The organism is Desulfotruncus arcticus DSM 17038, assembly GCF_900113335.1.
GTDB lineage: Bacteria > Bacillota > Desulfotomaculia > Desulfotomaculales > Desulfallaceae > Desulfotruncus > Desulfotruncus arcticus.
Genome location: NZ_FOOX01000021.1, coordinates 1 through 57671, shown reverse-complemented (window position 1 = coordinate 57671; position 57671 = coordinate 1). Strand labels below are relative to the sequence as shown.

Genomic DNA, 57671 nt, shown 5'->3' with positions numbered 1-57671 from the left:
AATCATCCAAAATGACCAGGTGATTAAATATAATATTATAACCCCCACCTGTTGGAATTTTTCACCCCGAGATTCATCTGGCCAGCATAGCCCGGTAGAAAGCGCACTAATCGGCACGGAGATCCACCGGCCTGATTTAATCTATACCATGCTGGGCCGCACTGTTCGTTCCTTTGACCCCTGTTTAAATTGCGGCACGCATGTTCTGGACTTGAAAGGGAATGTAAAACAAGAGCTGGTACTTTAGCAAACAAAGCCCCTGTTTGGCAGCAGCCATACAGAGGCTTTGGGTAATTACCGTTCTTTTATCGTTTTGCCCATCTGAAAGGCAGCGCCAACCTCACGGCCAAAACCAAAATATTTTCCTACTTCGGGCGCATAAACCATAGGCTTTACTACATCTAATTTGGGAATTCCTTTTGAATCAACAGCCGATTCGTCAACTTTAACATCTAAAATTTCACCAATAAATTGTGTATGAAAACCAATTTCCAAAGTGTGAATCAACTTGCATTCTATTACCATGGGAAACTCTTTGACGTACGGTGCCTCCACCAGATCACTTTTAACTGCCGTTAGCCCCGCTTTTACCAGCTTGTCTTCGTCCTTTCCGGAAACCAAACCAAAATAGTCGGCTGCAAAGGCCAAATCTTCAGAAGGTATATTGATTGTATATGCTTTTCTACTGATAATATTCTGATAGGTATACGTCGCCTTTCTTAATGAAATGCACATGCACGGCGGCTTGGAACAGCAAATTCCACCCCAGGCAGCAGTCATTACATTTGCTCTACCCTCCGCATCATAAGATCCAATGATGAAAACAGGTGTCGGGTAAGCAATTGTTTTGGCACCTAAACTTTTTTTCATGAAAACCCTCCTATGTGTTTCTATCAAATTAACTTTACTATAGTTTATTCATTTTTTCCTAATCCAACAGATAAATTTAGGATATGAATTTAAAAAGCCCCGGGATTAACCCAGGGCCTGGAAATTATAGTACTTAAAAGCATACGTTTTTTATTTAACCCTTTGGTTTGAACGTATTGCAGCAGGTGCCATCCGAAGTTTCTATCTTGTTATCTCCACTTGACTTAACCTCAATTCCATCAGCATGACAGTTAAAATTTTCGTTATAATGGCATTCCTCGCACATGCATTTAGTTACATGAGACATAACATATTTTCCTCCTTCTTAATTGAATTCATTTTATTATTGCCAATAGAAATATGAATTATTTAGAACATACGCTTAAAAGAAAAAACTTCCGGAGCAACCGGAAGTTTTTTCTTTTAATCTAGGGTATAATTCTGCTGAAACCATAAAAGTGGTTGGCCCAATATGAACCAAAGACCGGCGCAATATCAACACCGTGACTGGAAGTTGAACTGATGAAACTGCCTCCTCCCAGATAAATTCCGGTATGGTTGATAGCCCCTCCGCTGGCAAACGCCACGATATCTCCCGGCCTCGCTTCACTGGAATTCACTTTTGTACCAATGTTAAATTGTTCGGAAGCTGTACGGGGCATGTCCACTCCAAAGTTTTTAAAAACATATTGGACGTAGCCTGAACAGTCAAAACCAGCAGGTGACTGGCCCCTATAAGCATAAGGGGCACCGATAAGAGTTCTGGCATAGTCAATAACCATTTCCGCACGGCTTGTCCCCCTGGATACCGTAATCGGTTGGGCAGCCGGAGCACTGCCAGTGATCAGCAATTTTTGCCCCGGGTGAATCATGGTGGAGTTTAAAGAATTTGATGTTTGAATTTGCTCCACTGAAATTCCATGTAGTTTGGAAATCTGCCAAAGGGTATCACCGGGTTGCACATCGTAATAAGTATCAGCGTAAGCAGGCGCAGTAACACCCCATAGAATGGTAACAAAAACCAAAGTACAAACAAATGTTAATGCTTTTGTCATTTTTGTCCCTTTCTACACCTACGAGGTTAGCTGCCGGGTTAGGACCGAAAGATAGCCCCTTGCAGTAAATAAGCAATTCACCCCTATTAATGGTTCCTATAATGGTTCCCCCGCTCCCTAATTTGGGGATTCGGTGTATTTGTTCAAATAATCAATTGAATTTAGTAGCTTAATACCTCCTTTTTCGAGTTTTTAAATACTTGGCGTTTTTATTGTCGGAACCTATATTATATTTTCGCATAAAAATGCAGATTATTGGAGGGTTTGACAAAAAAAACATAAAAAAAATTTAATCTCATTGATTGTCGTTTACCCGCATCAGGCGCATACCGTTGGCTATTACCAGCAGTGCTGCTCCGGTATCGGCAAATACAGCCATCCACAGGTTGGTAATACCCCAAAAGGTGCCTGCAATAAATACCGCTTTTACCAGCAGTGCAAAAGCAATATTTTGTTTAATAATCCCTAATGCCCGCCGGCTAAGTCTAATAGTGTAGGGTAATTTGGCCAGGTCATCAGCCATCAGGGCAATATCCGCAGTTTCCAGGGCCGTATCCGTGCCGGCCCCTCCCATGGCAATGCCGATATTTGCCGCAGCCAGGGCCGGAGCATCATTGACTCCATCACCTACCATCCCCACATTACCAAATTGTGATTGCAATTTTTTTATAACCTCAAATTTATCCCCCGGCAATAAATCCGCATGGTAGGCGTCTAAACTCAGGTCTGAGGCTATGGCCTCGGCAGTAATTTTATTATCCCCGGTTAACATGACAATTTTTTGGATACCAGCCGGGCGCAAGCCTTTTAACGCCCCGGTACTGTTGGGACGCAATCTGTCGGCAACGGCGATTATTCCCATTATTCCATGGGCTGATCCCACAATGATTACTGTTTTGCCTTCCTTTTGTAGTTTAACAACAGCTTCTTCCACGGCAGTTATATCCAAATGTAATTCAATAAACAATTTAGGGCTGCCGATATAATAGCATTGGCCATCTACAACCGCTCTGGCACCTTTTCCGGTAATAGATTGAAAGTCACTGCTTTCCGGGAGATTGACGCCCATTTGTCCGGCGTACCTGATAACCGCGCGTGCCAGTGGGTGCTGGGACCTGTTTTCCACTGCTGCAGCAACAATTAATACATCCATTCCGGTATGACCTGCCAAAGCAATAATATCCGTTACCTCTGGGCGTCCCTCGGTCAAGGTGCCGGTCTTATCAAAAGCCAATACTTTTAATGCACCGGCTGCTTCCAAATAAGCACCTCCCTTAATCAGGACGCCGCGGCGGGCTGCGCTGCCTATGGCTGAAACTATTGCTACCGGAGTAGAGATAACCAGTGCACACGGGCAGGCAATCACCAGAAGAATTAATGCCTTTTCAAGCCAGGGTTTTAACTCCAATCCCAGAAAAAGAGGCGGAATAACCGCAATGGCCACTGCCGCCGCTACAACTGCGGGCGTGTAATACTTGGCAAAAATATCCACAAATTGTTGTGAAGGAGCCCTTTGCCCCTGCGCTTCTTCAACCATATCAATAATCCTGGCCAGCATAGTATCCCTTGCAGCTTTGGTTACTTCTATCTCCAGAGAGCCCTCTTCATTAATAGTACCGGCAAACACCTCGATACCCGGTGTTTTTTCTACCGGCATCGACTCGCCGGTAATGGGTGCCTGATTAACCATTGAAACGCCTGTGGTCACCCGGCCGTCAACAGCAATTCTTTCACCAGGCTTGATGATTACAATATCGCCGACCACAATATCTTCCACCGGAAGCATCATTTCCCGGCCGCCGCGCCGCACCAGAGCCTCGGCGGGTGAAAGCTCCATAAGCGCCCGGATTGAATTTCTGGTTTTTTCCATACTATAAGCCTGAAGGGTGTTGCCTAAAGCGAAAAGAAAAACCACCACCGCCCCTTCGGCCCACTCGCCGATGGCGGAGGCTCCGACAACAGCAATTGTCATCAATACATTCATGTCTAAACTAAACGATTTTAAAGAATAGTAAGCATTTTTAGCCACAAATAAACCGCCGGAAAGCATGGCCGCCAGATATAACGCCGGCACAGCCAAACTTGGCGCACTGAGGACGGAGGCCGTAAACCCCGACAAAACAAAAAGACCGGAAAGAACGGTCAGCATTAACTTGCGGTCTTGCCAGAAGGATCTGCGGCTACCAGTATCAACAGCAGCACCTTCCCGCTCAGCTTTATAACCGGATTCCTGAACGCCCCGGATAATTTCGTCCACTCCTACGGTATGGCGTACTGTCATTTTGGCAGCGCCAAAATTAATTATTGCGCTTTCTACCCCGCTCATGCCTGATATTTTTTGTTCAAGTTTAGCTGCGCAGTCAGCACAATCAACTCCGGATAGCCGGAAAACCGTATTCCTTACTGATTGTCCCGGTACGTCCAAGGTTGCTCTATATCCGGCTTCTTCCACCCTTTTGATAATTTTGCCGGCACCAATTGTATGTTCCACTAACATTTTTGAGGCGCCGAAATTCATTTTCACAGTCCTTACTCCGGATAATTGAGCTATATTTTTCTCCAATTTGGCCGCACAATCCGCACAGTCCAGTCCAACAAGCCGAAAACTGTCAGTGTGGATATTTTCCACATCTCCCCAATCATCATCTTCTAAACCATCATATGCTGCGGCCAGCTCATTCGAGGTTATAACAGCGCACCCGGAGCTTTGCGTCTCTTTTCTGTTACACCCGCAATAATGTCCATTGCATTTTGTCATTCAACCAAACCTCCAACAAATCTAATCGCGTTACCGCTTCTTACCGTGTTCCCCTTTAAAGTGCTCCAAGGCAGCTTCAATAATTGTCTTAACACATGCATCATCTAAAGAATAAAAAACCATTTTCCCTTGTTTTCTGCTCTTTGCCAGTCCCTGGGCTTTTAACAAACGCAGGTGGTGTGATGCTGCCGCCACTGTTGCATTGATAATTTGCGCCACATCACATACACATAATTCCTCACGGGAGAGCGCGTAGATTATTTTGATTCTGGTCTCATCCCCCAGGGCTTTAAACATTTGACCGAGTCCTTCCGTAACTGTCACTTCCCGCTTGATACGGTTAACTTTTTCCTCGTCAAAACAAAAAATTTCGCAAACGTGTTTATCAAACGCAGTCATTTAAACACCTCAACATTAAAACATTTATTTGAATGTTATAATATAAATCAACATTTGTAAAGTATTTTATGCCGCAGCTGATCTTTTTGCTTCTTGTACAGAAAATATATAAAAAAGGGCGGTTACCCGCCCCGGCTGAAAAACTAAGTTAAAGAAGCTTCATAAGCCCTTATCATTTCCCTTACCATGTGACCGCCAATTTTACCTCCAATGTGCCCGCCGATAACTCCTGCATCTTTTGACTTTAAATTTCCGTTATAGCCTTGCGATAGGGGAATACCAACTTCTTGGGCCACTTCAAACTTAAAGTCATTCAGCCTTTGTTGATACTGGCCCTCGTTAACAATTCCTGCAAACTCCGGAAGTTCCTGAATCACAGAAAACTTTAAGCCATTTAAAAATTCTTTTGACAAGTGATTCACCTCCAACTATTATAATGTCCTTTTTTTTGAGTTATAAAAGGGTAATAAATAGGTTAAACTAAAATTTTCTCCTGCGATTATATATTTTTTTTATCAGCTGCGAAATTTTTTCAGTTTATCTTTGGATATGCAATCTGGCCAGTTCCGCAACCGAAGTTTCTTTTAAAAACCCGTTTTCATAAACCGGCACCATGTTAAAATCATCCAGCAAACAACTATTATAGTCCAGCGGGGCCTTTTCCCCAATTATGTATAAAAACCTCAGTATATAACCCCGCACCACCGGATTCGGATTGTCAATGTATCCAACTAATTCAGGGACAAACTCCCTAACCAGTTCCGGATCAGCCTGTGCTATTCTTCCTGCCGCCCATAACACGCCGGGAAGAAGCATCTCCTCATCGGTAAAAGATATGATAATGGAAGCAAATTCTTTAAAGTCTACCGGTCTGCGGTAAATTATTTCACCTATACACTCAGGCGCACTCCACCCTATACCGCCGGATTCGTCGTTAATTGACCAGAATAATGAACGGATAATATTCCGGGCCGCTTCATAATCATTATCAGCCAGTTTGTCCACAACGACACCAACGGCTTCTATTGCCCTCCAGCGCAAGATAGCGTCAGTACTGTATAAAAGTCTTAGTAAATTTTTAATCCGGCTTCTTTTCTTAATTATTACATCAGCCAGTTCATTAAGTTTTCGCTCCTGCAAAAAAATAAGAGCCTCTTCTTTAAACAATCGGTTCATGAGTCTCTCCCCTTAATTTTCAATAGCTATAATATTAAAGTTACCTTATTTTTTGAGTCTAAGCCAGCTTATTTTTGTTAATAAAACAAATTACACAAAAAAGATGCTTGAATAAATTATCAAGCACACAGTAAAACACCTGCAAATTAACTGAATTTTCTATTTATTTATCTTGTAGATTCCATTTGTTTCGCCAAAAAAGACGCTGCGGTAGAAGCAAGTTTGTTTTCCAGGTCCCCCATTTTTGCTCCCGCTTCCTTCGAGGTGATTATTACCGCACCAATTGATTCCCCGTTGGCAATAATAGGAGATACCACACTGTTTGAAAATACGAATTGATCTTCAGTAATACTATGCTCTTGATTTATGATTCTATTCTCACGATTGTTGATAATATCCGCAATTGTACCGCCAATGGATTTGTTAAGCAGCTCTTTTTTATAGCGTCCGGTAACAGCAATTACTTCATCTTTGTCGGCAACACAAACAACATGCCCAAGTACTTCATGGAGAGATTCTGTGTATTCCTTGGCAAATTGCCCAAGGTCGTTGATAGGGGCATATTTTTTTAAGATGACTTCTCCTTCCCTGTCAACGTAAATCTCAAGAGGCTCACCGTCGCGAATTCTCATTGTGCGCCTAATTTCTTTAGGAATAACAACACGGCCCAATTCGTCGATCCGTCTGACAATTCCTGTAGGCTTCACAAGACTCATTCCTCCTTTTAATGTTAGTAATTTATTATTTTACCGTTTATTAAAAAGTATTTACTAAATACCATAAAAAAACCTGGCAATATATGCAAATTTTTTAAAGTTTATGTGAAAATGTGATAATTTCTATCATTTGTCACAGAATATAAACGAGGTGATTAATTTGGAAAATAATAAAAGAACTGAATCATTTGGGTTAGATGCAGATTATATGCTGGCAGGTAAAGATCACGTGGAGCAGGATTTAAGGGCAGCTCATAGAATACCCGGCAGAGAAGCCCCTCCCGCGCCATTGGACGACCGGAAGGAAGGAGATATGAGCTTAGGTGAATTGGCTAAAGAAGAACTGGAAAATATTATAGACGACTAAGAGATGCCGCGGTAGCGGCATCTCCTGTTTACCTGGCCGGCCCTCTGTAAAGAAGATTGAATACCTCGGGGCGGGTATGCGCTGACATCGTTATTCGACCGTCAACTCCAAGATAACCTTTTAAAAGAGGAATTTCCAGGGTTACCCGGGTTGGGCTGTCCTGCGGCAAACATTCCACCACCCGGGCCCCGGATGAGATTTCCTCCAATTTACCGCTGTTTTCTAATATATTTATCCGGTCAATTAACTGGCCGTCGCCAAAGAGAAAATCATATATCTCATGTATTTTTCCTGACAGTACCGCCGCCGCCTCATGGGGAATGCCATTATTCATGCGGATAAGAAAGCGCTTGCTGCTTAAGGGCCGAATCAAGTCGCAATAATCCAGATCTATCTGCTCCTGCCGCCCACTGTAAAGACTCCTGATGTCCGCGGCCTCACGCAGCGATTTTTCTGTTTTGGAAAACTCCAGCCTACCGCTGTGCACGTAGATATCCTCGAGCCTGCCGCGCTTTAAAATCAAGATATCAAGTTTATCAGCCTGGGCCTCCATTTTATTGTAAGCTATAAGCATTTCCGAAAAAACGTCTTCCGCCGGGCTGCCCATCCAGTCTTGATGGTTTAAAACCACCGTCATCAGGAAATGGAATGCCCTGTACTCACGGTAGTCCAGATTTTCAACTTTTTTACTAATTTCCGCAAGCAGGTCGGAAAGGGAACCAATTACCGTCAACAACACCCTGTTCTTTTCTACATAATTCATTGCTCTTTTGGTCTTTCGGCGCAACTCGGATACCAATTGTTCAAGCAGATCAAACTCTGCGGGCCTTAAGCTGGGCAGGTCCTGCGGTGGCTCGGTTTCCCGCCCCAATGCGTAGGCCCTGGCATAAGACAGGTTAACCCAACCCCGCCAGTCAAAAGTTTCCCCCTCCATCCGCCCACTGTACCAGCGGATAGATGATGACGGGTAAACTACATCCCGGTCGCAAATAACAAAGGGCTTGACGCCGATCTCTTTAAAGAAGGCTGAATATTTGGCCATGTAGCCAACCCCACCCAGCGGCAGCACACTCGTCCTGGCCAGGGAAACACTGAAACCTCCCGCGTCAATCAATGCCATTAGCACATCCCGGTCATGCTGTCCTTCCACCAAAATAACCTTGTCGGCAAAAAAGACCTCGCGCTTGTAGGTGGTTAGTCCGGGAATTAGTTCTGCGTATTGTTGGGCATCCTCGGCGGAAATTTGAAAAACCTTGCGCGCATGCATATAATTCTTGGGCCGGCGGAAGAAAACCACCCTGGCCAGATCTTCCGCATCTCGTAAATCGACCATTGAAGGAGAGTGGGTAATTAAAATAAAATGTTTGCCCTGCAGTCTGGCAACCTCGCGCAAAACCTGCACAAAAATATGTTGGGCCTGGGGATGCAGTGATTGTTCAGGTTCATCAATAATAACCAGCTTCCGATCCGGATCATAAACCGCGATACCCAAAACGGGCAAATTTAATAACCCGGGAGCCTCGTAAGGCTGCAGCTGACAGCCTTTGTTATCAGTCATGCAAAATTTAACCGCGCCGTCTTCAGAACTCACTGACACCCGCTGGGGAACACCCAGCCTTTCCAAAAAAGAAAATGCCAGTGCCAGTAAACCTGGTTGTTTTACCGCCCTGTTCCAGTATTGGCAAATATGATCATAAATCAGCCATTCCCTTAAAAAATCGTCTTCCTCCCGGCGAACCACCGGATTCAGATTTCTCCTCATATCATCGCGGGAGGGTAAAATGTACAAAGCCCGGTCAGTATTCTCCTGGGCAAATTTTTTTAAGGCAAAGGATTTACCGGTGCCGTTAGGTCCAATAATATAGGTCAATCCCGGTTTGTTCTCAATTTTATATGATGATCCGTCGGGCAACATCAATTCAATTTGATCCACATAACCATCCCCAAAGATTATTTTACTAAAACTTGATTCCATGCTTTAAATAACGCCACATTAGCATCAATGTTACCGTTGTGGCACGCTGCGCCGCATCGTCCCTGTCCCCCCACAATAACATCTCCCTGGACATTTCGACACCGTTGAAATCGGCTGCCATAAAAAACCTGTGGCTGGTTTGCGCCAGTTTTTGTTCAGGATCACTTAAAACGGTAACCGCCACACCAATATCACTGTCAAACTTTTTCCTGACAGCGGCAGCCAGATATTCCGCCTTTTGCTTTAAATCTGCAGGGACGGAGCCCCAACTAAGGTTTTTAAATAATTCAACAGCCTTTAAATTTGTAACCACCAGGCCGGATTTAAAAACTCCGCCGCTGCCTTTGGCAGAAGATAACTGGTAGGCCAACTGCCCGCCTGTAAAGTCCTCAATGATGGATACAGTCATTTTCTTTTTGCTGATCAGGTTGATAACAACCGCCGGAAGAGTTTCATTATTCGTTCCAAAAATGTATGACCCAAGACGTTCCCTAACTCTTGCTTCCATTTCATCAATCATTTTTTGGGCTTGCTCCGGCCCTTTTGCTTTGGCAGTGATTCTTAAATGAACTTCGGCAAATTTGGCCGTGGGAGCCACCGTTGGGTTATTGCTTTTGATCAGATCGCTGAGTTTCTCATCTATTAAAGCCTCACCAATGCCGCAAAATTTAAGCACCCTAGACATAATCAGGCCCGAACGCTCACTCATTTTATCCAACAGATGGGGAATAATTTTTTCCCTGACCATCTTGGCAAACTCCGGTGGCGGGCCGGGAACCAGAATGTATATTTTACCGTCCTTTTCCAGGATGATTCCCGGTGCTGTTCCTACCGGGTTATCAACCGCAATCCCGCCCTGTGGTACAAGCGCTTGCTTGTAATTATTGCTGGAAACGGGCACTCCCCGCTCCTTAAAAAACCTGGTTACAACCGTCAGAGCAAACGGGTCTTCAACGAGCTGCAGCTGCAGCGCTTCAGCCAGCGCTTCACGGCTAATGTCATCCTCGGTGGGACCAAGCCCGCCGCAAATTATTATCAGATCTGCCCGTTTTGAGGCTTGTCTGATAGCAGTCGCACAGCGCTCCAGGTTATCTCCAACCGTAACCTGGTAAAACAGATCCACTCCCATTGCGCTTAGTTCTTGCTGCAGATACTGGGCGTTGGTGTTAAGTATCTGCCCCAGTAACAATTCCGTACCCGTAAAAATAATTTCTGCTATCACTTGGCACCTCACTGCTTATCTAGTAGTCAGAATTCAGTAGTCAGAATTCAGAATAAATTAGACGATATACGGTTCTTCTTAATTATCCTGAAAAAAGTTTTGCAGCTTAGTATGCTACATTAGTAGCCAACCCGCGGGCGGACAGAGTCGTCCGCCCCTACGGAATCCGGCTTTTTTACTTTACTGCTGGTGCCGCGCCAGCGGCATGGACATCTATCCTGAAATTCTTACTTTTTCCCTTTCTTATTCTGACTCCTGACTCCTGTCTCCTGACTACTATTCTTTTTATTATTTTATATTATTTTACCAATGATTTTAATCTTACATAAAAATAATCTCCCGGGCAAAAATAAGTTCAACTTGTAAATATTAACAAAGTTAAGGGGAGTTAACATGCACATAGGCATGATTGGTCTGGGGAAAATGGGCTTAAACCTGGCTTTAAATCTAAAGGACCATGGTCACAGCGTTATTGGTTACAGCAGAACCCGCAAAACAGTGGAGAAAGCGATAAGTCAAGGGATTGAAGGCACCGACAGCCTGGAGCAACTGGTCGGCATGCTTGGCCCCAGGAAAGTGCTGTGGCTGATGGTGCCTGCGGGGAACCCCGTTGATGAGACGATAGATAAACTTGTCCCTTTGCTGCAAAAACGGGATATTATTATCGACGGCGGAAACTCCAATTACAAGGACAGCATCACAAGGTATCATCAGCTCAAGCAACAAGCTATTGATTTTGTTGATGTAGGCACCAGCGGCGGAATGGAGGGGGCCAGAAACGGAGCCTGCGCCATGATTGGCGCAGAAAAGGAAGTTTTTCAATACCTGGAGCCCCTGTTCAAGGACATTTGCGTGGAAAACGGATATCTTCATACCGGAGCCAACGGTACGGGCCATTTTGTGAAGATGATTCACAATGGAATTGAATATGGAATGATGCAGGCCATTGGAGAAGGCTTTGAAATACTGGAAAAAAGCCGATTTAATTTTAATCTTCGGGATGTGGCAAGAGTGTGGAACAATGGTTCAGTAATCCGAAGCTGGTTGATTGAACTAACTGAAATAGCCTTTGCCAGTGACCCCCAATTAGATGATATCAGAGGCGTGATGCGCTCATCCGGTGAAGGTTTATGGACTGTCCAGGAAGCTTTGGAATTAAAAGCCCCCATCCCCATCATTTCACATTCGCTATTTATCAGGTTTCGGTCGGAGCAGGTGGACACCTTCAGCGGCAAGGTGGTGGCCGCACTTCGCAATCAATTTGGGGGCCATGCCATTGAGAAAGCTTAATTTAATTGAATGCGTCGGCAACATCTTTCAACTGGAGCCCCATACAGATAATTTTGCTGACAATTCATGCATACTGGTTATCTTTGGCGGCACCGGAGACCTTGCGCACAGAAAGTTAATGCCTGCGCTTTATAATTTGCTGTGCCAAAATCAATTACCTCCAAACCTGGCTATAGTTGCGCTGGGAAGACGGGATATTGCCAGTGACGAGTACAACTATGGTGTTTATGAATCGATTATCAAGTTTGCCCGTTTTGATCTGGAGGAAACCAACTGGAGCCAACTCAGGGATAAAATATATTACAAAAAACTCAACTTTACGGACAGCAGCGATTTCGTCGAACTTAAAACTTTTCTGGATAAATTGGAACAAAAGCATGGTACCGGAGGGAACAGAATTTATTACCTTGCCGTGGCCCCGGAATTTTTTAATGTTATAACCCAAAGGTTAAATGACAACGGCATGGCTAAAAACCAGGGGTCCTGGCAAAGGGTGGTTATTGAAAAACCCTTCGGCCGGGATCTGCCTTCAGCCCAAAAACTCAACCGGGTTATCACCGGCGTCTTCAGCGAACGGAATACCTATCGCATTGATCATTACCTGGGCAAAGAAATGCTGCAGAACATTATGGTTATAAGATTCGCCAACATGCTCTTCGAACCGATTTGGAACAACCAGTTTATCGACAATGTTCAGATTACTTCCTGCGAAACCGTCGGCGTGGGTTCCAGGGGCAATTACTACGAACAGTCCGGGGCACTGCGGGATATGGTACAAAACCACATGCTGCAGCTGTTAACCCTTACCGCCATTGAACCACCGGCCAGCCTTGACACCGAATCGATCAGGGATGAAAAAGTTAAAGTTTTGCGGTCCCTGGAGCAATTCAGTCCCAATGATGCGTTTAAAAACGTTGTTCGCGGGCAATACGGGCCCGGTTATATCGACAACGAACCTGTATCCGGTTACCGGCAGGAAAAAAATGTATCCCCCACGTCCGGCACCGAAACATTTGTTGCTTTTAAGGCCAATATCCACAGCTTCAGGTGGGCCAACGTACCTTTTTACATCAGAACCGGAAAAAGGGCACCGGTTAAATCAACTGAAATCATCATTCAATTCAAACCCTTACCCCGGGTACTTTATGCCAGGCTGTTCGGGCAATTAAACCCCAACCTGCTGGTAATAAAAATACAGCCGAAGGAAGGAGTGTTCTTTCAGTTCAATGCCAAAAAACCGGGTACTGAAAGCATTATTGTCCCCGTCCAAATGGATTTCTGTCAAAACTGCAGGCTGGACAACAATTCCCCGGAAGCATATGAAAGATTATTATTTGACATACTCAGGGGTGACTCCACCTTGTTTGCCCGGTGGGATGAAGTTGAATATTCCTGGAGGTTTGTCGACAATATTGCCTCGGCCTGGCAGGAACAGCAGCCTGAGTTCCCCAACTACGCCGCCGGTTCAACCGGTCCCGCTGCGGCACAAACCCTGTTGGCAAGAGACGGCAGAGAATGGCTGCATACCGGGGAGGTTATTGAATGAAAGTAATAGACATCTCCATGAGTATACACCATGCTATGCCTGTTTATAAAAACAAACCTGAAAAGAAGCCTGCGTTAAAATTTATACAGGATTTTTCCAATTCAAACAACTGCGAATCGGAAATAACATTAGGCATGCACACCGGTACCCATGTTGACGCCCCCCTGCACATGCTGCCGGGTGGGAGCACTGTAGACCAAATCAATCTGGACAAAGTTGTTACAAAGTGCCGGGTACTGGATTTTACCGGACTGCCGGAAAAAATCACCGCGCAAGACCTGGCGGCAAAGGAAATTGAACCTGATGTTTTTATCTTGCTTAAAACAAGCAACTCTTATCAGCAGGGCTTTGACTTTAATTTTGTCTTCCTGGAACAAAGCGGCGCGGCATATTTTGAGAAAGCGGGAGTTTCAGGCGTGGGCATTGACGCCCTGGGTATTGAAAGAGAACAACCCGGCCACCCGACTCATAAAACATTATTTGAGGCCGGCATTATTATTATTGAGGGCCTGCGACTGGCCGAAGTCGCAGAAGGGGATTATTTGCTGTGCGCGGCACCGCTTAAAGTGGTCGGCGCGGAAAGCGCGCCCGCCAGGGCGTTGTTAATTCGTTTTTAATGTTGGGTGGACGAACCCGCCTTTCATCACCGCCCTTCGCACGCTCAGGACAGGGACTTCCCGGCGGGAGAGAAAATTTAAAAACAGTAGATGGCCAACCAGGCTAAAAGCAGGCCTGTTGAAATGGAAAGAAAAATATTAGCGGCGCCCAGGAACAAATTACCCCTTTCGGCCAGCATAAAACTTTCGTACATCAAGGTGGAATAGGTGGTAAAGGACCCCATGAAACCCACGCTTAAAGCTACACGGGCGCTGCCTTCCATTATCGTAGCTATAAAATGGGGATGGCCCATCAGCAAGCCAAGGGCGAAACTGCCCAGCATATTAACTGTAAAGGTGCCCAGCGGAAAACCCTTTCTCCATATTTTACCAAGCAATCGTCCAATTAAGTAGCGGCCGGTGGCGCCCAAAAAACCGCCGGCGCCGACTGCAACCAAATCAACCATTTCTCTCTCCCTTTGCACTTAAGCCAATCCATCTTTCGCCCCAACCGGTGGTTAAGATATATTGCCCGGCGGCATAACCGAACCAGGTAAAAACAAGTCCCCCCAAAAGGGTCAACCCCAGGTAAAGCAACGCCAAAAGCGCGGACGATTGAAAAAGCACAATGCCTTCCACACTGAGCGTTGAAAAAGTGGTAAATGAGCCGATAAAACCGGTGGCAACGGCCAGTACGAAAAATGACTGGCCGCTTAATTTATGCAGCACCAGAGTCAGGAATAAGGCAATAAAAAAACACCCTGCTACATTTACGGCAAAAGTCCCCCAGGGAAGCAAGCCTTTATCATTTAATAATAAACTTACGGCATAACGGGCCAGAGCGCCAAAAATTCCACCCATACCAACGCTGAGAAAGCGCAATTGCATCACCTTGTTTTATTTTACTACGGTTACCGGGCAGTGTGCCAGGTGAATGACTTTATTGCTAACACTGCCCAGCAGCATTCCTTTTACATTACCCAGCCCCCGGGTACCCATGACAATAAGATCAATATTATGTTCCCCGGCATAGGCAACGATACTTTGGGCAATATCACCCTGCAATGTAACCTTTTCCACTTTTAATCCTTCGCTTTTAAATAATTCCATAGCACTCTGCAGCATATGGTTTGTATTGATTTGCAGCGCATTGTCAAATTCAGTTGCACTGGCGCCAAGGAACTCTGCCTCATCCTTAGTAAAGGAAGCTACTATAATTATAACACACCGGGCTTCCGGTATGCTTTTCTGCAAATCAACTGCAAACTTAGCCGCCCTTAGCGCATTTTGCGAGCCATCAAACGCGAGAAGAATTTTTTTTATCAAACACAATTCTCCTTCCAATTTCAGTTACCACAGGCAAAATATAACGAATTATGCACATATATTAATTATATCATGTATGCACTAATACCAACAGTAAAGTATTTAAGTCAAGCAGTTTTATGACACATTCCAAGAAGCATGGGTTCGTTCTTTCGTATTATATCACTTTTACACCCTGTTACATTAATTGTCAAATACTACCTGCCACTGCCCCTGCAGGCTTCGGCGTATCCCCCCAGCGTTTCAACGGCTATTTGCTGCCAGTTGAATTTAACAAAAACGTTCCTCCTGGCGCGCTTGCTGAAATGCTGCGCCAGTTCCGGGTGCCTGATCAGTTCGGATACGTAATAGCCAAGCATTTCAGCATTTCCCGGTGGTGCGAGGTAACCGTCGATACCATGCTCTATAATATCACGCAGGCCTCCGGTATCAGAAACTATCACCGGTACGCCCGCAGCCATTGCCTCCAGTGCCACAATGCCAAACGGCTCGTAAAGGCTGGGGAAAACAGCCACAGCAGCCTGGCTTAATAACCGGTTTCTGCTCTCGTCATCGACAAAGCCGACAAAACTTACATGCTTGCCGACTCCAAGGCTTGCCGCCAGCTTTTCCAATTCCTCCTGATACGGCCCTTTGCCGGCAATTACCAGCCGCACCACACCTACCGCCTCAATAATCCCGGGCAAGGCTGCAATAAGAACCTGAACACCTTTCTCAGGAACCAATCGCCCCAGAAAAATGATCGTTTTGCCGTCCCCTTCCCGTTGCGGAGTTTGATCTATACCAATCTGAATATTTTCAAGCTCAACACCGTTGGGAATAACTCTAATTTTAGTACCCGGCCGGTCAAATAACCTGGCAATTTCATGTTTCATGTAATTGCTGCAGCAGATAATTAAATCGGAACGCTTGGCGAATTGCGCCTCCAGCCTGTGAATATGCCGCTGCAGTTCATTATGCAAGCCCTGGTTCCTACCATGCTCAGTGGCATGTATCGTGGCCACCACCGGCAAATTATACCGGTCCGAAATACGGCGCGCGGCTTCCCCCACCAGCCAATCATGCGCGTGAATTAGATCAAAGGAGCCAAAGACCTCAACCAGCATGCCGGACATATCCAGCATGGCATCGTTTAATTGTTTTACCCAGTCAATAAACTTTTCAGCAGAAAGCTTGTCAGGGTGCACCCTGTGCACATAAACACCCCGGTCCAGGCTAAAAATGTCCCTGCCCTCTGCAGGACAGGTTAAAACATGAACCTCGTCTCCCATTGAACTCAGCGCGCAGGCCAAATCGTGCACGTGCCGGGCCAGCCCACCCACTGTCATAGGTGGATATTCCCAGGATAACATCATGATGCGATAGTTTTTTTTAATGCCGGACGGCCGGTTGACATATTTATTGCTGCAGTAAACCTTGTAATCGATATTAGGTAAAAAATTAGCTCTGGATTCGATCTCCTGCAGCGTCTCATGGTCATATCCGCCGCTATCCAGCATCTCAGCCAGAATATTGAACCTGCCAAGGTGGTTGCTAAACCTTTTTTTAGCATAATCCACCGCTGTTTCTTCAAAAACGATAAACGGCCAATCACTGCTCTGGGCCAGCAGCAGTTCTCTGGCGCACTGATTAAGACACCGTTTGGCAATACCTGCAGCCCGGGGGTTGTTATCCGCTAATTCCGACATCCTATCCTCTGCTACATGTACGTGCTTGTACATCCAATCAGTGGCGGGATTCAGCCAGTGCTGGTTATATCCCCCGGCACCCCAACTGCACATGGGAATATCAACAGTTTGGTTTTGCGGGTATTCCATTAAATAATCAGTTGGCGTGACCAGGCGCAGGGAGTTTTTATCGCCGGCGATTTCCCGGCAAACAGAGTTGATCCACAGTGGTCCTTCAAACCACCAGTGGCCAAACAGCTCGGCATCATAAGGGGCAACAATCACCGGGCGGCGGTCAACCATAGCTGCTGCCTCCCGCACTTGCTTTCGCCGCCGGGTCACAAAGTCCCGGGCGTGCCCGGCCGCCTTGCGAGCGGCAATTTCCGGATTATACGGCTCTTTTTTCACTTCTTTTCCGGTTATACGATAATACTTTAGCCCTGTATCAACCCTGTAATTACCGCCCGGCAAAAAAGCACCGATATAATCAAGATCCAGATCGTAACCTATATCACGATAAAATTCTCTGTAAACAGGATCTCCGGGGTAACCCTGATTGCGGTCCCAAACCTGCCTGGACGATTCGGGGTCGCGTCCAAACGCCGCCACTCCGGTACGCGTGCATACCGGCGCAAAAACACCATATACCGGAACCGGACTGCTATTGACAATACCGTGCGTGTCTATAAAAAAATATTTTAAACCACAGTCTCTAATAACTTGATCTACACCGGGGGCATAGCCGCATTCGGGAAGCCAAATTCCCCCGGGCATGCGGCCAAAATGTCTGTAGTACTCGTCCAATGCGGCCTCAATCTGCGCCCTCCTGCTGATCTGGTTTTTCATCAATGGCAAATAACCATGTGTGGAACAGGTTGTAATAACCTCAAGGCACCCCTTTTGCTGCAGCAACTTAATGGGATTAATGATATTACCTCTGTATTTTTCATACCGGTGCAGCATACTGTTTAGCTTATCCATATAGAAATCGGCCACAGACTTAAATTCGGTACTGGTGGCAAGACGCTCCTGTTCAAGCCCGGCCAGTTTAATGGTATTTTGCAAATGCTGATAATAACGCTCCTGCAGATTTTCATCTGACAGCATTGACAAAAGCGTGGGTGAAAGTGAAAGGGTGATGCGGAAAACAATTTCATCAGCTACAAGTGTTTCAAAAACTTCAAGCAGTGGCAAATAACACTCCGTCAAAGCCTCGTATATCCATCTTTCTTCCAATATATCATCGCGTTCGGGATGATATATGTAGGGCAAATGCCCGTGCAATACCAAGGCCAGGTAACCGTCAGACATTAAATTACCCCCATTTTTATACTTACTTAATCCCCATATAAAAGGACATGGTATTAACCAATTCTTTCATTGTTTCAGCAGGTGCTTTAGCCGGAGTTCCCATGTCGCCAATACCATCCACCGAACGCCATTCCACCTCCCGCAATCCCTGGTAGGGCCCCGCGGGTGGCACTGCTACTATATTTGACTTCATAATGCTGAGCTGCCGGTCATTTTGCTGACAGCAGATTTCAGCCTGATAACGCCGGCCTGGCTGTAAATTATGAAAATACCAGTCCCCGGTAAACGGGGGCAACGTATGGCGTCGGACCAAACGATTACCGGGATCCACACCGTCTGAATTCAACTCATACAGATTAACTACCAGTTGATTTCCATCTAAGATTTTCCATTGTTCAAAACACATTTCCCAATATAGATAGATACTATGCTGGTTTACCACAAGCAGGGTCATTAAATTATCATCATACCATTCAGGCAATTCAAACCTCTCGATATTAATGCTCATTGATAAATCACCCTTTCCAAACCCAATAATGGTAAAACCTGTCTTTAGTATACCAATAAATTATTAATAATTGTTTAATAATTGTTTAAATATATAGTAAAAATAATGTAAAAAAGTTAAAATTATTTTACTACTGGTATTATAATGTATAGTGAAAGATGTCACAACCAGTAGGTTATATTTAAATTTGTTTTTTAATAAATTAGTTATTAGTTACGTTACGGAGGTGTAAAATGTACCCTTATCGCACCATTTCAATAATTCCGCGTCTGCCGGAATCGATAGGGCGCCTGAGAGAACTGGCCTACAACCTATGGTATAGCTGGAACGACCAGGCTATGGAATTGTTTCGCTTTATTAACCCCCGGTTATGGGAGGAAGTTTATCATAACCCGGTCCAATTTCTACTTCGCGCCAACGAAGATGAACTAAATAACGCTGCGGAGAACAAACAATTTACTAACAATTACCGTAAAGTAATGGACTCATTTGACCATTATATGCAGGAAAAAACCTGGTATGACAACTGCAAAACACCGGAATCAACACAGTTAATAGCATACTTTTCTGCTGAATTTGGCGTACATGAATCACACCCCACGTATTCCGGCGGGTTGGGGCTGCTGGCAGGAGACCATTGCAAAGCTGCCAGCGACCTTGGCCTTCCTTTCGTGGGTGTTGGCTTATTGTACAAGCAAGGATATTTTACCCAGCTTATTGACAGCGACGGGAACCAAAAACCAGATTATCCATTTCAAAATTTTAGTGAAATGCCGATAACGCCTGTGATTGACGAAACGGGCAGGGAACTGATTGTAGACGTGAAATTACCAGGGCGCAGAGTTTATGCCCGCATCTGGAAAATGTTAGTTGGGCGGGTTTGCATTTTATTTCTTGACGCCGACTTAACCGCCAATCGTCTGGAGGACCGGGCGCTGACAGGCCAGCTTTACGGAGGAGACAAGGAAACCCGCATCAGCCAGGAAATTTTATTGGGCAGGGCTGGTGTAAGAGCGCTAAGGGCAATGGGCTTAAAGCCCACAGTATGGCATATAAATGAAGGTCATGCCGCCTTTTTACTGATAGAACGAGTCCGTGAACTGGCTGAAGAGCAAGGGCTGCCTCTGGGACCGGCATTGGAGGCCGTCCGCGCTGATTCAATCTTCACTACACACACCCCTGTTCCTGCCGGGCACGATGTTTTCACTTTTGAAATGGTGGACCGGTATTACAGCCATTTATATGAAAGAATGGGCTTAACCCGGGAGCAGTTACTGGAACTGGCTAAAGACCTTCCGGAAGGCGGGTTCAATATGACCCTGCTGGCTCTGAGATTCTGCGGTCACTGCAATGGAGTAAGCCGTTTGCATGGCGAAGTATCCCGGGCTATGTTTCACCACCTCTACCAGGGAATCCCGGTTGAAGAAGTTCCTATCAGCCATATTACCAACGGAATACACACTCTTACCTGGTTGGCCCCGGAATTAAGAGAGCTATTTAACACTTACTTTGACCATGACTGGGAAAAGAAGATAGCTAATTCAGCCACATGGGCAGAGGTTGACGCCATACCCGACAAAGATTTTTGGCAAGTGCATACAGCTCTAAAAGCAAAAGCACTTGATTTTGCCCGAAAAAAATTAATCGAACAGCGTACTCGTAACCAGGAGACTTTTGACCGGGTAAAAGAAGTAGAAAACTATCTAACCCCCAATACTCTTACCATAGGCTTCGCCCGCCGGTTCGCCACCTATAAGAGGGCTAATCTAATATTTAGCAACAAGGATCAGCTGTTAAAGCTGCTCAATAACCCCAATGGCCCTGTACAGTTAATTTTTGCCGGTAAAGCTCACCCGGCGGATACAGCAGGGCAGGAATTAATCAAGCAGATTAACGACCTTGCCGCCGAAGAGCAATTCAGAGGTAAAATAATCTTTTTAGAAAACTATGACATAAACGTTGCCCGCTGTTTAGTCCAGGGAGTTGACGTTTGGTTGAACACCCCCAGGCGTCCGATGGAAGCCAGCGGTACCAGCGGTATGAAAGCGGCTTTAAACGGGGTGCTTAATTGCAGCATACTGGATGGGTGGTGGCCAGAAGCTTATAATGGGGAAAACGGCTTCTCTATTGGAGCCGATTGGGATTTTAACGATGAAGAGGCACAGGATAAATATGATTACAACTCTTTATTAACGGTGCTTAATCAAGTCATAATTCCAGCCTTCTATGACCGCCAGCCGGACGGAACGCCTGTCAAATGGATTCAAAAAATGAAACAATCAATAAAAACAATTGCCCCCCGCTTTAGCACAGAGCGCATGGTTACAGAATACACAGAGAAATTTTATTTAAGCGCGATGCAAAGAAACAGCATCTTTACGGCTGATAATTACCAGATGTGCCAAGAGATGTATAAATTTAAACAATTTCTAATTAATAACTGGCATAACGTACAAATTATCAATGTTCAAGCCAGTGAGGCAGAAACAATGCCCCTTGGGGATGAACTGTTCATCCAAGCAACAGTTAGGTTAAAACAGATACCCCGGGAATACATCCAGGTGGAAATTGCCTACGGAGAAAAGTGTAAGGATGGTTTATTCAGAATCCATACCTTACCACTAACAGCTGTAGATTCTTGCAGCAGCGGTGATCACATATACGAGGGCAGCGTCGCACTGCCGCAGGGAAATTACGGTTATACCGTACGGGTTCGTCCCAACAGCCCCTACTTTACCCACCATTTTGAACTGCCACTGGTTTGCTGGGCTCCATCTTTTTGAATCTAACACAATGATCTCCCGTGCCAAAACGGGGGATTTTTTTTTGAAAACTCTAACCTGGACTTTAATATGTTGAGCAACGGGTTGATTTAAATCGATTTTTCAGCTTATTATGGAAACATAATGAAATAGGCAGGAGGTATTTTAAATGCGCTGCTTTAAATCCTGGGAAGAGATGAGAGTTGGAGATTCCGTTACATTTTATAGGACCTTTACAGATGGAGATGTTTCCAATTTCACAGGCCTAACAGGCGACTTCAACCCCATTCATATGGATCCCCAAACAGCATCCCTTTGCGGCTTCAAGGGCAGAGTCGTACCAGGGCTGCTTACAGCCGGCATGCTTACCCATGCAGGTGGAACATTATTGCCCGAACCATACCCGGCAGCCGGGATGAACTTCCGGTTTTTAGCTCCTGTCTATATAGGAGAAACAATCTGTGCACGGGTAACAGTGACCGAGAAAGATCCCCGGCGCAACAAACTGACGCTCCACATGACCTGTACCAATGAACAAAATCAAATTGTTGTTGAAGGAGAGGTAACAGGAAAAATTATGCCCGTCTTAAACCAGAGAAGTAAAATGTGATTATCGTTGAAGTGTTTACTCAGTAGGTTTGATCAGGTGAGAGGCTAAAACATCCCTTTTGGGGTAAACAAATTAACTGTGTTCATAAAGCCATACCCGTTCTACAAACCATTTGCCCGACAGCCAAAAACGATTTTCCGGAAGCACTATAAACGAAGGATTTTGCTTATACAAGTTACCCCAAAGGGCAAAAGCGGTCGAACCGGTTTCTATCATGCAGGCACTTTTACCTCCGAAAAAACGAGCCGGCGGCTTATGTTCAAGTTTTTTCAGAATATTATCAGCAACAACCTGCGACTGAAAATGAGCAAATGCACCTGCTTTCGGCATTGCCAGCCCTGACGGCAATAAGATATGATTTACATCTCCGATTGCGTAAATATCTTTATAACAGGTTTCTAAAGTAAATGGATCGACGGAAATCCAACCGGTTTCATCTGCTAGGCCACTATCGCTAATAACTTCGGGGGCAACATGCCGAGGTATATAAATAAGCAAATCGTATGGTACTTCACCTGATTCAAAATGAATGATCTGTTGCACAGGATCTACATTTTTAAACCTCTGTTCCGTATAGAGGTTAATTTTTTGTTTTTGTAACTTTTCACTTAAAGCCTGTCCGACTTTTGTACCTGCTTGCTGAAGTGGTATAACTTCCGGTGTATGGATGGAAATGTTAACATCTTCCCTGTTGCCCGCCTTGGAAAACCACTCTTTAAGCAAAAATGCTGCTTCGTACACGGCAGGTGGACATTTGTGCGGAAGGGAAGTAACAACTAATACTATCTCCCCACCCCTAAAACTTTTTATAGCGGAGTTTATTGCCAACGCTCCATCCACAGTATATAAATTATAGCCTGCACTGGCCAATTCTTTCGTGTTAGCTTTTGTTGCCATTGCACCAGTGGCGAGAATTAACTGATCAAAACTAAAAGTTTGGTCATCTGTGGTTTTAACAGTTTTTTTTGATATATTCACTGTTCGCGCTTCACTACAGATGACACTGGCGCTGGAAGCCTGCATTTGCCTCGTTTTCCTGGTTATATCCAGTATTTTTCGTCTTCCCACCATCAGCCACAACAACGAGGGTTGAAAATATAACTCAGAGTGTTGTTCTATGAGGATTACCTTGTGTTGATCGCTTAAGCCTTGCTGTAAAGTTCGGGCCGCGGCCATACCAGCTGTTCCGGCACCAATAATAACTATATTTGCGATTGTAATCACCTTATTAAGTAAAAATATCAAACCTCACTTCTTATTATGGGCTCGATGGAGATAAATTACTCTGATACTAAAATTATATGTTTTGCTTTTTTTCGACTTTATAAATACAGGATAGATGTACGAAGCATGATCTATTTCTTTGCCGATATATTTGTCTGGATAGGTGTGGCAAGAAATTAAATAATTTCTTGTTATTAAAGGAAATCTCTCGGATTAGATCGAAATTTCTTATAATAGCTATTTTTACTAAAAACTTAACTTTAGGCAGGTAAAACATGCTGGACTTCATTACAGCGATCTTCGTCTTTAACTTACTGTTTTTTATTTTTATGTTTTTAATACGGCACTTTATTCCGTTAAGTTTACCGGCACTGGTAATAACAGGAATAATTTCTTTGCTATGCACTATATTTTTTCCTTATATGGCAGCGCATTTATCCTATCCACAGGTTATAGGATTTCTTTTGTGCTTTATATTAATTTGCGCCATTATCCTGGCGCTGGTGGATAAAAAATTACAGCCCGCCAAACACGTTGCAGAAAAAGAAGCTTTAAACGAAATCATAACCGGACCGGATATGGGGACAAGCAGCGAGCAGCCAGCAACAGTATCACCCACTGATGCAGTGCAAGAAAAAATATTTGAGGAAACCGCTCTTCACAAACTGGAGACAGCGGAACAAAAGGTTCCGCCCGTGCAGGAAACACCCGATAAAATTATATTTGTTCAAGAGAATAAAAGCCAGCTATTCCGGACACCAGAAGCATCTTTGTCTAAACAAGCTGTGTCTCAACCGGCAGCGCCGCTCTCATCGTTGAAAGCTAATGCACATGAAACAACGGCAACAATAGCCCCGTGCGAATTGACAGGCGGTGCAACTGATACTGAAACTAATCAAGAAATACTACCCCAGGAAGAATTAAAGCCCAACCAATATGTCCAGGATATCGACAAGCCTGATTACAAACCGGAAGACGAAGGGGACAGTCAGGTCCTTGACCCTGTTGAAAAATCTAACGCCGAGGAACCTTTGCTGGAAGAAGCGGACTTGGATTCCCTAAAAACAAATACTACCCAGCCAGAAACTGCACCGGACCATGCTCCCGCAATTAGTGATACAATACCCGGGCCTACAGATAATATTCCTGATACCCAAGACTCAATACCAGATAACACCCAACCGGAAAACCTGCAGCAATTAATTGTCAGCGGCTTTTCCAGTAAAAAAACCGGGCATTATGAGCAAGCCATAAAGAATTTTAATGCGGCATTGCAGCTAAAGCCCGCTTCCAAACTGGCAGTGCTGATACTATTGGAAATCAGTGAAATTTATAAGTTAATCGACCAACCCTGGCAGGCAGCTGAAATTTTAAAGATATTACTGATTAACTGGCAGAGTGAATTAGATGTTGTAACTATTAATGAAATAAAAAATAAAATTAATATTTTACAAAATGCCGCGTAAAGGAGGTATTCTTTTTGAAGAAATCAAAAGATGTTTTAAACTTGCCTGTGATGGCCATAACAGAGGGGGATTTAATCGGGAAAGCGCACTCCCTTCTAATCAATCCCAACAATGGTACCATTGATTATTTACTGCTGGAAGGAGAAAAATGGTACCTGGAAAAATATACTCTGGCTTTCAGCGATGTATCTGCCATTGGGCATAATGCAGTCACTACCGAAAAAAAAGCCAATATCCAACTGGTTTCCCAAGTGGAAAATGCCGTAAAATTGTTGGAAAGCCATGTGCCGGTTTTAGGTTCCCGCATCATGACCAGCGACGGGCTTCTCATCGGTAAGGTTACAGAGATATTTTTCGATGAACATACAGGAGAAATTAAGGGCTGCGAATTAACTGCCGAAGGAGAAAGTGAGCCCGCCGGGATCATTCCCGTCGCAAAAATAATAACTTACGGGCAAAAGTACCTGATTGTCAATGAGGATGCCAATATAGCTTTGACATCGGATTTGCAGGAGCAAGAGGATACCACCCCGGTTCAACCCACACCGGCCAAAGTTCAAACCGCCACAGAAAATCAGACTGCTGATAAAGACGATGAAACTGAAGATCCGTTAAAGATTTTTGGTGAAAAGCAACGCGAATACCTGATAGGCAAAAAAGTAAGCAAGACGATTATTGACAGCAACGGTAATATTGTAGCTGCAGAAGGTACGGTAATCACTGAGGAAGTAATTGAACAGGCCATGCGTGTAGATAAATATGTTGAATTAACCATGTTTGTAAAATAAATATGGGGATAACATGCAAATACCTTCTTACCTTAAAATAGGATTGATTTTTTCAATAATATTCGTACAAACCACAACAACATTGGCGGCCTGGTCAGCTATAAACCATTACCGGGCGGGTCAAGCTATTCCTATAGGAGTATTGATCAACGGAGTTCCTATAGGCGGGCTTAAACTTGAAGAGGCTGCAGCTCGCCTACAAAATGCTTTTGATACGGAACTGGAAAAACAACTGGTTTTAAAAGCGGGAAACCAAATTATGCATATAAGCCTGGTTGACATTGATGCGCACTTTAATTATACAAAAGCTATAAATAAAGCGTTAGATATGCAGCAGCCGCAAGGTATCGCCAGAACATTGACCAATAACATGAAACTACTGGGCAGCGGATTAAATATACCCTTGGAACTAACGTTTAATTCCCAAAAACTGACCGACAAACTGCAAGACTTAAAAAAACAGATAGATAGAAAACCAACCGGCGCCATCATCAAGTGGGAAAATAACGAACGCCATGTGATACCGGAACAAGAAGGGATCAATCTGGACATTCCCTCTTCAATTGCCAAGATAAGCAAATTAGGCCCGCCTTTATCTCCAACTATAAAGTTAGTTACCAAAAAGAATCCGGCTCCGGTATCTGCCGCTGACCTTAAGCCACTGCAAAACATATTGGGCGAGTGTGAAACAAAACTTGACCTGTCACAGCAAAACCGCACGCACAACATAGAACTGGCCATACAAGCCATTAACAATACCCTGGTCAAGACCGGAGAAGTATTTTCTTATAATCAACAGGTAGGCGAAAGAACCGCTGCCAATGGCTTTAAAAAAGCTCCGGTAATTGAAGGTGATCGTGTAGTTGATGGATACGGTGGAGGAATCTGTCAACTTTCCTCCACCCTATATAACACGCTGTTGTTAGCTAACTTGGAAATTATCGAACGCCACCCCCACACTAAAACAGTATCATACGTAGCCCCCGGCCTTGATGCCACCGTAGCGTACGGACAACAAGATTTGCGTTTTCGTAATAACAGCGAACACTCTATATTTATCACTGCGCATTTAGAAGATCACGGCATTGCGGTTAGGATTTGGGGCGTTATAGATGAAAACCAACCCCTTGCTGACATATTAACGGAATTAACGCCGCTGGACCCCAAGGTAATTATCCGCAAGCAAGCTTCCCTGGGAAAGGGACAGCAAAAGGTCTTAAGCTCGGGCAAACGTGGTTACATTGCTAAAGTTTATAAAGTTTTCAAAACAGCCCCCGGGGAAACAAAAAAATTGGTTTCCAAAGATTACTATGCCCCGGAACATCGAATAATCCTTATGGGCACAGGAGATGTGACAGAAACGAAATAAAAGGACTGGGCCACTGTCGAGAACAGGCCCTTTTGACGCAAAAACTTCCGACATAAAGAATGACTATCCTTGATTATCTCTGCTGTATATGGTGGATACGGCCGCTTATCGCCGTATCCACAGTCAATAAATATAGGTAATAAAATTAGATTGGCTAGAGAGGATAGAGGTCTGACCCAAAGGGAATTAGGCTTAATTCTTAATTGTTCTGAGCAATCTATAGTTTTATGAATTAGGCAGGCGAAAAATCTCAGTTGAGGATCTTGAAAAGCTAGCTAAGCATCTAAATAAGCCATTAACTTTCTTTTTCGGAGAGAACTTATATATTGACCAAAATAAAACTAATAAAAATTCCTCCTCGCTGGCCTCATTGCTTAACAGCCATTATTTACTAATTTATACTCACAAAAAGAGGAGGTAAAATCACCTTATAGAAGGCTAAAAATTTGTCTTGACAAACTTAGCCACTATAATAAATGCTATGCTCATCATATTTACTTTTTATACAATTAACTTGTATACTTTTAAAATAAAAAAATAGAAATTCTTTTAAATAATAGATCCCCCATCTACAACAATGGTTTGACCGTTGACAAATTTAGCATTAGCAATAAGTGCATAAGCTACATCTGCGATTTCATCTGGATAAGCATTTCTGCCTAGAAGTGTCCCCGACGCTAGTTTATTGAGATCTTGACCTTCAATCCAACGTGTTTCCACGACGCCCGGTGCTATACTATTTACTCGTACTTTTGGAGCAAGGACACGAGCCAGCGATTTCGTAATGTTTATGACTGCAGCCTTTGAAGCTGCGTAAGCTATTGAACTACCTAATCCTGTAATGCCAGCTATAGATGCAATATTAATTATACAACCATTATTGTCTTTTAGATGTTTAGCAGCGGCCCGACAGCAATGAAACATGCCTTTTACATTAACGTCCATTATTTGATCCCAATGTTCGTCTTTAAGACCCTCCAAATCATTATGTTCAATAAAATATGTCATACCTGCGTTATTAATCAAGATGTCTAGACGGCCAAAATCGTTAATAATTCTCTTAACCATAACCCTAACTTCAGCATCTTGTGCAATGTTTGCCCGATAGACCAAGCATTTTTGAAACATTCCGTCTATCTCTTTTTTAGTATCAAAAGCCTCCTTTTCTGAGCGGGAATAGTTGATAACTATATTGGCACCAGCTTTGGCTAACCTAAGAGCTATTGAACGTCCTATACCCGTTCCCCCGCCTGTTATTAAAGCAACCTTTTCTTGCAACATATTTCCTCCTCCTTACTTAATCTATTATTAACTCAACTTTCGCACCTTTAAAATAAGCTCAAGGCCTTAATAATTAAGCATTTGGGTTCTAATTAGTATCAAGCAACAATCCTTTTGTGAAGCGAACTTTTCAGAAAAGCAGGCAGTTGTTTAAAAAACGTATCTAAAAATTGTTGAACTTGCTCTTCGAACAAAAGAAATTCTTTGCTCAACGTGGAGGCCAAAAGTTCCATGATTAGAAGAATAGCTTCGGCAAAGCAAATATCCTCAATTTCATCGCAGCACAGATAAAACAGCTCGCCAAGAGTCTTAGGATCCTTCTCCTCCCTGGCACTTAGTGCCAGCATGATATATCGCACAAAAACAACGGTGGTATTAAGTCAGGCAATCGACCTAAATTCGATCAGTGCTTCACAGATTTCTCGCAGGTTAAGATGTATACACCGGAAGTAATTCAGCAACTGTTTAAAGCCGTAAAACTAGAAGCTGGTAAAAAGTTAGGTTTTCATAATCTGCCAAGAAGTTGGACGGAATCAATCTTATTGATTCCTCTACTATCAGTCTTTGTCTTAGCCGTTACCCTTGGGCGGAATTGGGGAAATCAAAGGCGGTGTAAAACTTCACTTGCGTTTGAAATTCCATAAAGATGGTGTTATACCCAATAAAGCTCTGATTACGCCAGCCAGGCCTTCTGAAGGCCCAGATGGACGCCCTGGTAATAGAAGAAAATGATGCATTAAATGTCTTCAACCGAGGGTACATGGATTATAAAAAATTTGACTATTACTGCGAAAATGGAACTCGTTTTGTCAGCCGGTTAAAAAGCAATGGCTAAGGGAAACAACTGAAATATCTTTTCAATTACCTGATGACAGTTTTCATACCCTGCCTCCATAATTGTCACTGTACTCAAATACAAGCCCCCCTTTCACTCATGCTCGAACTGTCCGGCGCATTACTGTACATTACACTGCCCCATGTATACTGCTAAATCCAAAACCCGGTTGGAATAGCCCCACTCGTTATCATACCAGGCTACAACCTTAACCATATTATCCTTAACCACCATAGTGGAAAGTCCGTCAACAATTGAAGAATGGGGATTGCCGTTAAAATCTCTGGAAACCAGCGGTTCTAAAGTAAAGTCCATAATCCCCCGCAGTTCACCGGCAGCGGCCTGCTGCAGCACTTCATTTATTTCTTTTTCGGTAACCTGCTTGGACAGTTCGCATACCAGGTCCACCACGGATACGTTGGGGGTAGGTACCCGCATAGCCATGCCGTTCAGCCGGCCCTTTAATTCAGGCATGACCAGTGCCACCGCACTGGCTGCCCCCGTTGTGGTAGGAATAATATTTAGAGCCGCAGCCCTGGCCCGGCGCCTGTCTTTATGCGGCAGATCCAAAATGCGCTGGTCATTGGTAAAAGAGTGCACGGTAGTCATCATACCCCTGACAATGCCAAACTGTTCGTGCAGCACTTTGGCCACCGGCGCCAGGCAATTGGTAGTACATGAAGCGTTGGATATAATGTTGTGTTTTTCCGGCTGGTACAAGTGATGATTAACCCCCATCACAATTGTAATATCCTCGCCCTTGGCCGGAGCAGTGATAACTACCTTGTTAGCCCCGGCCTGCAGATGCTTTTGGGCACTTTCCGCCGTTCTAAACCGGCCGGTGGATTCCAACACCACATCTATCCCCTGTTCTGCCCAAGGCAGTTTTGCCGGATCAGCTTCAGCATACACTTTGATTTCTTGGCCGTTGACAATAATACTGTTTTTACCGGCCTGCACTTCCACCGGTAATTTACCATGCACTGAATCATATTTAAACAAGTGAGCCAGCATATCCGGATCAGTTAAATCATTGACGGCCACAATTTTAACCGGGGCATTTGAAGTGTTCAAATATCCCTTTTCAATAGCAGCCCTCAATACATTTCTTCCGATCCGTCCAAAGCCGTTGATAGCCACTTTTAGCATACTCATTCAACATCTCCTTTACTAATTAATTCATTTACTTCATGCCCAAATGCGGAGACGTATTAAAAAGGCAAAACGCAACATTATCATATAAAACGATATAACAGGTATTTTAAATAAATGCCCTGTATCCTAAAGAAGCGGATACTTTTTGAGCGGATTCTATTAAAACCGCTTTTAAGTGGCCATTTATTGATTCGTTAGTTATCCTTGAAGACGGACCTGAAATACTGATCGCCGCTACCACTTTTCCTTCATGATCCCTGACCGGAGCTGCCACACAGCGAACCCCTTCTTCATTTTCTACGTCATCAATGGCATACCCGTTCTCTCTAACATTTTTAAGTTGCGCTATTAAAACATCTTTGTTGGTGATTGTTTTTGTCGTTAAAGTAGGCATACCGTATTTGGTCAAAAGTAAATCTACTTCTCCTTCAGTCATATCGGCCAGCAAGCATTTACCCAAAGCAGTACTGTGCAAATAATTAAGTGACCCAACCTGGGAAACCAATCTTATAGAATAATGTCCATCTAATTTATCTACATATAAGCCCCGTCCCTTATACATTATCCCCAAAAAAATTGTTTCCTTGGTGATGTTGTTCAATTCTTGCAAATACGGGTGGGCAATTTTTCTAATATCTAATTCATGCTGCATTTGCGCTCCCAATTGCAAAAATTTAACGCCAAGTTTATAGCATTTATTCTTGCTCAGTTCAACATATCCCCAGGATTCAAGACTGGACAAAATCCGGTAAACTGTCGGTTTGGGTAAACCGGCTAGCTGGGTAATCGTATTTAATGTTGGGGCTTCCGGGGAATTTGCAATTATATCTATCAATTGGAAAGCTCTATCCAATGACTGGACCTTGGTCCCATTATTTCCCACATCAATACCCTCCTTAGGTACGGGTGTTGACAAAGTTGAAAGATGCTTAAAATAAATTTCCCTGGCCGTCAAAACAGAGATGATAAGGTTCTGTCATAATTTCAATATTAACGTTTGTTTCAGCTTCTTTCAACATGGCCTCTGAAATCTCAATTTCACTGAGACTCAAAGTGTTCTTGATTCGGACTAAACGGCATTTGGTATAATCCAATATATTACATGTCTTGATGGCGGCTTTAATTGCATATAAGTCATTTTCCAACGTAGTAGCAATTTTAGTCGGTGCACATACTGTGGATGTTAGACCGTTAGCATAAGTTACTTCCCTATTCATAGCGCTTACCAACCGCTGGGAGGCAAAATCAGCAGTCCCCAGCCCGTTGGCATTACCTTCCGTCTCGCAGGTAAGAGCCAACACCACCATTTTCGATACTTGCGGCCCGCCGAAAGCATACGGGGTTGGATAGCGGCCTGTAATATTTGGGTCCATACCGTCTCCGCTAATATTCTTACCAATATAATCAATCACCAGCACATCAATCTGATCAAAATATATTCTCGGCATGCAAGCCTTGGCCTTTTTTAGCAGTTCAACCTCCCTTTCTTCTATTTTTTCAGCCGGTAATAATTCCACTATACAGGTTTGATCATTTGCGTTTTCCACCAGGGCAATGCCAAATATGATAGGAAGTTTGCTCAGCATAATTTTAGCCGTTTGGGGGACGTTATTCGCCATATGTTTAAACCCCAACCGGTGGCAGGCGTCAGCTCCCTTTTGTTTGCCCAGCCCGATACTGATCATTTTCATGATTCCGCTTTCAACCGGGCCACGAAAAGCGGTATGAGGTTTTACGCGATTAATAACGATCATGGCATCGGCCTCTGCAGCGTTTTTATCGGCGTATACAGGCAGACCGTTGGGTAGTTGATCGAGCATTACAACATCCATGGAAGAGCGAACAGGGGCCCCCATCGCCTCCTCAGTTACCCCCAGGCCGGCTAACACCTCTTTTTGTCCCTCGGCAGTGGCTCCACCGTGACTGCCCATGCAGGGAACGATAAATGGATGCGCCTCGGCCTTTTGCACCATTTGCACGAGTTTTTTTACCAAGACGGCAATGTTCGCAACTCCCCTGCTTCCCACGCCGATTGCCACTTGCTGGCCCGGCTTTACCCGCTCAATTCCACCAGTTTTATTTAATTCCTGCTCCAATTTAAGCACCGGATTTTCCAAAGCATAACTATCGAATTTTTGTTTTATTCTAACCATTTTAGGGACGGGAATATTCATTAACAATTCAGAAATGATGCTCATTCCAATGCCTCGCTTGTGTTAATTAAGTTCAGCAGCGGCAGGGCGAAAGAGAGGGCTTTGCCATATCCGCCCTTTCACCATCCCCATACCACTGCTATTATACCATCTATCTTTGCACCCGGCCGGACCCGTCACCGGACATTAAATTTTCAACTTCAGCTTTGGAAACCAGGTTAAAGTCTCCCGGGATGGAGTGCTTTAAGCAAGATGCTGCTACCGCGAAGTTCAGAGCCGTTTGATTATCCATGCCGCTCAATAATCCGTATAAAAGTCCGCCGCAGAAGGAATCTCCGCCCCCCACTCTGTCCACGACATGAATATTATATTTTCTTGAATTATAAAATTCCTTGCCGTCATACAGTAAAGCAGACCAGCCGTTATCGAAAGCGGAATAACTCTCTCTTAATGTAATCGCTACCTTTTGGAAATCAAACTTCTCTACTAATTTCTGAGCTACTTCACGATACCCGGAATCATCCAATTTACCCGCATGGATATCCGTATTTTCAGCCTTGATACCAAATACCTTTTCGGCATCTTCTTCATTACCAACGGCAATATCAACATATTGCATCAGTTCACTCATCACTTTATTGGCCTTTTCCGGCGACCAGAGTTTTTTACGGAAATTGAGGTCACAGCTTACCAGCACCCCGGCACTTTTGGCCGCCTGGACCGCCTCCATAGTAACCTCGGCCGCTGAATCGCTAAGAGCCGGGGTGATACCTGTAAAATGAAACAATTCCGCGCCATCAAAAGTAGTGGCCCAATCAAATTCCCCTTTTTGGACTTTGGATATCGCTGAATTGGCCCTGTCATAAACGACTTTGGAGGGCCTTTGAGCCGCCCCTGTTTCTAAAAAATAAATTCCCAAACGTTCGCCACCCATATTAATGTAATCGGTATGAACGCCAAACCTACGGATATAATTCCTACAGGCTTCCCCAACTTCATTTGGTGGCAATTTAGTTACAAAATACGCCTCAAAACCATAATTGGCCAAAGAGACCGCCACGTTAGCTTCGCCCCCGCCGTAAGTAACCTCAAAATCGGACGCCTGAGTAATTCTTTGATACCCAGGGGTAGCTAAACGCAGCATAATTTCACCAAAAGTAACAATTTTTTTACTCATGCCTATTCTCCTCCCAAGACACCAAACTATATTTTTAATCTTGCTTATTTATTACCAGTCGCTTCCTTGAATTTGGCTACAAATTGACGGGCTGTTTCGGTAACCAAATTATAATCCCCCGTTTTAGCCCCCGCTGTTAATGCTCCGCCTACTCCTACAGCCACTGCTCCGGCAGCAAACCAGTCTTTTACATTATCCAGAGCCACTCCTCCGGTAGGCATCATCGGCGCCTGGGGAATAGGTCCCCTAACGGCTTTAATAAATTTAGGCCCAACCACTTCGCCCGGGAACACTTTGATAATATCCACTCCCGCTTCAAGAGCTTCAACAACTTCTGTTGGCGTCGCACCCCCGACCATACAAGGTATTTGGTACCTGTTACATAGTTTAATAACCTCGGGATTTAAGTGAGGGCTGACAACATATTCCGCTCCGGCTAAAATAGCCGCTCTTGCCGTTTCCGGATCCAGAACGGAACCAACCCCCAAAACGATGTCACTGTCTTTGTAATTGGCTAATTCTTTAATTACATCAATAGCTCCCGGAACCGTCATCGTCACTTCAATTGCTGAAATGCCGCCCGCTTTTACAGCCGCTACTATTTTCTTGGCTTTCTCCGCATTATCCGCTCTGATTACCGCAACGACACCGCTTTCGATAATTTTGTGTAAAATCTCCAGTTTTTTCATTTAGTCTACCTCCATATAACCGCCGGACATGGCGGAAGTAGCCAGTTTTTTATAAATACCCAGTATACCTTTATTTGTTGAGCTGTTAATTATTTCTGGCTTTTTCCATTTTTTCCTACGTTCCGCCAATATTTGCGCTATTTCCTCCTGACTTCTTAGCCGGCCTTTGCTGCCCACCAGGTTAATGCTTCTGTTAGGAATGTCCATCTTGATTAAATCGTCCTGTTCAATTAAAGCTATGGGGCCTCCTTCCGCAGCTTCCGGTGAGATATGACCTACCGCAGGTCCCCTGGTAGCGCCTGAAAACCGGCCATCGGTAATAATTGCCGTCGTGGCAACCAACTCTGGATCGGAAGCAATTACCTCCGTGGTATAAAACATCTCGGGCATACCGCTGCCCTTGGGACCGGCATACCGGACCACTACAACATCACCGGGTTTAATTACCCCGGATAAAACCGCCTCCCGTGCAGCCAGCTCGTCACTGAATACTTTGGCCGGCCCCGTATGGACAAGCATAGCCGGATTAATCGCCGAATGCTTTACAACCGAACCTTCCGGAGCTACATTACCCTTTAGAACGGCCATCGAGCCCTCGGGCTGAATCGGTTTGTCCAGCGGGTGAATGATATTTTCCTGTTTTAAACCGTAATTGTTTAGATAACCATTATTTCTTGCCAGCCACCCGGAATTTTTAATTAATTCAAGATTTTCACCTAAAGTTTTGCCGGTACAGGTTAACACATCCAAATGTAGATAATCCCGCAGCTCCAGCATTAAAGCGGGAACACCGCCGGCATACCAAAAATACTCGGTGGAGTACCTCCCCGCCGGCCTAACGTTGACTAAGTAAGGAACCTTCCGGTTAACCTGGTCAAACAGATCCGCGTTTAACCCTACCCCCGCCTCCCTGGCAATGGCCGGTAAATGCAGCAGAGCGTTAGTGGACCCGGAAATCGCTGCGTGAATTACAACAGCATTATAAAAAGCTTCGTAGGTTAAAATGTCCCGAGTCGTTATTCCTTTGGCAACCAGTTCAACAATCTGATACCCCGCATCCCTAGCCATTTCTTTTATGGGCTTGATCGCGGTAGGAGCAACCGCCGTGCCGGGTAATGCCAGACCCAGCGCCTCGGACATGATCTGCATCGTACCGGCTGTCCCCATAAACTGACACGCGCCGCATGAGGGACAGGCCGAAGCCTGTAAATCGGCAAAAGCTTCTTGGGCAATTTCCCCTTTCTGGTGCATCATGCCGAAGGAGCCGATCTGTTCCAGCGTCATTCCGTTTGGCCCTGTGAGCATAGTTCCTCCGGGAACATGAATAGCCGGTATCTTCAGCCGGCCGGCGACCATCAGGTGGGCGGGCACGGCCTTATCGCAGGACGAGATGAGCACCAGTCCGTCGGCGGCATTGGCACGCACGTGGATTTCCGTCATACCGGCCATCATTTCTCTTGATAACAGGGAGTAATTCATTCCTTCATGTCCCTGGGCGATGCCGTCGCAAATATCGGTTACTGTAAAATTGGCTGCTTTTCCCTGGTTGTAGATAACTCCTTTTTCCACTTCTTCAACCAGGTAATTCAAATGATAACTGCCCGGATGGCTGGACCCGCAAGTACTCTCGATAATAATTACGGGTCTGTCCAAATCACTCTGATGCCAATCCATGCCTCGTCTTAGCGCATCAATTTCCGGGGCCACTTTTTTTAGTTCCTTGGAACGAAGCAGCATTATTACCCCCTCGTTAGAAATTTTCCGAACTTAACCGGTCAACTAGTTTAATGGCATCGATCACCATTCGGCTGGTAACTTGCACGGGCATGTTTTGCATATCTTTGGCTCTGCCGGCTACTTCGGCAATTTTTTTGCAATCCACTGTCGGTGAAAGCTCCTATCTTATTATGAATACATTATTAGCCCTGGTTTTACAAAACTTGCCAACATCTTGTAAAACTCCGGCTCCCCTTTTATAGACGGGAGGGATGCTTAAATCACTTCTCATATTTATTTCATTTCCTTAATTTTATATTATGAAATAATATTTCATATGCGCGTTAAAAAATAAAATACGTTTTTTGCTATTGAATTATTAAAGAGTCACACCGTTTTTAAATATTGACATTTCCCGGCAATAATTAATTTCGTTTTTTGTCAAAACCGAGCCATTAGCTACTTGCATAACATATTCAAACAAATCACCGGTTAGTTTAGGCATCGGGATTCCCTCCAGCAGGCAGCCCGCGTCAAAATCAATCCAATTGCTTTTTTTATTAAATAATGCTTTATTGGTTGATATTTTCACTGTCGGAACAACGCTTCCAAAAGGAGTTCCCCTTCCCGTGGTAAATAGAATCAACTGCGCCCCCGCAGCCGCTAAAGCCGTACAGGCTACCGAGTCGTTACCCGGCGCGGCAATGATATTTAGCCCCTGAGTTTTAACCCGGCCACCGTAGGCCAATACGTCCTTTACCCGGCTCAACCCGCCTTTTTGCACACAACCGAGCGACTTCTCTTCTAATGTAGTTATCCCCCCCTCTTTGTTTCCCGGTGAGGGATTTTCATAGATCGGCTGGTTATGAGCTTGGTAATAGCTTTTATAGGCATTAAACAAATCCACCATTTGATCAAAAACTACTTTTGAGGCTGCTCTCGCCAGGAGCGTTGTTTCAGCGCCAAACATTTCCGGAACTTCCGTCATGATCGCTGTGCCACCCTGAGCAACCAGCAGATCTGAATAAGCTCCCAGCAAAGGATTGGCGGTAATTCCGGAAAAGCCGTCGGACCCGCCGCACTTCAGGCCAACAATTAATTCACTTGCAGGCACAGTCCGGCGTTTTGCCTTTTGGGCATAGGTTACCAGGTCTTTAATTAACTTTACCCCGTCAGCTATTTCGTTACCGACATCCTGACAGTTCAAAAACTTGACTCTCTTGTCATTTAGCGGATGAAGACATGGCTTAAAAACCGCTAAATGGTTGTTTTCACAGCCCAAGCCCAGGACTAATACTCCCCCGGCATTCGGGTGATCAACCAGATTGGCCAAAATCAGCTGCGTGTTTTCCAGGTCGGCTCCTAATTGTGAACACCCGTAGGGATGGCCGTAATGAAAGATGCCGTCGATCCCATCCATATTTAGTTCCGACTTGGCCTGGTGCACGATCGCCTCAGCAATCCCGTTTATACACCCTACTGTATTGATAACCCAAACTTCATTCCTAATGCCTACTTTTCCGTTCTCCCTAAGATACCCCTGAAATGAACTTTCTTTTATCCCGTTGTCATGCACCGGTTCAATATCTGTAATCGGGGCATACGTATAATCAACCAATCCCGCTAAACCGGTTCGCAAATTATGGCTATGAATCCATTCTCCAGGGTTAATATCCTGTAAAGCATTTCCGATTGGACAGCCATATTTGATTACCGGCTCAAACTTTTTTATTTTAGTTATTGCAACTTTATGTCCGGCTGGTACAGCCCCCGCAATTTTTAGGCATTGGTTGTCCAGGCCGATTGTTTCACCCGGTAATAAGTCTTTTAAAGCAACAGCTGCATTATCCTTTGGATTCAGCCTGAGCAATGGGTTTGCGCTGTTTTCAGTGCCGATCATGCCGGGATCATACCTTCATGTACTGCAGGGTTGTGCCGTCCAAAACCAGGTCACCGTTTTGATTGGTACAATAAGTCCTAATCTTAACCCTTTTCTTCTCTTGGTTAATTTCAATTACCTCGGCAATTGCTGTTATTGTGTCTCCAATAAAAACGGGCTTTAAAAATCTAAATTCATGCCCCATGGAAACAGCGCCCGGCGAGACAATTTTGGAAGTACACGCCGAAGGCAGGGAAGCGGTAAGCATGCCATGCACCAATCTTCTGCCGTAAACCGTTGTTTTGGCGAACTCTTCATTGATATGATGAGGAGCGTAATCAGCTGTGATTCCGGCAAACAAATAGACATCATTTTCACTGATCGTTTTGGAGAACTCTTCTTTTTGACCGACGTAAACGTCATCTATAGTTTTAACTTTCACTTTTCCTCACTCCTTGATCGCAGCTACAAACTTAATTAACTCAGACGGTTTTTCGCCGCTTAGCAGGTCTCTTACTTCTTCCAAACCACCTTCGTGGGTAATCAGCGTTTCTGCATCAATAGCGTTATTCTTTAAAATAGCTATTGCCTGCGGGAATTTTTCCTGCTGGGCAAAGGTGCCGATAATCTGCAATTCTTTGCGGTAGATATCAAAATAATTAAAGGATATTTGCCCCTGGCTTACGCCAAAAACTATCAACCTGCCGCCTTTCTTCAGTACCGGTACGAACTTTTCCACCAACTGTGGTTGGCCAATAGCATCTACTACGATATCTACTTGTTCAAGTAAATCGGCAACAACTGCTTCCGCGGCAAGTTCTGTTGTATTTAATGTATGAATACCTTGATCCTGCGCAATTTTTAATTTGAAAGGATTCCTGCCCAGCATATATACTGTGCAGCCCAAACCTTTAAGCACTTGGGCAAATAAATGACCGGTCGTGCCGGTGCCTAGAACCAGCACTTTTTCGCCCAACTTTGCCCTTGACCTCTCCACGGCTCGAATGACACAGGATAGAGGCTCGGCAAAGGTAGCTTTTTTGAAGGATAAGTCGCCGATCGGCACGATATTGGCTACAGGCACCTTTACATATTCCGCAAAAGCCCCGTGATTCAATATTCCCGCAGCAGTTCTGTTAATGCACTGGTTATGCTGTCCTTCCAAGCAATAAGTGCAGTAACCGCAAGGAACCGTGTGCACGGCAGTCACCCTTTGCCCGGGCTTTACCACTTGCACGCTTCGGCCTGTTTCTTGCACAATTCCCGCAAATTCATGTCCGGGAATTAATGGATACGCATCACCGTATTCCCCTCGATACAGCTTAAAGTCCGTACCGCATACGCCAATGGCTTCGACCCTAATCAGCACTTCGTTGTCATTAATCTCGGGCATAGGAAAATGCTCATCAATAACGGCATTAAACTTATCTTTTAGTACCAATGCTTTCATAGCTTACTACCTCCGGTAAATAACAGCACATGATAATTAATCAGCATGCAGTCCCATTGGTTCTTCTTTAAAAATACACTTATCCATAGTTTTTAAATTAGATGAAATTTGGGGGTTAAAAGTTAACTTGTCCAAAATATCTCTGTGCATATCGATGCCGGGGGCAATTTCAATTAATTCGACACCCTGTGCAGTCAATTGAAAAACAGCTCTTTCCGTAACGTATAACACCTGCTGCCCGCTGAATACGGCGTATTCCCCGCTAAAAGTAATTTGATCAACGTCGTTAACAAATTTCTGGTATTTGCCTTCGTTAATAATCTGCAAACTGCCGTCATTGACGTTTACTTTTAATCCACCGCCCATGAAAGTGCCGCAAAAGACAACCTTTTTGGCGTTTTGCGAGATATTGACAAACCCTCCGGTCCCAATAATCCGTTTACCTATTTTACTAACATTGACATTACCCTTGTGATCAACCTGAGCCATACCAAGGCAGGCTATATCCAGGCCGCCACCGTCAAAAAAGTCAAACTGGTAAGGCGCGTCAATAAATACTTCAGGGTTATAAGTGGTGCCAAAAATCACGCCACCTGCGGGAACCCCACCATAAATACCTTGCTCAATACAAAAAGTAATCCGGTCATAAAATCCTTCTTCCGCCGCTACATTGGCAATCCCGTCGGGCATGCCCATGCCGATATTGATCAGCCCCGGCGTTACTTCCATTGCCGCCCTGCGGGCTATGATTTTCCTTTCGGAGAGTTCCAGCGGGGGAATTGAACTGATCGGTATCCTGATTTCCCCCGATAACCCCGGGTTATACTGCCCGTCCACAGTTTGCCACTGCCCCGGGTCTACCACTATAATATCTACTAGATTGCCCGGTATTTTCACATAATGCGGATCTATACTTTTGGCCTGGGCTACTCTTTGCACTTGTACAATAACTTTACCGCCCTTATTTTTAGTAGCCTGGGCAACAGAAAGGGCCTCTAAATACGCCGGTTCCTTTTCAAAACTGATATTTCCCTTTTCATCGGCGGTTGACCCTTTGATAAAGGCCACATTTGGCGAAAATACGGGATAGAATAATCTTTCCTGGCCGTTGATATTAATCAACTCCACCAGATTTACCTCCGATTCTTTGGCCTTTTGGTTTAACTTACCGCCTTCCACCCGGGGATCGATAAACGTCCTCAGCCCGACATGAGTAACCAGTCCCAGCCTGCCGCCGGCAATTTCCCTCATTAACTGAGATAAAACCCCCTGCGGTAAATTAAAAGCTTCCACTTCCTCATTAGCGGCAAATGCGCACATTTTGGGAGCCATCCCCCAGTGACCGCCGATAGCCCTCTTCAATAAACCAGGTAAGGCTAATTGATTCAGACCCAACTCATGATTGTCGCCGATCCCGGAGACATGAACTAAAGTCAAGTTTTTGGGTGTTTGCGTTGCTTTGTATCTTTGCGCTAGAGCGGCAATCAGCGCACCGGCTTCGAGCAATCCTCCGCCAGCCCCTTCGATAACCAGTAAATCATCGTCTTTAATAATTTTGACAGCATCCTCAGGGCTTAAAAATTCAGGCGCCATGATTATTACCCCCCAGTTAGTCCTTAAGCAGTTGTCTGGCGATAACTACTCTTTGAATTTCATTTGTGCCTTCGTAAATTTGAGTAATTTTGGCATCCCGGTAAAGCCGCTCAACGACATACTCTTTGATGTAACCGTAGCCACCGTGGATTTGCACCGCTTCATTGGTTACCTTATTAGCTACATCAGAAGCAAACAGCTTGGCCATCGCCGCTTCTTTGGTATAGTTCTGGCCCTGATCCTTTAAATAAGCGGCATGATAAATCAGTAACCTGGCCGCTTGAATTTGAGTGGCCATGTCGGCAAGTTTCCATTGAATAGCCTGAAACTTGGCAATAGGCCGGCCAAATTGCACCCTTTCTTTAGAGTACTTAACCGACTCTTCCAGGGCCGCCTGAGCAATGCCCAGCGCCAGAGCAGCTATTTCTATTCTGCCGCTGTCCAAAACGCTCATAGCCATTTTGAAACCTTCCCCCACATTACCCAGTATATTTTCTTGCGGTACTTTAACATCTTCAAAGAATAACTGCCCAACTTTAAGCGACCGCTGCCCCATTAGATCCTCGGCTTTCCCTCTGGAAAAACCAGGTGTACCGTTCTCCACAATAAAAGCCGTAACGCCGCCCCGGCTTCCTTTTTCTTTGTCGGTAACGGCATATACAATAGCCATATCGGCAATCGGAGCATTATTAATAAACATTTTTGAGCCGTTGATAACCCAATGATCATCCTCTTGAACCGCTGTGGTGCGCATACCGGCCACATCGCTGCCGGCGTTGGGCTCGGTTACCGCAAAGCAGCCAAATATTTCACCCTTAATTAGAGGCTGAATAAACTTATCTTTTTGCTTCTGAGAACCGTATTTATATAACAATGACGCCAGCATATCCACCAGCATGCAGCTATCGGCGAGAGAAGCGCTGGCCTTGGCTAGTTCTTCGATTGCCAGAACATAACTAACCATATCAGCCTCTACATCGCCGATTTCCTCAGGCAGGGTCATTCCCAAAATTCCCAACTCAGCAGCCTTACGGTAGTTTTCCAGGGGAAAGTCACCGGACTTATCCAGTTCCTGGGTCAAAGGCGCCACTTCGTTACGTGCGAAATCGCGCACCATATCCCTGATCATTAATTGGGTTTCGCTCAAAGTGAATTCCATTTTTATTACTCTCCTTGTTTTTAAAGATTCCCGGCGCGCTCTTAATCCGGTGCACGCAAATCAATCCATTAAAACGCCGCCGTTTACTTCGATTGTCTCACCGGTAATATAACTGCCGTATTCGGTCGACAGCAGCACGGCGGCGCCGGCCACTTCTTCTGGTGAACCTTCTCTTTTCAAAGGTATGTTTTGACAGGTTTTAGCTCTGTTTTCAGGCGTATTGTATTGATCATGGAAACGGGTAGTGATCAACCCGGGCGCCAGACAGTTCACCAGGACGTTATAAGGAGCCAGCTCTTTGGCCAGTCCTTTGGTAAAAGCTTGCACCGCCGCTTTGGAGGTCGCATACGGGATCGCGCCCGGTCCACCACCGTCATGCGCGGCCAGAGATGACAAATTGATAATTCTGCCGCTGTTCTGCTTCTTCATGTAGGGTATTACATGTTTGGTAACTAAAAAGGCCGTGGTCAAGTTAACATCCATTACTTTATTCCAAAGACTTAAATCCATTTCGTCTATCTTGCAGCGCTGCACCAAAGTTCCCGCGTTGTTTACCAGTATATTGATTTCTCCGTTGCCAAATTTGGCCGCTTCCTCAACCAATCTTTTAGCCTGTTCCTCTTGGGTTACATCTGCCTGCACTGAAATAGCCTGCGATCCCAATTTGTGAATTTCATTGACTACTTCTTCCGCGGTTTCCCGGCTGGCATTATAATTTACTACGATATCGGCGCCCAATTTAGCAAACTCAATTGCCACCGCTCTCCCAATGCCGGTTCCCGCGCCGGTAATTAAAACTTTTTTCCCCTTAAGATCAAACTTGTGCATGATCAAGCCCCTTTACCAGTTATTTTCCGTTAAAGTCTGCTAACCGCTTTTCTAAAAAAGCATTAACACCTTCCTTCTTATCTTCTGTGCCAAATATAAATGACTGGGCAAGATTTTCAATAAATAAACCTGTGTTCAAACTAATATCTTCACTTAAATTAATTGCCATTTTAGCCAGCCTTAACGCCAAAGGCCCCCTTTGCATAATTTGACCGGCATATTGTTCAACTTGCTGGTCCAGCTCGCTTTTCTCTACAACCGCCGATACCAAACCCAAATTAAGCGCTTGTTCGGCATTGATAAATTCACCCAGGAATACCAGCTCTTTAACTTTGGCTTCACCCAGTATTCTGACCAGTCTTTGCGTACCACCGGCACCTGGTATAACCCCCAATTTACATTCCGGTAAGCCAAACCTGGCATTGGGAGCGCATATCCTGATATCGCAAGATATGGCCAGTTCCAAGCCGCCCCCCAGGGCATATCCGTTAATCGCCGCAATGGTCGGCTTGGGGAAATTATAGATCTGCTGATATAGTTCTTGCATTTTTGGAAACAGGGCATCATACGGTGTCATCTTCTTTAAACTTTCGATATCGGCTCCGGAGGCAAAAGCCTTACCTTCACCCTTAAAGACAATAACTTTAACACCCGGTTCTTTTTCCAATGTTTTTAAGACTTGTGCAATTTCCTCCATCATCTCGTCATTAAAGGCATTATATATTTCCGGACGGTTCAGGATTATCCAGGCCAAGCCGTTATCTTCTTTGGTTTGAATATATTTATACATAGCGCTACACCCCAATTTAATAGCTTCCAAAGGTAATATGCATTGTATCGTTATTTTCAGTAATAAAAATGGGCTTGCCATAGTTGGCATCGATGTCGGGGTAATCTTCTCTGTAATGACTACCCCTGCTTTCTTTTCTTAATAAAGCGGCAGAGCACATCATGCGGGCCGTATCAACCATATTCTTGATTTCGAGGCGCAAACCCAACTCCGCCGGAGAAGCCACTTGCGCATCCTCTAAATTGTTTTCAATTTGTTTTAAACCGCTCAGGCATTGATTTAAAGTGTATTCATTTTTGACAACTAAATAATTGCTCCACATCAGCGTTTGCAGCTGTTTTTTCAATGCAGGCAGAGAAAAATCGCCCTGATCATTGAAAAAAGATTTAAGTTCTTTTTCTTCACCCGCCAGCAAGTTATCATTGATATCCACCGGTTGATTGTCCCGGACAAAGCCTGCCGCCGCCTTACCGCTTCTTGCTCCAAAAACCTGACAGGTCAAAAGCATATTGCCGCCCAAGCGGTCCGCACCGTGTGGTCCCCCGGCAACTTCCCCGGCCGCAAACAAGCCTTCAACAGTGGACATACCATTTACATCAATAACCAGGCCGCCGTTTATGGCATGACCAAAAGTGGACACCTCGATCCTATCCCGGGCCAGGTTGACACCTTTGCTAATAAGATAATCTCTTGTCATCGGCCACATTTTTTTAATCACCAGGTGATCCGGTAGCACGGCCGAATCAAGTTCCAGCAAAGGCGCAAAATCAATGACAATGCTGTCATTTGGCGTACCTCCGCCTGACTGGATCTCTCTGTGAATAGCAATCTCAATGTATTTGGAAGCATCCCTGCCGGAAAAAGGATAATGGCCCGACTTGGCGTCCATAATTTCTTGAACGGTTATACTTTGCGGCAGATATTTTTCTATAAAACTGCTGCCGCTGTTATTTTTTACTATGGGATAGCCCGACCAGATCCAGTTGTTGAAATTACTGCGCACAGGTGTGGTGAACCCCAGACCTGCCTGCATATATTCCATATTTACCAACCTGGCGCCGGTTCGGTAAGCTAAAGCATAACCATCACCGGTTATATCTACCGGATTGTGGTTCCAGCGGAATAACTGTCCGGCTCCCCCCGTGCCCAAAAAGATAGCCTTACATTCCACTGCAAAAATTTGTCCGCTTTCCAGGTTCAAACAGACCGCGCCGGCAATTCGATTATGCTTAACCAATAATTTGGCAACCATGACCCTATTTAAAACCGGTATCTGCTGCCGGCGGATTATTTTTTTCAAAGCATCAATTATTGGTTCGCCGTGACCTTTAATAATGTGCATTCTTGGCCTGACAGCAAAACAGCCAACCACTTCCAGGTATTTACCACCGTCACGCTCAAACGGTACACCTAGTTCTTCTAAAAATTTTATAGATGGCGCCGCTTCATTAACTAAAGCTTCAACCAGCCTGGGATCAGCCATGCCCAGAGCAGCACGAATAATATCGTTATAGAACTCCTCAATATTATCCAGCGGGTCAACTTGCCCGTCAGCCGCATTATAACCTGCGGTTTCGGCAACTTTATAGGCCGTAGAACCGATCCCTTTTTGTGCCACCAAAACATTACTACCCGACTTTTTGGCCTCCAGCGCAGCTCTGAGGGCTGCCCCTCCCCCGCCGATAACAAGCAGGTCGGTTTTTATTTTATCCATGACAGCTACCTCCTCGCTTCTCTAAAACCACCCCGGTTTAATCATCTTGGGAACAGCAAATATCAAATGTGGAAAGTACGCAATAAGCAGCAGCACCAGCAGAATTACTCCCAAATATGGCAAAACAGCGACAAAAGACCGCACAACCGGCACCTCTGCAATGGAAGAAGCCAGCAGCAGGCATAACCCGTAAGGAGGTGTGATCAAACCCATGGCCAGGCAAACAACGATGACCAGTCCCAGGTGGATTTCACTAATACCCAACTGTTTGGCCGCAGGCAATACAACCGGTACGAATAAAATCATTGCGGGTATGGCATCCATAAAAGTACCCAGGAATAAAAACAATGCTATTACCGCCAGCATAAAGACAGGCGTGTACGGAAGATTATTGGCAAAAAACTGGGCTACGTTTTGTGATACATTATAATAGCTTAAAAGCTCACCCAAAGCGCTGGCAGTAGCCAATGCAAACAGAGAAATAGAGCTTAATTTTAACGTATCAATTAGGATATCCGGAATTTCACCCCATTTAAGGGTTCGGTACACAAACTTACTCAATATAAAAGCATAGATACACGCTAAAACAGCGGCTTCCGTAGGAGTAACTATGCCGCCGACAATCCCGCCGATGATAATAGCCGGCGTCAGTATCGGCGGAATTGTGGTAATAAATTTTTTGATAAAATCAACAAACGTAACTCTTTCATGCTTGTGATAATTATGTTTTAAAGAAAAAATATATATTAAAACCATCATCCCCAGGCCGATTAAAATACCGGGAACAAAACCGGCCAAAAAGAGCGCGCCGACAGAAGCGCCCGCCAAACTCCCATAAATAACCATCGGGATACTGGGAGGAATAATGATACCAATGGTAGAGGAAGCAGCGGTTACCGCCAGAGCGGTTTCCTTACCATAACTTTCCTTGACCATGCTTGGTATTAAAACTTTACCCACGCCGGCCGTATCCGCCTGCGAGGAACCGGAGATACCGGCAAAAAACATTGACACCACGACATTGGCGTGGGCCAAGCCGCCGCGGATATGCCCAACCATGGCTATTGAAAAATTAATAAGTTTATCGGAAATTTTACCGTGATTCATCAAATTTGCCGCTAAAATAAATAGCGGAACAGCTAGCAGTATAAATGAATCTAAACCGCTGAACATTTTTTGAACAACAGTAATTTCTGGAACATCCGGCAGCATAACGATACCGAAATAAGCCACAATGCCTATGACAAATGATATGGGAACTCCAATTATCAATAGTAGCAGAAAGATTATTATCGACATGATTCCTACCATACCTTCACCTCTAATTGCCATTAACTTATACGCTAATCCCATTCACCTCTAATTGCTTTCATTATGCGCTAGTTCGTGCCCTTAATCTCATCAACGAAATTATCTATGGAATACAAAAAAATGGTTAAGCCCGAAATAGGCAGCGGCATCCAAACATATCTTTGGCTTAAAATAGGCAGCGAGTTCACGCTCCAATTCCAAAACTGCATGGTTAATTGATAACCATAGTAGGCCATCAAAAGACCAAACAAGCCAACTAAGGTATGAATAAATAATTTATTTGCCATTGCCCATTTACCAGTCAATTTATCGTTCAAAATCCCCATGCTAAAATGTGCTTTATACCTTACCATTACCGCAGCGCCGAGCATCATTGACCAAATGAATGAATATGTGGCGGCGTCTTCAGTCCACAAAGCGGTAAAACCTGGGACATACCGGGTCATAACCTGCAAAATAACGCTAATTATAAACATAAATAAAAACAATGCTGCAATTCTTAGCTGTATATATTCAAGCAAATTCAGTGCTTTTTTCATTGCTACCCTCCGTTCAACTAAGACTAGAGAATAAAAACAACCAAAGGTGGGTAACTTAACTTAGTTGCTAAACAGTTTGGTCTTCTTACGAAGACCAAACTGAAAATATAATTGATATATTTAAGATCAATTAGTTAGTAGCATTGATCTCTTTAAGCATATCTTCCAATCCCAATTCTTTGGCCACTTTTTCGCGAACGGGTTGAGTTTTCTCGATGAACGGAGTTTTATCAACTTCATTCACAATAGCACCCTCAGCTTTTAATTGTTCTAAAGCCTTATCGGTCAGTTGGTTATCAGCTTCTCGCTCGGCTACAGTAGCGGCTTTTGCTGCTTTGTCAACCACAGCCTGTTGATCGGGAGTTAAGCTTTGATATTTTTCATCGCTGATCAGTAATAACCTGGTGGCAATATCATGGTCAGTTAAAGAAATATACGGGGCGACTTCATGGAATTTCATTTGCAAAATATTTGCAAAATCGTTTTCAGCAGAGTCAACTACCTTATTTTGCAGCGCCTGGTACAATTCATTAAATGCTACACTTGCAGGTTGGGCACCGAATGTTGTCCATATTTCATTAATAGCCGGGCTGTTTTGAACCCGAAGTTTAACTCCTTTTAAATCATCCGGCTTGGTGATTGGTTTAGTACCAAAGTAATCACGAATACCGCATTTCCACCAGCCCAAAACTTTAAAATCAGTTTGATCTTCAACCAGCTTGGCCATTTTTTGACCAACATCGCCGTCCATTACCTTTGTCCACTGGTCATAGTTTTTATACAGGTATGGTAAGGAGAATAAGTCAATCTGTTTAACACTTTGGGTCATGAAACCGGGGGATGCAACGATCATATCTACGGTTCCGGTAGCCATCTTCTGTACCAATTCATCCTCGTTGCCACCTAACTGGCCGTTAGGATAAATATCCACAGTTATTGTGCCTTTACTTTCTTTTTCTACAACTTCTTTAAACTTTAACATCCCTACCTGGTATGAACCGTCTTCCGGAGTTACGTGAGCAGCGATTAATTTAGCCTGTGGTGCAACATCATTACCTTTTGCGGCCTGGTCACTTCCGGACTTTCCGCCACCGGAACAGCCAACTACGAGCAAACTTAAGCCCATCACCAAGGCAAGCAATAATATACTGATTTTCTTCACTTATCAAACCACACCTTTCTCCTCAATTTTAAGTCGTTAAAATCCTAAAGTCAACCTTGCATACAACTTCTTTCCTACCATCAAAGATAACTATTCACCTCCCTCTTGGCATGATATATTAAATTTTTAAACTATTACAATATTACCAATACCTCGCCAATAAATTAACCTTTAATCCAACACCTTCCACAACATGTTACCACCACTTATGTTGATGAATATGAAAAACAAATATCTATTCTTTATACTTTTATGTTAAAAACGTACCCGCTTGAAAGTAATCTACAATATTCCGGGCAGCCATTACATCCATTTTGATAAATGTTTCCCGTGTAAATGTTGCGATATGGGGAGTTAATATAACATTATCAACATCCATTAAAGGTGAAGCATCTGTTGGTTCTTGGTCAAATACATCAATGGCGGCGCCAGCTATTATTCCTTGCTTTAGCGCTTCTGCCAAATCTTCTTCGTTAACTATTGAACCGCGGGCCGCATTAATTAAAAAAGCAGTCCTTTTCATTTTCTTTAATGTAGTCTCTGAAAATAAATTTTTTGTTTGTTCATTAAGCGGCACGTGAATAGTGATAAAATCTGCTTCAGATAATAATTGATCAAAATCCACATAAGACACGCCCAGTTCTCTTTCTTTTTCCTCTGAACGAAACACATCATAATATTTAATTTCCATCTCAAACGCTTTAGCTCTTTTAATGACTTCCCTGGCAATATTACCTAGACCGACAATTCCAAGCACTTTTCTTGCCAGATTGGAACCTAATTCTCTTTGCCACTGGCGCTTTTTCATCCAACTGTCATGCTCGCCAATTTTTCTGGCAAAAGTTAACATATACAACAGCACCAGTTCAGCAACGGGTTTTTCTACAACTCCCGGAGTTCGAGCTATGACAATGCCTTTTTCCCTGGCTGTTTTTGTATCAACAGAGTCAACCCCAACCCCCCGGCGGGAAATTATTTTTAGATTTGGAGCATTAAGAATTACTTTTGAAGTAATGGGTTCTAAATCACAAATAATCCCGTCCGCTTCTTTAATAATAGGGATTATATCTTCTTCTTTTAGCAATCTACCATACGGGTTATCAATTACTTCAAAGCCATTATCCTGTAACAATTTCTTACCGGCATCAGAAAACCGTTGAAAATATTCGGATGTAATTAAGATTTTATGCGGCATCTACTACTCCACCTTTACAACTGAATTACTTTAAGTGTATTAAATTTAATCCGGATCGTTTGCACTCAGCCACACATTCCATAATATGAAATCTTATTTCATATTATTTAAAGATTCTGCATTAACTTTTTATTTCCTTCATGGAATTTAAAAAAAATTAAAAAAAAGGATAACCGTGTAAAAAGGAGGAAACCTGCCCAAGGAATCATTGAAAGAAAAAAAGCATACAATGATGCTTTATATAGAGGGAAACCAAAACCATAATTTTTTTGTACTGCTGCGGAAATATATTCATATCTGTCGGAACCTTCGCCACGCGCAATAACAGGTGCCGGCAGATCGTTTTAAACACCAGACACAGATCCGGTCGTCACAAAATACGCTATTCTTCCCTGAAAATTATTAAAAAAGCCGTTATAGCGATAATAGCTACAACGGCCATTTTTGCACATTCCGATTATGCTTTTCTTGCAAAAATTCCGTATGTTTCAGAACCCTCGCTTAGAGCCTCGCCTTTTAAATCCGTATAAACCTTTTCAACCTTAAAATTATTGTCGTTAAGTAATTTTGTGATTTCCTCTAACCCAAATAGCCTGTGATAGAATCTTATAACCCTTGTAGCACCGTCTTCATCTATAATGGTGTATTGTATTCCTTCGGTTCTGGGCTCCCCATACATGAATGTGTTAATAATTTCGATATATGAATCAGGGCTCCAGAAGCCTCCTTCACATACTGAAATACTGGTTGTTACTGAAGTTTCCCTGTTTTCAGAAACTACATCAAAAATAAAAATTCCATTATCTTTGAGTGCCTCGTAAATTTTTGAAAGTAGTCTTTTCTGTTCATTAGTGTTCAGAGCACAAAAATCATAAAATATTAGTGTTGCAATATCATAGGATTCTTTAAAATTGATATCAAGATAATTCATTTTAGAAAATATTATATTTTTATACCATGGTTTAATATTCTCATTCGCATAATTTATCGACCTGTCAGAAAGGTCTATGCCTGTAACCTTTGCTCCTGTTTTTGCAAATTCCTTAACATATAGACCAGGACCGCATCCCAGGTCAAGCACTGTTTTATCTACATCCATATTGCTCCATTTAATTATAAAGCTGGTTTCAGCTTTAATCGTTTCTCTAGTTTTACTAGCAGCCTCCACTTCAGGATTTAAATGGAACTTTAGCATTTGCCCAGATATATATTCGTCATCCCAAAATTTATCTGTGCTTTTCTTGAAAATCTCCGGTTTGGCAATGGAATTCTTTAGTGCTTGCAAATCAATTTTATTGCCATTAATAATTCTCATAATATATATTCTCCTTGAAAAAAATCAGTATCTTTAAGGTAAAGTTAGTTCGTACAGAATAAGCCATGCTTATACCGCCAGTATTCTCAAAAGTTTAAACTCAAAGAAATGGAAAACTTTTGAGAACATAAAACGCCTCAGAATTCTGAGGCGTCAAAAACAAAAAGACTCAGAATACTTAAAACAACACATCACAAATAAACCATTGGAAAATCAAATGGTAATACATATGGTTTATTTTAGTTTAAAAATGTTGTTTTAAATATCCCCTTCCAATTCATTCAATTGTTACAATGAATCGGATAAATCAGCTCCTTTAACTTTACCTTATTCGTAAAAATAACATGTCGAGTAAAAAAAGTAAAGGGGAACATATATTTGCCCTATTTGCCCAACACATCCATCACCTCAACCATTCTAATGCATTGCTGCTACATATAATTAACATACTTTCATCAAGTTGTTAAGCCGTTTACCCTTTACCTCCTGGTGATGCGACTTTTTTAATGGTCTTCCATCTTTGAAGTTTACTTATTGCAACATATGAATGTAGCTTACAATACCATTGACATCACCCCCAAAAAAAAGAAAAACTCCGTATATTTACGGAGATGTAGTGTCTAACTATCTGCATTTTGATGATTAACATTAAATGCCAAAAAAGGTTCACGGACACTATATTTAAAATGAACGCATCCGAATATATGACCAAAAATAAATTGATCTTATATTAAATGGCTTTAGCGTTTTCGAACATGGCTTTGGTACAAGCCCGACAAACCAGTTTACCCCGATAATACTGCACGTCATCAGCGTTACCGCAAAACACGCAGGCAGGCTCATATTTTTTGAGAATAATCTTTTCGTTGTCGACGTAAATTTCCAAGGCATCTTTTTCATCAATGCCCATGGTGCGGCGCAATTCGATGGGAATAACCACCCGGCCAAGCTCGTCCACTTTCCTAACAATACCTGTTGACTTTAACATGCTTTTCCTCCCCCGTGTAAAAATACATAATTCGACTAAATAATTATTATTAAGTAAACACTACCAATGATGGCAGTAAAAGTCAACATTTTTCTTGTAAACCTAAATAATTTTGACTCAGGCACCAATAAAAAGACTACCTTTGTAGATCATAAATACTATGCCTGCACCGGAACTGAAAAGTATGCTCCAGCCCCAGCATGCCGATTGTAAACCACGGGCCGGCCAACGCCCCTACAGCAGCGGCCAGCTTTACGTCACCTCCACCTATCGCACCGAATAAATACAGCAAAAACATAACACACACCGAATCCTAAAACTAATCCAATGATTGAAAAAGCTATACCCTCTGGCCCTAACGTGTTAATCAGAAAACCAAGAAAAATCGCCGCGAGAACCAACCTATTTGGAATCCAGCACCAACATACATCTGTATAGACTGAACTCAATAATAACGAAACTAAAAAAACAGTTTGTTGCCCGGGATGTTAAAAATAACACCCAGGGCCAAACGGGTGATAGTGGAAAGCTCTGAAGGGCTGAAGGGCTGAATTTCAACACTGAAATAAGGATTTTATATCGTCTGCTTCGGGTGTTCTGATTGCCAGGGAAGTGGCTTTGTCGTAAGCGTCTCTGGCGGATTGCGCATCGACCTTATCCAAGGGTACGTCCGCTACCGGGCATTCTAGTGCCGCCGGTTTTAGGCGGATCCTTTTTAACGTTATTAGCGTTGGACAAAATAAGAGCTGCTGCTAGTAAGTCGAACACTGAAATTGATACTGCAATTTTTTCCCCACAGTCCTTGTCCCCCACTCTCATGAAGCTTCCAGGCACTTTCCTTATTATTATTTTAGCATAGTAATCAATTGATTTAGTGCGAATCCAGACAAGATTTTGTAAGAAATAGACACTATTTTGCCAATTTAAGACAAAAAGTATATACATGTTTTTTCATAAGCTGCTAACCTTAAATTGCTAAAAAAGAAAGATGAGAATCTAATCCATAAACGCTCTGACCTTGCCTGCGCCTATTCGGGCGGTGATCCTGCAGGCTTATGTAGGTAACTGCCCATGACATAAGGATATGAAATGGCAGTAATAGGGCTCTATGTACAGACTGGCGTCCAACATTATTAGCATGATAAAAACGAATATAGACAAAATGGGAGGTGTATGAAATAGGAGTAGTTTTCTGAATATACTGTCGAACACATACTACATATTGCCACTACTGACCATTGAATCTAAAGGTGAATATTCCTTTAAGGAGAGTTAATTATGAGAAAACAATTATTTATGATATTTGTGGTGGTATTTGCTCTTTTTGCTTGCTCTGCCAGTACTGTGGCCGCCAGCGAAGGGCGGATAATCTATGTGAATTGCAACGCCACCGGCGACAACACCGGATCCTCCTGGGGTAACGCTTTCACCACCCTGCAGGCAGCGTTGGATGTTGCGCAGACCGGTGACGAGATTTGGGTGGCTGCGGGGACATATAAGCCGACCAGCGACTATGGCTTGGGTGTTGGTGAGCGTGGCAAGCACTTCGAAATGAAGAACGAGGTGGGTATATACGGTGGCTTTGCAGGGACGGAGAGCACGAGATCCGGGCGCGACTGGACTGCGCACCCGACCATTCTAAGTGGTGATATTGGTGTAGAGGATGATGTCAGTGATAACGTTTATCACGTATTTTATCATCCTGATGGTTTAGCTCTGTACCAGACCGCCCTGCTGGATGGGTTCACTGTTACTGGAGGCAATGCTATCGGGAACAGTGACAGTTACGGCGGCGGGATGTACAACGATTCTAACAGCAGCCCAACGCTAACCAACATCACCTTCAGCGGGAACTGTGCCAATGTCGGCGGCGGGATGTACAACAAGTATTACAGCAGCCCAACACTGACCAACGTCACTTTCAACGGGAACAATGCCAATTACGGCGGCGGGATGTACAACGATTGGTGCAGCAACCCAACGCTAACCAACGTCACCTTCAGCGGGAACAATGCCAATTACGGCGACAGTGGCATCGGCGGCGGCAAAGGCGGCGGGATGTACAACAATTCTTACAGCAGCCCAAAGTTAACCAACGTCACCTTTAGCGGGAACAGTGCCACCAATGGCCACGGCGGCGGGATGTATAACGGTGACAGCAGTAGCCCAAAGCTGACCAACGTCACCTTCAGTGGGAATAATACCGGTTGGGGTAAAGGTGACGGGATGTTCAACTCTTCCAGCAGCCCAACGCTGACCAACTGCATCCTTTGGGGTAATAGCGGCGCCCAAATCTACGATGATGAAAACAGCAACCCCACTGTTACTTATAGCGACATTCAGGGCGGCTATCCCGGGAACGGCAACATCGATGCCGACCCCCTGTTTGTGGGGCCCGGCAATTTGAGGCTGCAGGCCAGCTCGCCTTGCATTAACACAGGCAGCAACAACGATGTAACTGTAAGCACCGACCTGGACGGTAACCCGCGCATCGTGTATGTTAACGTGGATATGGGGGCATATGAGTTTTCAGGGTCTTTCCCGACCAGTTCGCCCACTTGGCCGTCCGTCAGCAGCGTGACTTATAGCAACGTAACCCAGAACGGGCTGACCTTGACCTGGACTGCAGCCACGGATGACGTGGGTGTAACAAGCTATAAAATCTATAAGAACAGCAACATATTAGATACTGTTAACTTGGATACTGTTGACGGCACACCCACACCATACAATGTAACCGGCCTCACTGCAGGAACCCAGTACACCTTCAAGGTGGAAGCAGGTGATGCTGCGGGCAACTGGAGCACCACCGGTCCCAGTGTTAAAGTAACCACCCCAGCGCAAATTCCATCAGTAATCTATGTGAATTGCAACGCCACCGGCGACAACACTGGATCCTCCTGGGGTAACGCCTTCACCACCCTGCAGGCAGCGTTGGATGTTGCGCAGCCCGGTGACGAGATTTGGGTGGTTGAGGGGACATATAAACCGACCAGCGACTATGGACTGAGTATTGGTGAGCGTGGCAAGCACTTCGAAATGAAGAACGGGGTAGGTATCTACGGTGGCTTTGCCGGGACGGAGAGCACGAGATCCGGGCGCGACTGGACTGCGCACCCGACCATTATAAGCGGTGATATTGGTGTAGAGGGTGATGCCATCGACAACTGTTATCACGTATTTTATCATCCTGATGGTTTAGCTCTGTACCAAACCGCCGTGCTGGATGGGCTCACTGTTAACGGAGGCAATGCTTATGGTAGTTCTACTGGTGACGGGGCCCTTTTATCAGGCGGCGGGATGTACAACGAAAAGAACAGCCCAACGCTGACCAACGTTACCTTCAGCGGGAATAGTGCCAGTTGGTACGGCGGCGGGATGTACAATGTTAACAGCAGCAACCCAACGCTGACCAACGTTACTTTCAGCAATAACTCCGGCGGCTCCGGCGGCGGGATGTATAATGTTAACAGCAGCAACCCAACGCTGACCAACGTTACTTTCAGCAATAACTCCGGTGGCTCCGGCGGCGGGATGTACAACTCTTCCAGCAGCCCGGCGCTGACCAACGTCACCTTCAGCGGGAACAGTGCCACCAGAGGACTCGGCGGCGGGATGTACAACGAAAAGAACAGCTCAACGCTGACCAACGTTACCTTCAGTGGGAACAATGCCAGTACCGGCGGCGGGATGACCAACTATTACAGGGGCAGCCCAAAACTGACCAACGTCACCTTCAGCAACAACACCAGTAACTTCGGCGGCGGGATGTCCAACTTTAGCGGCAGCAGCCCAACGCTTACCAACGTCACCTTCAGCGGGAACAGTGCTAGTGTCAGTGGCTACGGCGGCGGGATGAACAACTCTTTCAGCAGCCCAATGCTGACCAACTGCATCTTATGGGCTAATAGCGGCGCCCAAATCAACAACCAAGCCGGCGGCCGCCCCACTATAACTTACAGCAACATCCAGGGCGGCTGGGTAGGTGAAGGCAATATTAACACTGACCCGAAGTTTATACGCAATCCGGGCAATGACGACTCCGGTGATTTAAGGTTAGAGAGAGATTCGCCTTGTATTAATGCTGGCACTAATGTCCCCTTTGAAGCTGGCGGAGTAGCCCAGGGCGTAACTACTGATTTGGATGGCAACCCGCGCATCATCGCAGACAGGGTGGACATGGGGGCCTATGAGGCAGGAATTACTGATCTTATCAGCAAATTTCAGAAATTGAGCGCTCAGCAGGTAAAAGACGCTCTGGAGATTGGCCAGAGGATCATCGAAAGCGACACAATACCGGATATCCTTAGCCCCGCTCAAAAAAGCATGCTCAACAATTTAGGTCTGACCAATGCCCAGGTGAAAAGCGCTTATAGCAGCGTAATGAGTCAACTGGACACTGAAGAAAAAATTAAAGATTTTCAAAGTGGCGATATAACGAAGTTGGCCAATTTTTTAAAAACGGTTGAAGGTAGTTTTGATCCGGACATGAGGAACACTCTTGCGGCAAAAGGCATTACTGTTTCTAAAGTCGTTACGTTTACATTGGATATTTCTAAGTTTTCCTTTGACCCCTTTGGTAATATACCTAAAGCAGATCTTGAGGCAATTCTCGAAGGTGATTTGGGAATCGCTTCTGAGACCGCGGCCAGCTACGGATTGAATTGGGCTAATATTGAAGCGTTAAGGGATTCCCTGCATCCTCCTGAGAAGAGAAAGCTTATGGATATTCTCATTACCATTGGAAACTTAAGCGATAACGCCAACCTGAGCGGATTAACTTTAAGCACAGGCACATTGGATCCAGTCTTTGCGTCAGAAACCACTGAGTATACGGTTATTGTGGGAAATGATGCTAGCGGGTTTACCGTGACCCCAACCACGGCTGACGCCAATGCTACGGTAGAGGTTGACAAAAAGGCTGTACAAAGTGGGACTGCGTCCGAGACTGTTTCTTTCAGAGGGAATTCCAGAAGGGTTAAAGTTACTGTTACGGTAACCGCTCAAAGCGGTACTGAAAAAAAATACACCCTAATAGTACTCAAGCCTAAGTAGAATCGCCCAGAAAAACCCAGACTATAGATGTAAGCGCACGTAATGGAATTTTATAGTTCGGTAAAAATGTACAAAAAAGCTTAATTACATTCCTATAAATTTCTTATGAAAAGAACCCCTCTTGAAATGAAATCAGAAGGGTTCTTCATAATTTCTTGTTTTACTAACGGGTGGCGATAGTTGAAAACAACTTGGTTGGAAATAAAGATACTACGGTAGTTGGGTTAATCAACTGTAAATATTATCCCAGTTTTAACCAGAAAATTTATACCCTAAAATATACGTTGTTTATATATAAATGCCGAGAGAGCATTGTTTTAAAAGGGCTCTCTCGGCATGAGTATAGATAAATGAGATTTAACCTTTCCATATAGCACGCATATAAAACCCCTCCCTGCCACCATTTTATTAGTTGAAGGTCGATTGGTCAGCAAGGAAGTTATGGTCTATAAGTCATATATCCCATAATCAGTGCTACAGAAAATAATAAAGACTTTTTCCCTTAAAAGTTAATTTTGCTATTGGATGCCGATAGTTTAAAATGGTTGTTAACCCTTACCACCAACGGAGTGCGATCTAGTTGTTACTATCTTGTTTTAACTTAAAACTACCGCAGCTTTGAGCGTCCGGGGCACCGTGCTTTAGACACTCATCCAAGCCCTCCAGTCCGACCCGCTTAATAATGT

At 44.2% G+C, this 57671-nt stretch carries 51 protein-coding genes, 3 pseudogenes and 1 riboswitch (1 of these 55 running past the window's edge); of the genes and pseudogenes, 12 read left to right on the top strand and 42 right to left on the bottom strand.

All coding sequences use genetic code 11. The features are described from left to right. Positions 1-247 carry the 3' portion of a nickel-dependent hydrogenase large subunit gene (locus BM056_RS21835; RefSeq protein ID WP_092474479.1) on the top strand. 1148 nt of this gene lie to the left of the window's left edge, so the window shows 247 of its 1395 coding nt (coding positions 1149-1395); its start codon lies off the left edge, out of view; its stop codon occupies positions 245-247. Between the two features lie 47 nt (positions 248-294). Here the strand turns inward: BM056_RS21835 and BM056_RS21830 are convergent, their stop codons facing one another. From BM056_RS21830 to spoVT, 8 genes are all read right to left on the bottom strand, one after another. Then, positions 295-870, bottom strand: coding sequence for a flavin reductase family protein (locus tag BM056_RS21830; RefSeq protein ID WP_092474477.1), 576 nt, complete (start codon positions 868-870; stop codon positions 295-297). A gap of 154 nt (positions 871-1024) precedes the next feature. Beyond that, positions 1025-1177, bottom strand: coding sequence for a DUF1540 domain-containing protein (locus tag BM056_RS21825; RefSeq protein WP_092474475.1), 153 nt, complete (start codon positions 1175-1177; stop codon positions 1025-1027). Between the two features lie 121 nt (positions 1178-1298). Then, positions 1299-1925 carry a C40 family peptidase gene (locus BM056_RS21820; RefSeq protein ID WP_092474473.1) on the bottom strand — a complete coding sequence of 209 codons (627 nt, stop codon included), beginning with the start codon at positions 1923-1925 and terminating at the stop codon, positions 1299-1301. Further along, positions 1926-2071, bottom strand: a riboswitch (cyclic di-AMP (ydaO/yuaA leader). It lies immediately after the preceding gene. 149 nt (positions 2072-2220) lie between these two features. Further along, entirely contained in the window at positions 2221-4683 is a 2463-nt protein-coding gene (locus tag BM056_RS21815; protein WP_092474471.1) for a heavy metal translocating P-type ATPase, read from the bottom strand. Between the two features lie 30 nt (positions 4684-4713). Beyond that, on the bottom strand, positions 4714-5082 hold the full coding sequence (locus tag BM056_RS21810; RefSeq protein WP_092474469.1) for an ArsR/SmtB family transcription factor: 369 nt from the start codon (positions 5080-5082) through the stop codon (positions 4714-4716). Positions 5083-5225: 143 nt separating this feature from the next. After that, positions 5226-5495, bottom strand: coding sequence for an alpha/beta-type small acid-soluble spore protein (locus tag BM056_RS21805; protein WP_174549994.1), 270 nt, complete (start codon positions 5493-5495; stop codon positions 5226-5228). A 124-nt stretch (positions 5496-5619) separates the two neighbouring features. Continuing rightward, positions 5620-6258 carry a DVU0298 family protein gene (locus tag BM056_RS21800; RefSeq protein ID WP_092474467.1) on the bottom strand — a complete coding sequence of 213 codons (639 nt, stop codon included), beginning with the start codon at positions 6256-6258 and terminating at the stop codon, positions 5620-5622. Positions 6259-6425: 167 nt separating this feature from the next. Next, positions 6426-6965: a stage V sporulation protein T gene (spoVT, locus tag BM056_RS21795; RefSeq protein WP_092474465.1), complete on the bottom strand. Its 540-nt coding sequence runs from the start codon at positions 6963-6965 to the stop codon at positions 6426-6428. Between the two features lie 169 nt (positions 6966-7134). Here spoVT and BM056_RS21790 point away from each other — a divergent pair, with 169 nt between their 5' ends. Beyond that, a complete protein-coding gene (locus BM056_RS21790) occupies positions 7135-7341 on the top strand; it encodes a hypothetical protein (RefSeq protein WP_092474463.1) in 207 nt (68 codons plus the stop codon). A gap of 28 nt (positions 7342-7369) precedes the next feature. Here BM056_RS21790 and BM056_RS21785 read toward each other — a convergent pair whose 3' ends face one another. Next, a complete protein-coding gene (locus BM056_RS21785; RefSeq protein ID WP_238456600.1) occupies positions 7370-9316 on the bottom strand; it encodes an ATP-dependent nuclease in 1947 nt (648 codons plus the stop codon). Then, on the bottom strand, positions 9300-10538 hold the full coding sequence (locus BM056_RS21780; RefSeq protein WP_165613660.1) for a competence/damage-inducible protein A: 1239 nt from the start codon (positions 10536-10538) through the stop codon (positions 9300-9302). The genes BM056_RS21785 and BM056_RS21780 overlap by 17 nt, the downstream gene beginning before the upstream one ends. A 393-nt stretch (positions 10539-10931) precedes the next feature. On the opposite strand from BM056_RS21780, the gene gnd reads away from it, so the two are divergent. The 3 genes from gnd to BM056_RS21765 are packed head-to-tail and all read left to right on the top strand — an operon-like array spanning position 10932 to position 13991. Continuing rightward, the gene (gene gnd, locus BM056_RS21775; protein WP_092474459.1) at positions 10932-11828 is read left to right on the top strand and encodes a phosphogluconate dehydrogenase (NAD(+)-dependent, decarboxylating); all 897 of its coding nucleotides are present in this window, start codon (positions 10932-10934) and stop codon (positions 11826-11828) included. Further along, positions 11815-13374 carry a glucose-6-phosphate dehydrogenase gene (gene zwf, locus BM056_RS21770; RefSeq protein WP_238456599.1) on the top strand — a complete coding sequence of 520 codons (1560 nt, stop codon included), beginning with the start codon at positions 11815-11817 and terminating at the stop codon, positions 13372-13374. The genes gnd and zwf overlap by 14 nt, the downstream gene beginning before the upstream one ends. Continuing rightward, positions 13371-13991 (top strand): cyclase family protein, encoded by a 621-nt coding sequence (locus BM056_RS21765; RefSeq protein WP_092474456.1) that lies wholly within the window; start codon positions 13371-13373, stop codon positions 13989-13991. The genes zwf and BM056_RS21765 overlap by 4 nt, the downstream gene beginning before the upstream one ends. A gap of 77 nt (positions 13992-14068) precedes the next feature. On the opposite strand, the gene BM056_RS21760 is transcribed toward BM056_RS21765, so the two are convergent. The 5 genes from BM056_RS21760 to BM056_RS21740 form a co-directional block, all read right to left on the bottom strand. Beyond that, on the bottom strand, positions 14069-14437 hold the full coding sequence (locus BM056_RS21760) for a fluoride efflux transporter FluC (protein WP_092474454.1): 369 nt from the start codon (positions 14435-14437) through the stop codon (positions 14069-14071). Continuing rightward, a complete protein-coding gene (locus BM056_RS21755; RefSeq protein ID WP_165613659.1) occupies positions 14430-14831 on the bottom strand; it encodes a fluoride efflux transporter FluC in 402 nt (133 codons plus the stop codon). The genes BM056_RS21760 and BM056_RS21755 overlap by 8 nt, the downstream gene beginning before the upstream one ends. Positions 14832-14867: 36 nt before the next feature. Then, entirely contained in the window at positions 14868-15296 is a 429-nt protein-coding gene (locus BM056_RS21750; RefSeq protein WP_165613658.1) for a universal stress protein, read from the bottom strand. Positions 15297-15493: 197 nt separating this feature from the next. Beyond that, on the bottom strand, positions 15494-18274 hold the full coding sequence (locus BM056_RS21745; protein WP_092474448.1) for a 1,4-alpha-glucan branching protein domain-containing protein: 2781 nt from the start codon (positions 18272-18274) through the stop codon (positions 15494-15496). A 22-nt stretch (positions 18275-18296) separates the two neighbouring features. Then, positions 18297-18782 (bottom strand): DUF4912 domain-containing protein, encoded by a 486-nt coding sequence (locus BM056_RS21740; protein ID WP_092474446.1) that lies wholly within the window; start codon positions 18780-18782, stop codon positions 18297-18299. A gap of 233 nt (positions 18783-19015) precedes the next feature. Here BM056_RS21740 and glgP point away from each other — a divergent pair, with 233 nt between their 5' ends. Then, entirely contained in the window at positions 19016-21565 is a 2550-nt protein-coding gene (glgP, locus tag BM056_RS21735; RefSeq protein WP_092474444.1) for an alpha-glucan family phosphorylase, read from the top strand. A 148-nt stretch (positions 21566-21713) separates the two neighbouring features. Further along, on the top strand, positions 21714-22154 hold the full coding sequence (locus BM056_RS21730; protein WP_092474442.1) for a MaoC family dehydratase: 441 nt from the start codon (positions 21714-21716) through the stop codon (positions 22152-22154). Between the two features lie 72 nt (positions 22155-22226). Here BM056_RS21730 and BM056_RS21725 read toward each other — a convergent pair whose 3' ends face one another. Next, positions 22227-23399 (bottom strand): NAD(P)/FAD-dependent oxidoreductase, encoded by a 1173-nt coding sequence (locus BM056_RS21725; RefSeq protein ID WP_092474440.1) that lies wholly within the window; start codon positions 23397-23399, stop codon positions 22227-22229. Positions 23400-23842: 443 nt separating this feature from the next. Here BM056_RS21725 and BM056_RS21720 point away from each other — a divergent pair, with 443 nt between their 5' ends. The 3 genes from BM056_RS21720 to BM056_RS21710 are packed head-to-tail and all read left to right on the top strand — an operon-like array spanning position 23843 to position 27001. After that, entirely contained in the window at positions 23843-24844 is a 1002-nt protein-coding gene (locus BM056_RS21720) for a tetratricopeptide repeat protein (RefSeq protein ID WP_131820815.1), read from the top strand. 14 nt (positions 24845-24858) lie between these two features. Beyond that, positions 24859-25632, top strand: coding sequence for a PRC-barrel domain-containing protein (locus tag BM056_RS21715; protein WP_092474436.1), 774 nt, complete (start codon positions 24859-24861; stop codon positions 25630-25632). Between the two features lie 43 nt (positions 25633-25675). Then, complete coding sequence (locus tag BM056_RS21710; protein ID WP_165613657.1) at positions 25676-27001, top strand: VanW family protein; 1326 nt, start codon at positions 25676-25678, stop codon at positions 26999-27001. Between the two features lie 549 nt (positions 27002-27550). Here the strand turns inward: BM056_RS21710 and BM056_RS21705 are convergent. Both BM056_RS21705 and BM056_RS21700 read right to left on the bottom strand, forming a co-directional pair. Further along, positions 27551-28282, bottom strand: coding sequence for an SDR family NAD(P)-dependent oxidoreductase (locus BM056_RS21705; protein WP_092474432.1), 732 nt, complete (start codon positions 28280-28282; stop codon positions 27551-27553). 98 nt (positions 28283-28380) lie between these two features. Continuing rightward, positions 28381-28659, bottom strand: a pseudogene (locus tag BM056_RS21700) (IS4 family transposase); the annotation flags it as partial. Position 28660: 1 nt separating this feature from the next. Here BM056_RS21700 and BM056_RS26985 point away from each other — a divergent pair. After that, positions 28661-29111 (top strand): annotated as a pseudogene (locus tag BM056_RS26985) (transposase); the annotation flags it as partial. A 126-nt stretch (positions 29112-29237) separates the two neighbouring features. Here the strand turns inward: BM056_RS26985 and gap are convergent. The 24 genes and pseudogenes from gap to BM056_RS21585 form a co-directional block, all read right to left on the bottom strand. Continuing rightward, positions 29238-30272 (bottom strand): type I glyceraldehyde-3-phosphate dehydrogenase, encoded by a 1035-nt coding sequence (gene gap, locus BM056_RS21695; protein WP_207648235.1) that lies wholly within the window; start codon positions 30270-30272, stop codon positions 29238-29240. A 106-nt stretch (positions 30273-30378) separates the two neighbouring features. Then, positions 30379-31155 carry an IclR family transcriptional regulator gene (locus tag BM056_RS21690; RefSeq protein WP_131820814.1) on the bottom strand — a complete coding sequence of 259 codons (777 nt, stop codon included), beginning with the start codon at positions 31153-31155 and terminating at the stop codon, positions 30379-30381. 46 nt (positions 31156-31201) lie between these two features. Next, the gene (locus tag BM056_RS21685; protein ID WP_092474428.1) at positions 31202-32470 is read right to left on the bottom strand and encodes a nickel pincer cofactor-dependent isomerase, group 22; all 1269 of its coding nucleotides are present in this window, start codon (positions 32468-32470) and stop codon (positions 31202-31204) included. A gap of 106 nt (positions 32471-32576) precedes the next feature. Further along, complete coding sequence (locus BM056_RS21680; protein ID WP_092474426.1) at positions 32577-33602, bottom strand: sugar kinase; 1026 nt, start codon at positions 33600-33602, stop codon at positions 32577-32579. 44 nt (positions 33603-33646) lie between these two features. Beyond that, entirely contained in the window at positions 33647-34291 is a 645-nt protein-coding gene (locus BM056_RS21675) for a bifunctional 2-keto-4-hydroxyglutarate aldolase/2-keto-3-deoxy-6-phosphogluconate aldolase (RefSeq protein ID WP_092474424.1), read from the bottom strand. Continuing rightward, positions 34292-36028 (bottom strand): dihydroxy-acid dehydratase, encoded by a 1737-nt coding sequence (ilvD, locus tag BM056_RS21670; protein ID WP_174549991.1) that lies wholly within the window; start codon positions 36026-36028, stop codon positions 34292-34294. A gap of 13 nt (positions 36029-36041) precedes the next feature. After that, a complete protein-coding gene (locus BM056_RS27385) occupies positions 36042-36173 on the bottom strand; it encodes a glycerol dehydrogenase (RefSeq protein WP_165613656.1) in 132 nt (43 codons plus the stop codon). Between the two features lie 213 nt (positions 36174-36386). Further along, a complete protein-coding gene (locus BM056_RS21665; protein WP_092474422.1) occupies positions 36387-37907 on the bottom strand; it encodes a UxaA family hydrolase in 1521 nt (506 codons plus the stop codon). 7 nt (positions 37908-37914) lie between these two features. Next, positions 37915-38328 (bottom strand): MaoC family dehydratase, encoded by a 414-nt coding sequence (locus BM056_RS21660; protein ID WP_092474420.1) that lies wholly within the window; start codon positions 38326-38328, stop codon positions 37915-37917. A 6-nt stretch (positions 38329-38334) separates the two neighbouring features. Further along, a complete protein-coding gene (locus BM056_RS21655; protein ID WP_092474418.1) occupies positions 38335-39336 on the bottom strand; it encodes an alcohol dehydrogenase catalytic domain-containing protein in 1002 nt (333 codons plus the stop codon). 36 nt (positions 39337-39372) lie between these two features. Then, the gene (locus BM056_RS21650) at positions 39373-40929 is read right to left on the bottom strand and encodes an acyl CoA:acetate/3-ketoacid CoA transferase (RefSeq protein WP_092474417.1); all 1557 of its coding nucleotides are present in this window, start codon (positions 40927-40929) and stop codon (positions 39373-39375) included. Between the two features lie 16 nt (positions 40930-40945). Then, positions 40946-42088, bottom strand: a complete 1143-nt coding sequence (locus tag BM056_RS21645) for an acyl-CoA dehydrogenase family protein (protein WP_092474416.1) — start codon at positions 42086-42088, stop codon at positions 40946-40948. 60 nt (positions 42089-42148) lie between these two features. Next, entirely contained in the window at positions 42149-42916 is a 768-nt protein-coding gene (locus BM056_RS21640; RefSeq protein WP_092474414.1) for an SDR family NAD(P)-dependent oxidoreductase, read from the bottom strand. Between the two features lie 19 nt (positions 42917-42935). After that, entirely contained in the window at positions 42936-43706 is a 771-nt protein-coding gene (locus BM056_RS21635) for an enoyl-CoA hydratase/isomerase family protein (protein ID WP_092474411.1), read from the bottom strand. A 16-nt stretch (positions 43707-43722) separates the two neighbouring features. Then, complete coding sequence (locus tag BM056_RS21630; RefSeq protein WP_092474409.1) at positions 43723-45420, bottom strand: FAD-binding protein; 1698 nt, start codon at positions 45418-45420, stop codon at positions 43723-43725. 21 nt (positions 45421-45441) lie between these two features. Next, positions 45442-46752 (bottom strand): TRAP transporter large permease, encoded by a 1311-nt coding sequence (locus BM056_RS21625; RefSeq protein WP_238456598.1) that lies wholly within the window; start codon positions 46750-46752, stop codon positions 45442-45444. Between the two features lie 47 nt (positions 46753-46799). After that, on the bottom strand, positions 46800-47270 hold the full coding sequence (locus BM056_RS21620; RefSeq protein ID WP_092474405.1) for a TRAP transporter small permease: 471 nt from the start codon (positions 47268-47270) through the stop codon (positions 46800-46802). A gap of 130 nt (positions 47271-47400) precedes the next feature. After that, positions 47401-48432: a TRAP transporter substrate-binding protein gene (locus BM056_RS21615; protein ID WP_092474403.1), complete on the bottom strand. Its 1032-nt coding sequence runs from the start codon at positions 48430-48432 to the stop codon at positions 47401-47403. Between the two features lie 250 nt (positions 48433-48682). Then, positions 48683-49627: a phosphoglycerate dehydrogenase gene (locus BM056_RS21610; protein WP_092474401.1), complete on the bottom strand. Its 945-nt coding sequence runs from the start codon at positions 49625-49627 to the stop codon at positions 48683-48685. Positions 49628-50084: 457 nt separating this feature from the next. Next, complete coding sequence (locus BM056_RS21605; protein ID WP_092474399.1) at positions 50085-50942, bottom strand: class I SAM-dependent methyltransferase; 858 nt, start codon at positions 50940-50942, stop codon at positions 50085-50087. A gap of 730 nt (positions 50943-51672) precedes the next feature. Then, positions 51673-51930: an AbrB/MazE/SpoVT family DNA-binding domain-containing protein gene (locus BM056_RS21600; RefSeq protein ID WP_092474396.1), complete on the bottom strand. Its 258-nt coding sequence runs from the start codon at positions 51928-51930 to the stop codon at positions 51673-51675. A 136-nt stretch (positions 51931-52066) separates the two neighbouring features. Further along, on the bottom strand, positions 52067-52228 hold the full coding sequence (locus BM056_RS27380; protein ID WP_092474394.1) for a prepilin peptidase: 162 nt from the start codon (positions 52226-52228) through the stop codon (positions 52067-52069). After that, a pseudogene (locus BM056_RS27710) lies at positions 52188-52385 on the bottom strand (prepilin peptidase); the annotation flags it as partial. The pseudogene BM056_RS27710 and the gene BM056_RS27380, both read right to left, overlap by 41 nt. A 199-nt stretch (positions 52386-52584) precedes the next feature. After that, positions 52585-52875, bottom strand: coding sequence for a hypothetical protein (locus tag BM056_RS21585; protein ID WP_092474390.1), 291 nt, complete (start codon positions 52873-52875; stop codon positions 52585-52587). A gap of 333 nt (positions 52876-53208) precedes the next feature. Here BM056_RS21585 and BM056_RS21580 point away from each other — a divergent pair, with 333 nt between their 5' ends. After that, on the top strand, positions 53209-56985 hold the full coding sequence (locus tag BM056_RS21580; RefSeq protein WP_092474388.1) for a choice-of-anchor Q domain-containing protein: 3777 nt from the start codon (positions 53209-53211) through the stop codon (positions 56983-56985). The last annotated feature ends 686 nt before the right edge of the window (positions 56986-57671 follow it).

Bases quoted from the DNA above. Each gene is read 5' to 3' on its own strand.
- BM056_RS21730 (WP_092474442.1), top strand. From the start codon at position 21,714: ATGCGCTGCTTTAAATCCTGGGAAGAGATGAGAGTTGGAGATTCCGTT.
- BM056_RS21755 (WP_165613659.1), bottom strand. From the start codon at position 14,831: ATGGGTGGAATTTTTGGCGCTCTGGCCCGTTATGCCGTAAGTTTATTA.
- ilvD (WP_174549991.1), bottom strand. From the start codon at position 36,028: ATGCTGCTTCGTTCCAAGGAACTAAAAAAAGTGGCCCCGGAAATTGAT.
- BM056_RS21820 (WP_092474473.1), bottom strand. From the start codon at position 1,925: ATGACAAAAGCATTAACATTTGTTTGTACTTTGGTTTTTGTTACCATT.
- BM056_RS21665 (WP_092474422.1), bottom strand. From the start codon at position 37,907: ATGATCGGCACTGAAAACAGCGCAAACCCATTGCTCAGGCTGAATCCA.
- BM056_RS21765 (WP_092474456.1), top strand. From the start codon at position 13,371: ATGAAAGTAATAGACATCTCCATGAGTATACACCATGCTATGCCTGTT.
- BM056_RS21680 (WP_092474426.1), bottom strand. From the start codon at position 33,602: ATGAGTAAAAAAATTGTTACTTTTGGTGAAATTATGCTGCGTTTAGCT.
- gap (WP_207648235.1), bottom strand. From the start codon at position 30,272: ATGAGTATGCTAAAAGTGGCTATCAACGGCTTTGGACGGATCGGAAGA.
- BM056_RS21675 (WP_092474424.1), bottom strand. From the start codon at position 34,291: ATGAAAAAACTGGAGATTTTACACAAAATTATCGAAAGCGGTGTCGTT.
- BM056_RS21830 (WP_092474477.1), bottom strand. From the start codon at position 870: ATGAAAAAAAGTTTAGGTGCCAAAACAATTGCTTACCCGACACCTGTT.
- BM056_RS21645 (WP_092474416.1), bottom strand. From the start codon at position 42,088: ATGGAATTCACTTTGAGCGAAACCCAATTAATGATCAGGGATATGGTG.
- BM056_RS21600 (WP_092474396.1), bottom strand. From the start codon at position 51,930: ATGTTAAAGTCAACAGGTATTGTTAGGAAAGTGGACGAGCTTGGCCGG.
- BM056_RS21610 (WP_092474401.1), bottom strand. From the start codon at position 49,627: ATGCCGCATAAAATCTTAATTACATCCGAATATTTTCAACGGTTTTCT.
- BM056_RS21630 (WP_092474409.1), bottom strand. From the start codon at position 45,420: ATGGATAAAATAAAAACCGACCTGCTTGTTATCGGCGGGGGAGGGGCA.
- BM056_RS21585 (WP_092474390.1), bottom strand. From the start codon at position 52,875: ATGTATATACTTTTTGTCTTAAATTGGCAAAATAGTGTCTATTTCTTA.
- BM056_RS21620 (WP_092474405.1), bottom strand. From the start codon at position 47,270: ATGAAAAAAGCACTGAATTTGCTTGAATATATACAGCTAAGAATTGCA.
- BM056_RS21760 (WP_092474454.1), bottom strand. From the start codon at position 14,437: ATGGTTGATTTGGTTGCAGTCGGCGCCGGCGGTTTTTTGGGCGCCACC.
- gnd (WP_092474459.1), top strand. From the start codon at position 10,932: ATGCACATAGGCATGATTGGTCTGGGGAAAATGGGCTTAAACCTGGCT.
- BM056_RS21605 (WP_092474399.1), bottom strand. From the start codon at position 50,942: ATGAGAATTATTAATGGCAATAAAATTGATTTGCAAGCACTAAAGAAT.
- BM056_RS21635 (WP_092474411.1), bottom strand. From the start codon at position 43,706: ATGTATAAATATATTCAAACCAAAGAAGATAACGGCTTGGCCTGGATA.
- BM056_RS21800 (WP_092474467.1), bottom strand. From the start codon at position 6,258: ATGAACCGATTGTTTAAAGAAGAGGCTCTTATTTTTTTGCAGGAGCGA.
- BM056_RS21810 (WP_092474469.1), bottom strand. From the start codon at position 5,082: ATGACTGCGTTTGATAAACACGTTTGCGAAATTTTTTGTTTTGACGAG.
- BM056_RS21825 (WP_092474475.1), bottom strand. From the start codon at position 1,177: ATGTCTCATGTAACTAAATGCATGTGCGAGGAATGCCATTATAACGAA.
- BM056_RS21705 (WP_092474432.1), bottom strand. From the start codon at position 28,282: ATGTTGCAAGAAAAGGTTGCTTTAATAACAGGCGGGGGAACGGGTATA.
- BM056_RS21740 (WP_092474446.1), bottom strand. From the start codon at position 18,782: ATGAGCATTAATATCGAGAGGTTTGAATTGCCTGAATGGTATGATGAT.
- BM056_RS21685 (WP_092474428.1), bottom strand. From the start codon at position 32,470: ATGAGCATCATTTCTGAATTGTTAATGAATATTCCCGTCCCTAAAATG.
- BM056_RS27380 (WP_092474394.1), bottom strand. From the start codon at position 52,228: ATGTTTTTGCTGTATTTATTCGGTGCGATAGGTGGAGGTGACGTAAAG.
- BM056_RS21640 (WP_092474414.1), bottom strand. From the start codon at position 42,916: ATGCACAAGTTTGATCTTAAGGGGAAAAAAGTTTTAATTACCGGCGCG.
- BM056_RS21650 (WP_092474417.1), bottom strand. From the start codon at position 40,929: ATGGCGCCTGAATTTTTAAGCCCTGAGGATGCTGTCAAAATTATTAAA.
- BM056_RS21580 (WP_092474388.1), top strand. From the start codon at position 53,209: ATGAGAAAACAATTATTTATGATATTTGTGGTGGTATTTGCTCTTTTT.
- BM056_RS21785 (WP_238456600.1), bottom strand. From the start codon at position 9,316: ATGGAATCAAGTTTTAGTAAAATAATCTTTGGGGATGGTTATGTGGAT.
- BM056_RS21815 (WP_092474471.1), bottom strand. From the start codon at position 4,683: ATGACAAAATGCAATGGACATTATTGCGGGTGTAACAGAAAAGAGACG.
- BM056_RS21625 (WP_238456598.1), bottom strand. From the start codon at position 46,752: ATGGCAATTAGAGGTGAAGGTATGGTAGGAATCATGTCGATAATAATC.
- glgP (WP_092474444.1), top strand. From the start codon at position 19,016: ATGTACCCTTATCGCACCATTTCAATAATTCCGCGTCTGCCGGAATCG.
- BM056_RS21745 (WP_092474448.1), bottom strand. From the start codon at position 18,274: ATGTCTGACGGTTACCTGGCCTTGGTATTGCACGGGCATTTGCCCTAC.
- BM056_RS21655 (WP_092474418.1), bottom strand. From the start codon at position 39,336: ATGAAAGCATTGGTACTAAAAGATAAGTTTAATGCCGTTATTGATGAG.